This window comes from Curtobacterium luteum (assembly GCF_001475545.1).
Lineage (GTDB): Bacteria > Actinomycetota > Actinomycetes > Actinomycetales > Microbacteriaceae > Curtobacterium > Curtobacterium luteum_A.
In genome coordinates this window covers 1-57,671 of sequence record NZ_LDQC01000049.1, presented here as the reverse complement: position 1 = coordinate 57,671, position 57,671 = coordinate 1, and the positions used below count along the sequence as shown (strand labels likewise).

Sequence of the window (57,671 nt, the reverse complement as noted above, 5' to 3'; positions counted from 1 at the left end):
AGTGCGGGTAGATCTGCGCCTGCACGGAGCGGATCGCGGCCGCCACGACGTCGGGTCGCCGGAACACCGGCATGACGACGGACACCAGGGGGCGTTCCGCGTCACGGCGTGCGGCTCCCCGTCGGAGCGCCGCGAGCGCCTCCTCGGTGGTCGGCCCGTCCCACTGCTGCCGGTAGCGCCGGCGCGTGCGGTGCTGGGCGGCTGCGTACGCGCGGGCGTTGTCGAGGGCGGCGTCGCGCGCAGCGGCCCACGTGGGCGTGTCACCGCGTCGGCCGGGAGGCACGGGGAGCGCGGTCTCGTCGCTCGCCTCGCGCAGGAAGTCGCGGAGCGCATCGAGCGTGCTCGCCGGTCGGCGGCCCTCCGGCCGCGACGCCGCCCACACCCCGGCGTCGAAGAGCGGACCGGTCTGGAAGAGCTCGGGCCCCTCCTGGTGGAGTGCGTCGTACCAGGACATCCGGGCGTCCGGCTGGTGCTCGCGCATCCACTCCGGTTCGACGAGCGGGCTGAGCGAGAGTCCGCGCCGACCGTCGTTGTGGACGTAGAACGACACCGCCTCGGCGTCGGTCGCGAAGGTCCGGCCGGTCTGCGCCTCGAGGTACGCGCGGTCGACGATGCCGAACTCGACGATGCGGGCAGCCCAGCGGTCGAGCCGGTCCGTCACGGTGAGGGGACGCTCCGGACCGCGGAGGCGTCGGGCCAGCCCGCGGGCGATCCGGCCGAGGCCGTCCTGGCCCCTCGCCGTGCCGTTCTGACCCTTCCCGGGGCCGGGCATCAGCGGCGCCCCGGCAGGCGGGAGGCGACCTTGGCGATGGCCTGGCCGGTGCGGAACGAGCGGCTCGCGCGGAGGTCGTCGAGTTCGCGGCGGAGCCGGGTGACCTCGTCGGACGACGACGCCGAGGCTGCCTGCGCAGCGGCGAGGTCGAGTGGCAGGAACGCGGCCCAGCGTCGTTCGAGTGCGGCCGAGGTGCCGTCGAGCGGGGCGAGCATGCTGTTCTCCACGCCCTCCCGCGCGCTGTCGAGTTCGTCGGGGGTCACGACCTCCGCGAACGGCCGCACGAGGTCGGCGACCCGTGCCGACCCGGCGCGGTACTGCTCGGACGACCACGGGGCAGCTGCGGGGCCGGTGTCGACGAAGACCCAGTGCGCGGCACGACGGTTCGCCGTGACGAGCTCGGCGGGCGTCGGGTCGACGAGGACCTGCACCGTGACGAGGTCGTCCGGGTTCGGCTCATCGGCGGTGACGCTCCACGTGTCGGGGGCCGACGTGCCGGAGGGGAGCCGCGCCTCCAGGGCGAAGCCGTCACCGAAGGCCGCGTCGATCTGCCGGACCAGCGCGTCCGCGTCGGCGACGTGCCGCAGGTCGACCGCCAGCCGCGCTGCCGGACCTGCCGGGACGAGCACGTCGGCGAAGCGCTCCGTCGCGGTCGTGCCGTGCCGCTGGTAGGCGGCCACCGCGTCCGGGAGGAACGGGTACCGCCGCTCGAGCTCGCGCTGGTGCGCGGCACGCAGCGCGTTCCGGTTGCCGGAGAAGCTCTTGCCGCCCGCGTGCAGGACGAGGGCGTGGTTCGCGATCTTGGCGAGCCACCCGTGCGCGGCGATGCGGAGGCAGTAGTCGTTCTCCTCGCCGTAGCCGGGGGCGAACGCCTCGTCGAAGAGGCCGTGCTCGGTGATGAGTTCGCGGCGGGTCAGGAAGCAGAAGCCCATCGCGACGGGGAGGACCTGCGACGCCGGCAGGAGCGGCGCGATCGCGGCCCAGACCGCACGGGTGCGTTCCTCGGTGCGGGCGGCGCCGCGGTTCGTCAGCCGGTAGGGAATGCTCGCGATCGTCGCGTTGTCGCTGCGGGCGGTGACGACACCGGTGCGGTCCTCGTCGAGGACGGCGAGCATCGCGTCGAGGAAGCCCGCGGTCGGGACGGCGTCGCTGTTGAGCAGGAGGACGGCCTCGCCGTCGTGCCCCGGGTCCAGCTCGGTCACGGCGCGGTTGCACGTGCCGACGAAGCCGAGGTTGTGGTCGTTGCGCTCGTACCGGAAGCCCTCGATGCCCGCGGTGCGGTCGAGGAGCGCGCGCTCGATGGTGTCGGCGTCGGGACCGCAGTCGTTCACGAGCAGCACGCGGTGCCGCTCGGTGTCGAGGTGCTCGACGAGGCCGTCCACGCAGCGGAGGAGCGATTCGAGGTCGCCGTACACCGGGACGACGACGAGGGTGGTGCGGGTCATCGGGTCTGCTCCTCGGCGGGGTCGGTGGGGTTCTCGCTGGGAGTGCCGGATGCGCTGTGCGCTCCGGCGGTCGCCTCGCCCTGCTGCAGTGCTCTTGCGAGGGCGTCGACGGCGGCGTCGAGTGGCCCGCCGAGCGCACCGTCGGCGACGGGTGCGAACGGGGTCGGGCCCTCGGCCGCTGCCCGCCGGACCGCGTCGGCGACGGCGAGCCCCAGGGACCGGGCATCCGCGGGCACCGCCGTCAGGTTCGGGTGCAGGTGCCCCCGGGTGTCGCGGAACTCGTTCGTCACCACGCGCGCGCCCGAGATCGCGCCGTCGAACGGCGGGTGGCTCGGGTGCGGGCTGTGCTGCAGCGACAGCACCACGTTCGTCGACGCGATGAAGCGGAAGTAGTCGTCCCACGGCATCGTCCCGTGCGACACGAGCTTCACGTCGCCCGCACCGCCGTCGAGCTCCACGTCGCCGTGCTGCTCGCCCGCGGAGTGGAACTCCACCCGGAGCCCGTCACCCGCGAGCTCCTGCACCGCGACGCGGAGGGCCGCGACGCCGAGACGGAACAGGTTGCGGTGCTTGCTCGGACGCCCGTAGAAGAGGACGCGCACGGTGTCCTCGTGCTGGCGGGCCGCCGCGACGCGTTCGAGCAGCTCCAGGTCGAGGTGCGGGGCGAACGAACGGTCTCGGGGTACGTCGACGTCCTCGACCTCGGCGAGGTACTGCCGGAGCGGCTCGGAGTTCACGAGCATCCGGAAGCCGGCGCGGTAGGTCGAGGCGGCGACGGCGTACTCGGTCGACCACGGGCTGAACCCGGGCTCGTAGTCCTGCACGAGGTAGACGACGCGGTCACGCGGCACGACCCCTGCGGTGACGGCGACGTCGAGCGGGTGCGCCGTCTTCCAGTGCGTCGCGATCCACACGTCGTCGCGGCCGAACGTCTCGTCGAGGACGTCCTCGCGACGAACGACCCGGACGCCGGGCCGGCCGTCGACGCGGGACTCGGGGAAGCGCTCGGCGACGAGGGCCTCGGCCGCGGCGGTGCTGTTGCCCGGGGTCGTCCAGCGCACCATCACGACGCGGACCCGGCGGCCGGTGCGCTCGCCGAGTGCGAGGGCGACCGCGAGGGCCGTCTGCACGCCGGCGAACGCCGCGCCCTCGCGCAGCTCGTCGACGACGAGGACGACCTCGGGCTCGCGGTCGACCGTGCGGACGCCGGCGATCGCGAGGCTGGTCTCGACGAGTCCCTCGAACGGCCGGGCGGCGAGCGGAGCACGGTCGCGCTCGCGTCGCGCCACGCGGACGTCCACGCGGGAGACCGTCCGCCCGAGTCGTTCGCGGACGTCGTTCCGGTAGTGGCCGTCGCGTGCGTACCGTTCGTTCACGCGCACGAGGTCGGTGACGAGGCGTCGCGCCTTCTCGAAGTTCATCGACCCTCACGTTAGCGGGCGGTCACGGCCCGCAGGGGGCGGTCGGGGGTGCTCGGTAGGCTTGGCGACCTGATGATGCAGCGAATCGACCTCCGCGGCGGCCTGCCCGCCCGTGCCGAACTCCTCCGACTCATGCCCCGCGCCGTCGGCGACGTCTCACACGCCGTCGATGCCGCACGCGAGCTCGTGGACGCGGTCCGGGAGCACGGGGCGACGGCGCTGCGCGAACAGGCCGAACGGTTCGACGGGGGAGCGCCCGAGCACGTGCGTGTCCCCGCGGCCGAGATCGCCGCCGCGGTCGCCGGGCTCAGCCCCGAGCTCCGCGCCGCCCTCGACGAGGCCATCCGCCGCGTCCGTGCCGCGAGTGCCGCACAGGTGCCCGCAGGCTCGGTGACGACCCTCGCCGACGGCGCCGAGGTCCACCAGCGCTGGCAGCCGATGCGTCGCGTCGGTCTCTACGTCCCGGGCGGCAAGGCCGTCTACCCGTCGAGCGTCGTCATGAACGTCGTCCCGGCACAGGTCGCCGGCGTCGGGTCGATCGCGCTCGTGTCCCCGCCGCAGCGCGACCACGGCGGACACGTGCACCCGACGATCCTCGCGGCGGCCGGGCTCCTCGGCGTCGACGAGGTGTACGCGATGGGCGGCGCCGGGGCGATCGGTGCGTTGGCGTACGGCGTGCCGGAGATCGACCTCGAGCCGGTCGACCTCGTGACCGGCCCGGGGAACAACTACGTCGCGGCGGCGAAGCGGATCGTGCGGGGCACCGTCGGCATCGACTCCGAGGCCGGCGCGACCGAGATCCTCGTGATCGCGGACGACACCGCAGACGCCGGCTACGTCGCGGCCGACCTCGTCAGCCAGGCCGAGCACGACGAGCAGGCGGGCGCCGTGCTGGTGACCACCTCGGAAGCGTTCGCCGACGCGGTGGAAGCCGCGATCCCGGAACGCACGGCGCGGGTCGGGACCGCCGCGCGCCTCCAGGTCGCGCTGAACGGCCCGCAGTCGGCGGTGGTCCTCGTGGACTCGCTCGCGGACGCCGCGACCGTGAGCAACGCGTACGGGCCGGAGCACCTCGAGATCCAGACCGCCGACGACGACGCCGTGCTCGCCGACATCGACGCCGCCGGCGCGGTGTTCGTCGGACCGAGCACGCCGGTCAGCCTCGGCGACTACCTGGCCGGGTCGAACCACGTCCTGCCGACCGGCGGGCAGACCCGCTTCGGCTCGGGGCTCTCCGCTTCGACGTTCCTCCGGCCGCAGCAGGTGATCCGCTACTCGCCGGAGGCCCTCGCCGAGGTCGCGCCGCACATCGTGGCGCTCGCGACCGAGGAGCAGCTGCCGGCGCACGGGGCCGCCGTGACGGAGCGCACGAGCCGGTAGCCTGGGTCCGACATGTTCTGCCCCTTCTGCCGCCACCCGGACTCCCGCGTCGTCGACTCCCGCACGAGCGACGACGGCACCTCCATCCGTCGCCGTCGTCAGTGCCCGAACTGCGGGCGCCGCTTCTCGACCACCGAGACCGCGTCACTCAACGTGGTGAAGCGCAACGGCGTGACTGAGCCGTTCAGCCGCGACAAGATCGTCTCCGGCGTGCGGAAGGCCTGCCAGGGGCGGCCCGTGACCGACGGCGACCTCGCGGTCCTCGCACAGCGGGTGGAGGAGACCGTGCGCTCGTCCGGGTCGAGCCAGATCGACGCGAACGACATCGGGCTCGCGATCCTCGTCCCGCTGCGGGAACTCGACGAGGTCGCCTACCTCCGCTTCGCGAGCGTGTACCAGGCCTTCGACTCCCTCGAGGACTTCGAGGACGCCATCGGGCAGCTCCGCCTCGACCACCACGCCTCCCGCGCAGAGGCCGCGGACGCGTGAGCGTCGGCGTCGAGCGGGCCATCCGCGGCGGGTACGAGGTCGTCTTCCGCTCGGTGTTCGCGAACATGGACCCCGAGCGGGCCCACCACCTCGCGTTCGCCGTGATCCGGGTGATCCCGCACGTACCGTTCATCGGCCGGCTCGTCGAGCGGTCCTCCCGCCCGTCGGCGGCGGACGGCATCACGACGATGGGGATCCACTTCCCGTCGCGCTTCGGCCTCGCCGCCGGGTTCGACAAGGACGCCAAGGGCATCCGCGGGCTCGGGGTCCTCGGATTCGGGCACGTCGAGGTCGGCACGATCACGGCGAAGCCGCAGCCGGGCAACGAGAAGCCCCGGCTCTTCCGGCTCATCCCGGACCGTGCCCTCATCAACCGCATGGGCTTCAACAACCACGGCGCTCCCGCGGCGTCGCGTCGGCTCGAACGGGCCCGTCGCAACCCCGGCCGGCCCGTCATCGGCGTCAACATCGGCAAGAGCCGCGTGGTCGACGTCGCGGACGCCATCGACGACTACCTCGAGTCCACCAGGCTCCTCGCGCCGTTCGCCGACTACCTCGCCGTCAACGTCAGCTCGCCGAACACCCCGGGGCTCCGTGGTCTGCAGGAGCTCGACCAGCTCCGGCCGCTGCTGACCGCCGTGCGGGACGCCGCCGGCCGGACGCCGGTGCTCGTGAAGATCGCGCCGGACCTCACGGACGAGCAGATCGACGCGATCGCCGGGCTCGCGGTGGAGCTCGGGCTCGCCGGGGTCATCGCGAACAACACCACGATCGACCGCTCGGGACTGAAGACGCCGGCGGCCGACGTCGAGGCCATGGGCGCCGGGGGACTCTCCGGAGCACCCCTCGCCGCGCGGTCGCTCGAGGTCCTGCGGCGCGTCCGTGCCGCCGTGCCCGAGGGCTTCTGCGTGATCGCGGTCGGCGGGGTGACGAGCGAGCGGGACGTGCAGGACCGGATCGACGCGGGGGCGACGCTCGTGCAGGGCTACACGGCGTTCCTCTACGAGGGGCCGACCTGGGCGGCGCGGATCAACCACCTGCGGCGTCGTCGGCTGCGGCGCGCCGCGCGCTGAGCGGCCGGGGCGCCGCGCGCTGAGCGCGGCTCCGGTGCCGCGCGGCACTGCGTGACTCGCCGAGGTTCCAAAATGTCGGCATCTCGAGCCGCGTTCGCCCCGTCCGTGAAACCTCCGCGACGCGCGTGCGGCGAGTCGTGGAACCTCGCGGACCGCGCGCTGTCCGGGAGGCTCGTCGCCGGTCCGCCCCGCGCCTCCCGTCCCGCGCGCCGGCCGGGAGGCTCGTCGCCGGCCCGCCCCGCGCCTCCCGTCCCGCGCCCGGTCCGTCGCCGCCTCGCGCCGCCGCCACGCGCCCGTCGAGCTTCCGTACTTTCGGCACCTCGACACGCGGCCGACCGGTCCGTGGAACCTCGACGACACACGTGCGGCGAGTCGTGGAACCTCGACGACACGCGTGCGGCGAGAGGTGGAACGTCGGCGGGTGCGACGTATCCGCGCCGGGTGAGCCCGCCACGCCTCCACGACGCCCGCGCCTGCACACGCCGGAGCGCCGCCCGACCGGGGTCGAGCGGCGCTCCGAGGGGGCGACCCCAGTGTCAGACGGCGGGGTACTGCCCGCGGCGGACCTGCGGCTTCGGCAGGCGGAGGAACCGCAGCTGCCACGCACGCGTGAGGATGTAGAGGAACGTCCCGCGCTGCATCGAGCCGAACTTGGTCGTGAGCTTCTTGCGGAGGGACAGCCACAGGACGACGCAGTCGATGACGAACAGCGCCACGAACGCCCACACCAGCAGCAGCGCGTACGAGGCGAGCACGGTCTGCGCGGCGGCGAACCCGAGGATGAGGAAGATGACGAGCACCGGCATCATGACCTCGCCCACGTTCCAGCGGGCGTCGATCCAGTCGCGCACGAACCGACGCTGCTCGCCGCGGTCCTTCGCCGGGAGGTACCGTTCCTCGCCGTTGGCCATGCCGACGCGGGCCTTCTCGCGCTCGGTGTTCAGGCGGGCACGCGCGGCCTTCTTGTCGGCGGGGGAGTTGCCGACGAGCGGGCGACGGTTCGCAGCCTCACGCTCACGACGGCTCGGCGTCGGCCGGCCCTTGCCCTGCTCGAGGAGCTCGTCCTCGGCGGGGTTGACGGTCGTGTTGGTCTTGGGGGCTGCCTTCGCCACGGTGCGTTCCTGACTGCGGTTGCGTGCTGGATCGTCCTCTAGATTACGGGACATGACCGACACCGACCAGCACGCAGCAGCCACCGACCCCGCACTCCTCGACGCCCTGCGCGAACACGTGCAGGGGGCGCTGCCGGCGACCATCGCCGACCTGTCCGCCCTCGTCCGCCTGCCCTCGGTGTCGTGGTCGGCGTTCGACCCGGCGAACGTGCGGGCGAGCGCCGAGGCCGTCGCGGACCTGGCCCGGTCGACCGGGGTGTTCGCCGCGGACGACGTCCGGATCGTCCGCTCGGCGTTCGAGGGCACCTCGTCCGACGTGGCCGAGGAACACGCGGACGAGCAGCTCGGCCAGCCCGCCGTCCTCGCCGTCCGCCCCGCCCGGAACGGCAAGCCGACGGTGATGCTCTACGCCCACCACGACGTCCAGCCGCAGGGCGACGACGCCCTCTGGGACACGCCGCCGTTCGAGCCGACCCTCCGCGGGGACCGCCTCTACGGCCGCGGTGCCTCGGACGACAAGGCCGGCGTGATGACCCACATCGCCTCGCTCCGCGCCCTGCACGCCCAGTTCGGTGATGACCTCGACCTCGGTGTCGTCCTGTTCGTCGAGGGTGAGGAGGAGTTCGGCTCCCGGTCGTTCCGCACGTTCCTCCGCGAGCAGAAGGAACACCTCGCCGCCGACGTCATCGTGGTGGCCGACAGCGACAACTGGTCCGCCGAGGTCCCGTCGATCACGGTGTCCCTCCGTGGCAACGTCACGTTCAAGCTCACCCTGACGACGCTCGAGCACGCGAGCCACAGCGGCATGTTCGGCGGAGCGGCCCCCGACGCGATGATCCCGATGATGCGCCTCCTCGCCTCGCTCCACGACGACGACGGCTCGGTCGCGGTCGAGGGGCTCACCTCGTACGACGGCCCGGTCCCCGAGCGCTCCGACGAAGAGCTCGCTGCGGACGCCGCCCTGCTGCCCGGCGTCCGCCCGGTCGGCACCGGACCGGTCCTCAGCCGGATGTGGTTCCAGCCGTCGATCACCGTCACCGGCATGGACGTACCGAGCGTCGCGAACGCGTCGAACACGCTCCTGCCCACGGTCTCGGCGCGCGTCTCGGTCCGGATCGCCCCCGGGCAGTCCGCCACCGACGCGTACGCGGCCGTCGAGCGCCACCTCCACGCGCACGTGCCGTTCGGTGCCCGCCTGGAGATCAGTGAACCCGACGCCGGTGACGGCTTCCTCGTGGACACGGCCGGCTGGGCCGTGCAGGACGCGCGGACCGCGATGCGCGAGGGCTGGGGCGCGGACGCGGTCGAGCAGGGGATCGGCGGGTCGATCCCGTTCGTGTCCGACCTCGCCGCGGAGTTCCCGGACGCGCAGATCCTGGTCACCGGCGTCGAGGACCCGGACACCCGCGCGCACAGCCCGAACGAGTCGCAGCACCTCGGTGTGCTGCACCGCGCGATCGCGTCCGAGACGATCCTGCTGGCGCGGCTCGCGGCGCGCTGACGCACCACAGGACGGACGGGAGGCCCGTGGCGACGCCGCCACGGGCCTCCCGTCCGTCCGCGCTCTCCACAGGGCCCCGTCCCTCCACAGCGCGCGGCCGCCTGCTGCGGACGTCGGTGGCGCGTGCTTACAATCGTCTCGAGGCGCGGTGATCCGCACCGCCCGGAGGGAGACGCGCGATGAGCGACACCATCACCGAAGCGCAGACCGCTACGGCGACCGAGACGCCGACGCACGGCGTGCAGCTGAGCGATGCGGCGGCGGCGAAGGTGGCGAGCCTCCTCGAGCAGGAGGGTCGTGACGACCTCCGCCTGCGCCTCGCCGTCCAGCCCGGTGGCTGCTCGGGACTCATCTACCAGCTCTACTTCGACGAGCGCATGCTCGACGGCGACACCACCGCCGAGTTCGAGCCCGGCGTCGAGGTCGTCGTCGACAAGATGAGCGTCCCGTACCTCGACGGCGCCACGATCGACTTCGAGGACACGATCCAGAAGCAGGGCTTCACGATCGACAACCCCAACGCGCAGGGCAGCTGCGCGTGCGGCGACAGCTTCCACTGACGCCCACCGGCCGACACGCGAGCGGGGAGCGACCGAGCAGGTCGCTCCCCGCTCCCGTTCGTCCCGGTCAGAGCGGCCCCGACAGTTGCGGAACGGGGCCACGCGGAGCTCCGGTTGGCGCGAGCTGTCCCCGGCTGCGAGTAAGCTAGGAGTGTTCCAACCAAGCTGGGAGCGAGCCATGCGCGACCTTCGTGTCGCGGCTCCTCCGGGTTCACGTCTTTGCGAGAGGTCATAGTGCGTTCGAATCGCCGTATACGTTGGGCGGCCATCCCGGTGGCCGTCGGTCTGGTCATCGCACTGGCTGGCTGCACGCAGCAGCAGCTCAACGGATGGCTCCCCGGCACCGAGCAGACGCGTGACGTCACGAACCACACCAGCCGCATCGTCGGTCTGTGGACCACGAGCTGGGTCGTCCTCCTCGCGGTCGGTCTGATCGTCTGGGGCCTGATCATCTGGGCCGCGATCGTCTACCGCCGTCGGAAGGGCCAGACCGGCCTCCCGGTGCAGATGCGGTACAACATGCCGCTCGAGATCTTCTACACGATCGTCCCGCTCATCCTCGTGCTCGGCTTCTTCGCCTTCACCGCGAAGGACCAGGCCGCGATCGAGCAGCCCTTCGCCAAGGCCGACGCCACGATCCACGTCTACGGCAAGCGCTGGGCGTGGGACTTCAACTACATCAACGAGGACGACAAGTCCAAGAGCGTCTACTACCAGGGCATCCAGGCCCAGGAAGAAGAGAACGCCAACGGCGCGATCGACGAGTCGCAGCTCCCGACGCTGTACCTGCCCAAGGGCAAGAAGGTGCACATCGAGCTGTCCTCCCGCGACGTCAACCACTCCTTCTGGGTGATCGACTTCCTCTACAAGAAGGACATGATCCCCGGCAAGCAGAACGACGAGTACTTCATCCCCGAGAAGCTCGGCACGTACCAGGGCAAGTGCGCGGAGCTCTGCGGTGAGTACCACTCGCTCATGCTCTTCCAGGTGAAGGTCGTCACGCCGACCGAGTACCAGGAGTACCTCGACTCCCTCGCGGAGCAGGGCAAGACCGGTCTCCTCGGCGACGAGTACAACACCAACACGAACGAACCGAACAACAAGGCGCCCGTGACGGCGTCCGAGAACGATTAGGGGCTCCGTCAGATGACCACGTCGCTCGTCGGCCAGCCGGCGGCAGGCACCACGACCCTGGACTTCCAGGCGTCGAAGGTGGGCCGCAAGGGCAACATCATCGTCAGGTGGATCACCTCCACCGACCACAAGACCATCGGGTACATGTACCTGATCGCGTCGTTCATCTTCTTCCTGCTCGCGGGTGTGATGGCGCTCGTCATCCGCGCCCAGCTCTTCGAGCCCGGCCTGCACGTGGTCCCGACGAAGGAGCAGTACAACCAGCTCTTCACGATGCACGGCACGATCATGCTGCTGCTCTTCGCGACGCCGCTCTTCTCGGGCTTCGCGAACGCGATCATGCCGCTGCAGATCGGTGCGCCCGACGTCGCCTTCCCACGACTCAACGGCTTCGCCTTCTGGCTCTACGTCTTCGGTGCCCTCATCGCGGTCGGCGGCTTCCTCACCCCGCAGGGTGCGGCCTCGTTCGGGTGGTTCGCCTACGCGCCACTGAGTGACACGACGTTCACACCGGGTCTCGGCGGGACGCTCTGGGTCTTCGGTCTCGGCATGACCGGCTTCTCGACCATCCTCGGCGCCGTGAACTTCATCACGACGATCATCACGATGCGTGCCCCGGGCATGACGATGTTCCGCATGTCGATCTTCACGTGGAACACCCTCGTCACGGCGCTCCTCGTCCTGATGGCCTTCCCGGTCCTCGCGGCGGCGCTGTTCGGCCTGGGTCTCGACCGCGTGTTCAACGCCCAGATCTTCAACCCGGCCAACGGCGGGGCGCTCCTCTGGCAGCACCTCTTCTGGTTCTTCGGCCACCCCGAGGTCTACATCATCGCGCTGCCGTTCTTCGGCATCGTGTCCGAGATCTTCCCGGTGTTCAGCCGCAAGCCGATCTTCGGGTACAAGACCCTCGTCTACGCGACGATCTCCATCGCGGCCCTCTCGGTCACGGTGTGGGCGCACCACATGTACGTCACCGGTGGCGTCCTGCTCCCGTGGTTCTCGCTCATGACGATGCTCATCGCGGTCCCGACCGGCGTGAAGATCTTCAACTGGGTCGGCACGATGTGGCGCGGCTCGGTGACGTTCGAGACGCCGCTGCTCTGGTCCGTCGGCTTCCTCATCACCTTCACCTTCGGTGGTCTCACCGGTGTGATCCTGGCGTCGCCGCCGCTCGACTTCCACGTGTCCGACTCGTACTTCGTCGTCGCGCACTTCCACTACGTGGTGTTCGGCACCGTCGTCTTCGCGATGTTCGCCGGGTTCTACTTCTGGTGGCCGAAGTGGACCGGCAAGATGCTCAACGAGCGTCTCGGCAAGATCCACTTCTGGCTGCTGTTCATCGGCTTCCACACGACGTTCCTCATCCAGCACTGGCTGGGCGTCATCGGCATGCCGCGTCGCTACGCGACCTACCTGCCGAACGACGGGTTCACCTGGATGAACCAGCTGTCGACGATCGGCTCGATGATCCTCGCGATCTCGTTCCTGCCGTTCATCTACAACATCTACGTGACCGCGCGGAACGCGCCGAAGGTCGCCGTGAACGACCCGTGGGGCTACGGCCGCTCGCTCGAGTGGGCGACCAGCTGCCCGCCGCCGCGCCACAACTTCACGTCGATCCCGCGGATCCGTTCCGAGTCCCCGGCGTTCGACCTGAACCACCCCGAGGCCGGTGTGCCGATCGGTGTGGGCCCGGCGAAGGACGCCCCCGACGCCCCGACCTACGACGCCGCGAAGGGCGAGGTGAAGTAACGCCATGCGCGCCAACAAGAACCTGTTCTGGATCCTGTTCGTCTTCTTCATCCTCGCGGACGCCGCGTACACGATCTGGTCGGTCATCTACTACAACGGTGTCGTCGAATGGGTCGGCACGGTGTCGATCGGCCTCACCGGGATCATGTCCGCGTTCATCGCGTTCTACCTCGGCAAGGTCATGTCCTCGCAGGGCGGAGTCCTCCCCGAGGACCGCGCCGACGCGAACATCGAGGACGGGGATGCCGAGCTCGGGCACTTCAGCCCGTGGTCGTGGTGGCCGATCCTCCTGGCCTTCGCCGTGGGCATCTGCTTCCTCGGCGTGGCGGCCGGTCTCTGGCTCGTTCCGATCGGCATGGCGTTCGTGGCCGTGACGCTCGTGGGCTGGGTCTACGAGTACTACCGCGGGAACTTCGGACACTGACGTTCCCCAACCCCTGACGGACTTCGGGCGGCACCACATCCGGTGCCGCCCGAAGTGCGTCCGGACCACGGCAGCCCGTCTCGACGAGGCGCCGCCGCCGCACCCGATCGACTCCCCGGCACCGAACCGGGAACAACCCGGCCCGCAACCGGCTTGACTCGAAGCGGACCACCCCCACCACAGCGAAAGGAGTCACCTCAGGTGACCGACAAGCGCACCCTCATCATCTTCGGCGCGACGGGCGACCTCGCCTCCCGCCTGCTGCTGCCGGGCCTCGGCACGTTCCTGCAGAGCGGTCGAGCGGTCCCCGTCCAGCTGATCGGCACGGGCCGCAGCGCCCGGAGCGAGGAGCAGTGGAAGGACGTCGTCACGAAGTCGTTCGCGTCGCAGGACGTGAAGGGCCCGGAGGTCGATGCGACCCTCGAGTCGACGCAGTTCATCCAGGGCGACCCGACCGACCCGAAGCACCTCGAGGCACTCCTCGCCGCAGCCGAGGCCGAGCCGATCCTCTACTTCGCGCTCCCGCCGCAGATCGCCTCGGACATCTGCGAGGCGCTGCAGGGCGTCGAGCTCCCCGAAGGCACGACGCTCGCCTTCGAGAAGCCGTTCGGGACCGACGTCGCGAGTGCCGAGGCGCTCAACAAGACCGTCCTCGAGCTCGTCCCCGAGGAGCGCGTGCACCGCACCGACCACTTCCTCGGTCGCACCACGGTGCTCAACATCATCGGCCTGCGCTTCGCGAACCGGCTGTTCGAGCCGATCTGGAACGCGGACAACATCGAGAAGGTCGACGTCTTCTACGACGAGACCCTCGGCCTCGAGAACCGCGCGCAGTACTACGACGAGGCCGGCGCCCTGGTCGACATGATCCAGTCTCACCTGCTGCAGATCCTCGGGCTCGTGACGATGGACGCCCCGGCCGCGATCGACGCCGTGGAGTTCCGGTCCTCGCTCGCCCGCGTGCTGCGGTCGACGCGGCTCAAGGGCGACGACCCCAAGATCGCGTCGCGCCGTGCGGTCTACACCGCCGGCACGATCGACGGCAAGGAGCTGCCGTCCTACCAGGACGAGGACGGCGTCGACAAGACGCGCGGCACCGAGACGCTCGCCGAGATCGAGGTCGAGGTCGACACCGCCCGTTGGGCTGGCGTGCCGTTCACGCTCCGCTCCGGCAAGGCCCTCGGTGCCAGCCGCAAGGAGGTCCTGATCACCTTCAAGCCGGTCACGCGCCTGCCCTCCGGTCTGACCGGTCGGCCGAAGCAGGACACGCTGCGCATCGTCCTCAACCCGGACGAGATCGAGCTGAGCGTGTCGGCGAACGGTGGCGGCAACCCGTTCGAGATGGGCCAGGTCACCCTCTCCTCGTCCTTCGACGACGGCGAGCTCACGCCCTACGGCGAGGTCCTCAACGGCATCTTCCACGATGACCCGCTGCTCTCGATCCGCGGTGACGTGGCCGAGCGCTGCTGGGAGATCGTCGGACCGGTCGTCGACGCATGGAAGGCGAACGAGGTCCCGCTCGAGGAGTACCGTGCCGGCTCGCGCGGCCCCGCGGACTGGGTGAGCTCGTCCTGACGGACGCGTGCACGTCGCCCTGAACGGGCGGACCTGACGGACGTTCTTTCCCATGCCAGGTGACGTGGCTCGGGGAAACAGGCGTACCTGGTGGATCCGGTTGACCAGCCACGCGCGGAAACACCAGCCACGCGCGGAAGGACCAGCCACGCGCGGAAGCACCAGCCATGCGCGGAAGCACCAGCCAGACCCGGCGCGACTGGCCGACGGTTCGGCTTCAGGACGCGGTGCCGGCGCGCTCGCCCTCGCCGGTCCAGGAGCGGGTGCCGCCGTCGTGGACGGCGAGCCGCGTCCGGTGCCCTGCCGACGCGCCGCGAGCGCGCGCGATGGCGTCCGCCGCCGAGACGAGCGTCAGGTGTGACAGCGCCTGCGGGGTGTTGCCGATGTGGTGCCCGGTCGCGACGTCGATCTCCTCCGAGAGCATGCCGACGTCGTTCGCGAAGCCGACCAAGACGTCCATGAGGCGTTCGGCGTCCTCGATCCGGCCGGATGCGGCGTACTGCTCGACGAGCCAGAACGAGCACGCCAGGAAGGGGTGCTCGCTGCCGGACAACCCGTCGAACCCGGCCTCGGTGCGGTACCGGAGCACCAGTCCGTCCTCGCCGGTGCGGAGGTCGTGCTCGATCGCGGCGACCGTGCCCGTCATGCGCGGGTCGTCGGCCGGCACGTAGCCGATCTGCGGCAGCACGAGCAGGCTCGCGTCGACCTCGTCCGTGTCGTAGTGCTGCCGGTAGCTGTTCCGCTCCGGGTTCCAGCCGTGCTCCTCGATCTCGGCGCGCACCTGCTCGCGGAGCGTGCGCCAGCGGTCGATGGGGCCCTCGAGTCCGAACTCTTCGACGGCAGCGACGCCGCGGTCGAACGCCGCCCAGATCATCGCGCGCGAGTGCGTGAAGTGGCGTCGGGGTCCCCGCATCTCCCAGATGCCGTTGTCCGGCTCCTGCCAGTGCTCCTCGACGTAGCCGAGCAGTGCCCGCTGGAGCGCCCACGAGTCCGCGTTCTCCTCCACCCCGAGCTCGCGTGCGTCGTGCAGGGCTGCGAGGACCTCGCCGAACACGTCGCCCTGGTACTGGGTGTACGCCCCGTTGCCGATCCGGACCGGCGTCGAGTGCGCGTACCCGGGCAGCTCGTCGAGCGTCCGTTCGGGCAGGTCGCGCTCGCCCGCGACGCCGTACATGATCTGCACGTCGGCCGGGTCGCCCGCGATCGCGCGGAGAAGCCAGCCGCGCCAGTGCGCGGCCTCGTCCCGGTACCCGTGCGCGATGAGCGAGGCGAGGGCGAGCGAGGCGTCGCGCAGCCACACGTAGCGGTAGTCCCAGTTGCGTTCGCCGCCCGGGTCCTCCGGGAGGCTCGTGGTCGCGGCCGCCACGACGCCGCCGGTCTCGCCGTGGGTCATCGCACGGAGCAGGAGCAGGGACCGCCGTGTCGCGTCGACGTACCGGCCGTGGGTGCGGACCGGGGTCATCCAGTCCTCCCACCAGCGGGTGGTCCGGTGCAGCGCCGCTGTCACGTCGAGGGGCTCCGGCGGCTCGCGGTGCGACGGGTACCAGGTGAGCACCGTGTCGAGGACCTCACCGTCGCGCACGGTCGCGGTCGCCCGGTGGTGGCGGTCGTGCGAGCGGAAGCGCGGGCCGCGCACGACGACCGACCCGGGTCCGGCGGTGGCGAGGAGCGCCGGGGCCTCGTCGCCACCGATCTGCCGCACCCACGGCATGGCCCTGGCGTAGTCGAACCGGATCGTCAGGACCTGCTCGACCTCGACCTCGCCCCGCAGCCCGCGCACGCGTCGCACGATCGAGGCCCGGTGCGCGCCCATCGGCATGAAGTCCGTGACCTCGACGACGCCGGTGCTCGTCGTCCACACCGTCGAGAGGACGAGGGAGTCACCGACGTAGCGGCGGTGGACGGTCGCTTCCGGATCGGTCGGACGGAGCGACCAGCCGCCGTGCTCGGCCGACCCGAGCAGCGCCGCGAAGGTGGACGGGCTGTCGAACCGGGGGAGGCAGGCCCAGTCGACCGTGCCGTCCCGGGTGACGAGCGCCGCGGTGTACGTGTCGCCGATCAGGGCGTGGTCCTCGATGCGAGCAGAGTGCATGCCCCGATCGAACCACGCCACCGCCCGACGGACGCTGCGCTGAGGAGGTGCTCAGCCGGGTGCGCTGGGACGCGGGTCGGTCTGGTTCGGCCGCGCTGGGACGCGGGTCGGTCGGGCTCGGCCGCGGGGCGGTCTGGCTCGGCCGCGCTGGGCCGCGGGTCGGTCTGGTTCGGCCGCGCTGGGACGCGGGTCGGTCCGGCTCGGCGCGCCGGGCCGCGGGTCACTCGGGCTCGACGACCCCGACGCGCTGCAGCTCGGTCCAGAGTCCGGCGCCGTCCGGAGCGAACACCCACGGTGCCGCCGAGTCACGTGACCGCTCCTGCGCCTTGGAGCGACCACCCGCGAGGACCGCCTCACTCGTGGAGAGCTGCCGGATCGCCACCGCGGCGACGTTGTCGGGGTGCTCCCGCGAGAACTCGCCGTACAGCGACTCGTCGTGCTGGCCGTCGTCGCCGACCAGCAACCACTGCACGTCCGGGAAGTCCCGGGCCAGGCGACGGAGGTTCTCCTGCTTGTGCAACTGGCCGCTCCGGAAGAAGCGGTCGTGCGTCGGCCCCCAGTCCGTCAGCAACAGGGTGCCGGTCGGGTACATGTTCCGGGTGAGGAACCGCTGGAGGGTCGGCGCGACGTTCCACGCACCCGTGGACAGGTAGACCGTCGGGGCGCCGGGGTGCTGCGCCAGCACGCGTTCGTACAGCACCGACATGCCCGGCACCGGACGCCGGGCGTGCTCGGTCAGGACGAACGAGTTCCACGCCGCGAGCATCGGGCGGGGGAGGCTCGTCACCATCACGGTGTCGTCGATGTCGGAGAGCAGCCCGAAGCGGGTGTCCGGGTGCACCACGAACACGTCGGCCTGGACGGCGCGGTGGCCGCCCGCGGAGAGCTCGATCGTGCGCCACCCGGGCTCGAGGTCGATCGGGACGATGGCGTCGACCACGCCGCCGCGGTCCGACTGCACGACGTGGCTGCGGCCACCGGCCGTGATCGTGACCTCGGCCGAGTCGACCGCGACGCTCGTGAAGCTGCGCCACCCGCGCACCCCGATGTACGACGCGTCGGAGGCGAGCCCGCGCCGGGTGAGGAGCACCCGCGCGAGGACACGGACCCACCCCGGAGCGCCGTAGCCGGTGTAGGGGATCACCGTGGGGACGAGCCCGCGTCGACGGGCGCGCTGCTCGCGGAACTCCTGCACGGCGTCCTCGATGCGCGCCGCGCGGTGGAGGATCGGCTCGGCCAGCGACGGCTCGTGGGGAGTCGGGTCGGGCATCGCCCCATCATTCCACGCCGGGGCGACGCAGGACCCGAGGTTGCTCATCCTCGTCCGGGAGAGTCGCAGCCGAGTTCCAGACGAAGTCTGCGAACATTGCCCGGACACCACCGTGCACTGTCGTGTGGACGGTGAAACACAACGCACCGCGCGGGCGACCACGCGGGGAGCGCGTCGAGGACGCGAGAAGGAGTACACGTGCTCGTCACCGAGGTTTCGAACGCACTGCCGGGGGGATCATCACTGCTCAGGAACGAGCCGGTCCAAGCCCGCAGTTCGGCGCGCCTCGCCGGTCTCCTCGACGCCGCTGCCGCGGTCATCGACGAGATCGGGTTCGAGCGCCTGACCACGGCCATGGTCGCCGAGCGCGCCGGGGCGTCCATCGGCACTGTCTACCGCTACTTCCCGGACCGGATCGCCGTGGTCGAGGCCCTGGCCATCCGGTGCACCCAGCGTCTCGCCGCGCGTTTCGTCGACGCGCTCGAGTCCAGCGGCGCGACCGACTGGAAGGCCGGGTGCGACGCCCTCATCGACATGACCGCCGAGATGTACCGGACCGAGCCGGGCTTCCGTGCGATCGGTTTCGGCGACACCGCCGACGCCGGCACTGGCAACGACGACGACCGGATGGCAGCGCTCGGGGGCGCCGTCAGCCAGGTCATGCGCGAGCGGTTCGACCTGCCCGCGGGCGAGGCGGTCGACCGTGCGTGGACGGTCCTCGCCGAGTCGGGCCACGCCGTGCTCGCCCGGGCGCACGTCGACCGCGACCACCCCGACCAGGCCCTGGTCGAGGCGTACCGCGCGATGACGCACAGCTACCTCGAGACGGTCCTCCGCGACGCCTGAGCCGCGTCCGCCCATCCGACGACGCCCGCGCTCCGAAGAGGAGTCGCGGGCGTCGGCGCGTCCGTGCTCCGGCCGGTGTCGCTGTCCCTCATGCGACACGGGGCGTCACGACGGAACCCGTGTCGGTCCTCGCGGGTACTCTCGTGCGGAGTCGGGCTACCTCCGAACAGAAGGGCACCCATGATCGAGTTCCGCTCGGTACGCAAGACGTACCCGGACGGCACCACCGCGGTCGAGGACTTCAACCTCGTCATCCCCTCCCGGACCACCACGGTCTTCGTCGGGTCGAGCGGCTGCGGCAAGACGACGCTCCTCCGGATGATCAACCGCATGGTCGATCCGACCTCGGGATCGGTGTCCATCGACGGCGAGGACGTCGCCACCGTCGACCCCGTGCAGCTCCGCCGTCGCATCGGCTACGTGATGCAGAACGCCGGGCTCCTCCCGCACCGGCGGGTCGTCGACAACATCGCGACCGTGCCGCTCCTGACCGGCGTGCCCAAGGCGAAGGCACGCGAGCGTGCCCTCGAACTGATGGACACCGTCGGGCTCGACCGAGCGTTCGCGAACCGGTACCCGTCACAGCTCTCCGGCGGGCAGCAGCAGCGCGTCGGCGTCGCGCGCGGGCTCGCGGTCGACCCGAACATCCTGCTCATGGACGAGCCGTTCGGTGCCGTCGACCCCCTCGTGCGGAACGACCTCCAGGACGAGCTCATCCGGCTCCAGCGCGAGCTCGGCAAGACCGTGGTGTTCGTCACGCACGACATCGACGAGGCGTTCAAGCTCGGCGACCAGGTCGTCATCCTCAAGAAGGGCGGCGAGATCGCGCAGCAGGGCACCCCGGCCGAGATCCTCGCCGAGCCCGCGGACGACTTCGTCGCGAACTTCATCGGGGCCGGTCGCGGTCGTCGTGCCCTCCGGGTCGAGCAGACGCCGACCGGGCCGATCGTCGTCGACGGTGACGGGCGCGCTGCCGGGGTCCTGACCGGACCCGTCCAGGTGGTGGACGCAGCGGCCGCCGTGCCGCAGTCCGAGGGCGAGCGGTGAACTGGATCCAGGGCAACCTCGACACGATCACCTCGAACCTGATCGCCCACGTCTGGTTGTCCATCCCGCCGATCGTCATCAGCTTCCTGCTCTCGGTGCCGATCGGCCTGCTCGTGTCCCGGCTGCGTCGCCGACGCGGTGCCGCGCACGCGACCGGATCCACGATCGTCGTCGTCGCGAGCCTGCTGTACGCGATCCCGTCGTTCCCGTTCTTCCTCGCGCTGCCGGCCATCCTCGGGACGAGCATCCTCGATCCGGTCAACGTCGTCATCGCGCTCACCGTCTACGGCATCGCGCTCATGGCGCGGTCGGCGGCCGACGCCATCGACGCCGTCGACGTCGAGGTGGTCAGGGCGTCCGAGGCACTGGGCTACTCGCCCGCGCAGCGGTTCTTCCGCGTCGAGCTGCCGCTGTCCGGACCGGTGCTGCTCGCCGGCATCCGGGTCGTCGCGGTGTCCACCGTGAGCCTGGTCACCGTCGGTGCGCTGCTCGGCGTGCCGAACCTCGGCTTCCTGTTGACCGACGGCCTCAAGCGCGGCATCAGCGTCGAGATCATCACCGGCATCGTCCTCACCATCGTGCTGGCGCTCGTCATCGACGGGCTGCTCGTCCTGCTCGGCCGTCTGGTCATGCCCTGGACCCGAGGCCCCGGCCGTGCGGCCCGGTCCGTGCGGCGCGCCGCCGTGCGTGAGGTCCGCACCGAGGGGGCGTCAGCATGAACCTCTTCGCACAGGGCGTCGCGTGGATCTTCGCGCCCGAGAACAACACCGGGTCGAACGCGATCCTGGTCCGGCTCGGCGAGCACCTCGGGATCACCTTCGTCACCGTCCTCATCGCCATCGTGATCGCCGTGCCGCTCGGCCTCGTGATCGGGCACACCGGCAAGGGCCGTTCGCTCGCGGTCGGCATCTCGGGCGGGATCCGCGCGCTCCCGACCCTCGGTGTGCTCACGTTGCTGGCGCTGTGGATCGGGTTGGGACTCGAGGCGCCGATCATCTCGCTCGTCATCCTCGCGATCCCGTCGATCCTCGCCGGCACCTACTCCGGGGTCGAAGCCATCGACCGCGTGACCATCGACGCCGCACGTGCCCAGGGCATGACGGCTTGGCAGGTCCTCGGGCGGGTCGAGATCCCGCTCGCACTGCCGCTGATCGTCGGCGGCATCCGCGCGGCGGTGCTGCAGGTCATCGCGACGGCAACGCTCGCCGCGTACATCAACTCCGGTGGTCTGGGCGGATACGCCTTTTCGGGCCTCGCCAACTCCGACTACGTCGAGGTCCTCGGGGGATCGCTCCTCGTGATCGCCCTCGCCATCGTCTCCGAGATCGTCTTCGCCGCGCTGCAGCGGCTCGCCGTGCCCGCGGGTGTCTCCGCGGGCGCGTCGGGTGATGCGCGTCGGAGCACCCGTCGCTCGGGCAGCCGAGCACAAACCCCTGTGGAAGGAACCACCCCGTGATCACAGCAACGACCCGGCGCCTCGCCGCGACCATCGCGGTCGCGTCCGCGGCGGCCATCGCCCTCGCGGGCTGCTCCTCGAGCGACCCGCTGTCCTCCGGCTCGGACGGCGGGTCCTCCAAGACCATCACCGTCGGCTCGCAGGCCTACCCCTCGAACGAGATCATCGCGGAGCTCTACGCGCAGGAGCTCGAGCACGAGGGGTTCACCGTGAAGCGCCAGCTCAACATCGGCCAGCGCAAGGCGTACTGGCCGGAGATCGAGAAGGGGAGCATCAACGTCTTCCCCGAGTACAACGGCAACCTCCTCAACTTCCTCCTGCAGGAGGACGGCAAGGACACGACGACCGAGACCACGACGGACGGCATCAACTCCGCCCTCTCCGACGCTCTGCCGTCGGACGTCAAGGCGCTGCCGTCGGCTGACGCCTCCGACGCCGACACGTACACCGTCACGCAGGAGCTCGCGGACAAGTACGACCTGAAGTCCATCGAGGACCTCAAGAAGATCGGCGGGACGATCTCGATCGCCGCGAACCCCGAGTTCGCGACCGCCGCGTACGGCCCGAAGGGGCTCAAGGCCAAGTACGGCATCACCGGTGAGGTCAACGCACAGAACGACTCCGGTGGTCCGCTCACGATCAAGGCGATCACGAGTGGCCAGTCGCAGGTCGCGGACATCTACTCGGCCAGCGCGAGCATCAAGACCGAGAAGCTCGTCACCCTCGAGGACCCGGAGCACCTCGTGCCGGCGAACAACGTCACGCCGATCGTCTCGAAGGACCTCGACTCGAAGGCCGCCGACGCCATCGAGAAGGTGAACGACAAGCTCACCCAAGAGGCCCTGATCGACCTCAACAAGCAGAACTCGGTCGACCAGAAGTCGGCCGCTTCGGTCGCCAAGGCGTTCCTGCAGGACAACGGTCTGCTCTGACACCGCGGTACGGATCGACGACAGGCGTCGGGCTTCGGCCCGGCGCCTGTCGTCGTTCTGTCCGACGGCGTCACAGCACGCTTGTTCGGCACAACCGTGCCGTGCAGTTCTCCTGCACATTCGTGCAAAGCGCTGTTCTACAACTTGTCGAAGCAGGTGTCCGGACGGTAGCGTGGAGGTGTCCCAACGGCCTGTGACACCAGAAGTTCCCCCTCCACAGGAAGCAACTGACGTGCACCAACAGCGCGCGGCGACCCGGCTCGGAAACGCCGCATGAACGACATCCTCGATCCGCTCGTCCTGTCGCGGTGGCAGTTCGGTCTGACGACGATCTACCACTTCCTCTTCGTGCCCCTGACCATCGGCATGGCCGTGGTCGTCGCCGTGTTCCAGACCGCGTGGGTCCGGACGGGGCGGGCGCACTACCTGCAGCTCACCCGGTTCTTCGGGCGCATCTTCCTCATCAACTTCGCGATGGGCGTCGTCACCGGCATCGTCCAGGAGTTCCAGTTCGGCATGAACTGGTCGAACTACTCGCGGTTCGTCGGTGACGTGTTCGGTTCGCCGCTCGCGCTCGAGGGCATCCTGGCGTTCTTCTTCGAGGCGGCGTTCATCGGCCTCTGGATCTTCGGCTGGGACCGCCTGCCGAAGAAGGTGCACCTCGCGACCATCTGGTGCGTGAGCATCGGCACGATGCTGTCGGCGTACTTCATCCTCGCGGCGAACGCGTTCATGCAGCACCCGGTCGGCTATGCGATCAACGAGGCCAAGGGTCGCGCCGAGCTCACCGACATCTGGGCCGTGCTGACCAACAAGGTCGCCCTCGCGGCCTTCCCGCACACGCTGTTCGGCGCGTTCATGGTCGCCGCGTCGGTGATCATCGCGGTCGCCGCGTGGCACCTCGCCCGCAACCAGAACCTCGAGACGATGATGCCGGCGCTGAAGTTCGGCATGTGGACGATGCTGGCGTCCGGGGCGCTCACGGTCCTCACCGGCGACCAGCTCGGCCTGACGATGGTCGACACCCAGCCGATGAAGATGGCCGCGGCCGAGGCGCTGTACAACACCTCGACCGGCAAGGACGCCTCGTTCTCGATCTTCACGCTCGGGACGCCGGACGGGGTGCACGAGCTGTTCTCGATCCGCATCCCGTACCTGCTGTCGTTCCTCTCGACCCACACGTTCAACGGCACGGTCGAGGGCATCAACGACCTCCAGGCGCAGTACTCGCAGGTGTACGGCGCCGGCGACTACAAGCCGATCATCTGGGTCACGTACTGGGCGTTCCGCTGGATGATCGCCCTCGGCGTGGGTGCCGTCCTGGTGTCGCTCGTCGGGCTCTGGCTGACCCGCAAGGGGCGCTTCCCGCAGCAGCGCTGGGTCTGGCGCGTCGCGACCTGGGCGATGCCGCTGCCGATGGCCGCGATGATCATGGGCTGGATCTTCACCGAGATGGGCCGTCAGCCGTGGTTGGTCTTCGGGCTGCTCAAGACCGCCGACGGTGTCTCGCCGAACGTGACCGGGCTCGAGGTCCTGATCTCGCTGATCGTGTTCACGCTCATCTACGGCGCCCTGGCGGTGGTCGAGTTCCGGCTCATCAAGAAGGTCGCACAGGAGGGCCCCGCCGCCCCGGCGGAGGTCGACGCGGAGACCGGTGAGGTCAAGCACGAAGTGACGGTGTACTGAGATGGACCTGCCTGTTCTCTGGTTCGCGATCGTCGCCCTGTTCTTCGTCGGGTACTTCGTCCTCGACGGGTTCGACTTCGGTGTCGGGATGTCCCTGCCGTTCCTCGGCAAGGACGACACTGACCGCCGGGTGCTCATCAACACGATCGGCCCCGTCTGGGACCTCAACGAGACGTGGGTCATCGTCGCCGGTGCCTGCCTGTTCGCGGCGTTCCCCGAGTGGTACGCCACGATGTTCTCCGGGTTCTACCTGGCGCTGCTGCTCATCCTCGCGGCGCTCATCGCCCGCGGCGTCTCCTTCGAGTACCGCCACCAGAACAAGCACGCCGAGTGGAAGCGCCGCTTCGACCTGATGATCATCGTCGGCAGCGCCGTGCCGTCGTTCCTCTGGGGCGTCGCGTTCGGCAACGTCGTCCGCGGCATCCCGATGGACGCCGGACACAACTACACGGGCACGCTGTTCGACCTGCTCAACCCGTTCGCGCTGCTCACCGGCCTCGCGACCCTGATGGTGTTCTTCACGCACGGCGCCGTGTTCGTCGCGCTCAAGACCGAGGGCGAGATCCGGGTCCGTGCGAAGCGACTCGCGACCCGTGCGGGCGTCGTCACGATCGTCGTCGGCGCGGCGTTCCTCGTCGCGATGGCGTTCGTCCGGGCGACCCCGGCGAGCCTCGTGCTCTCCGTGGTGGCGGCACTGGCACTCGTCCTCGCGGTCCTGTGCAACGCGTGGGGCAAGGAGGGGCGCGCGTTCACGCTCATGGCGGTCACGATTGCGGCGGTCGTCCTGGCGATGTTCACCGCGATCTTCCCGAACGTGATGCCCGCGTCGAACGACCCGGCCAACAGCCTGACCGTGGTCAACGCCTCCAGCGGGCAGTACACGTTGACCGTGATGAGCTGGGTGGCGCTGATCTTCGTGCCGCTCGTGCTCGCGTACCAGGCCTGGACCTACTGGGTCTTCCGCAAGCGCGTCTCCCGGGCCCACATCGTCCAGGCTGCCCACTAGCCGGCAACCCGGGCGAAGCACGCCGACCCGGACGAAGAACCCAGACCAGGAGGACGCTCGTGAAGCCGCTCGACCCGCGACTGCTGCGACTGTCGCGCACGGCGCGCGGCTTCATCGTCGCGGCCGCGGGCACCGGGCTGCTCCGGACCCTGGCGACGATCGCGATCGCCTGGGGCATCGCCGCGGCCGTCACCATCGGGGTCGATGCGGTCCGCGACGGCGCGCTCCCCGCGACGTTCGCCCAGGCGCTCGGCCTGCTCGGCGGTGCGTTCGTCGTGCGGGCCGTCGCGGCGTGGGCCACCGACGACCTCGCCGCCCGGGCTGCGGCGCGCGTGAAGAGCGAGCTGCGTGCGACCGTCCTCACCCGGGCGGCCGAGCGCGGTCCGGAGTGGCTGGCCGAGCGGTCCAGCGCCGGGTTCGCGACGACGCTCGGGCCGGGCCTCGACGCCCTCGACGCCTACTTCGGTCGCTACCTGCCGCAGCTCGCGCTCACGGCCGTCGCGACCCCGGCGCTGCTCGTGGCGATCGGCGTCGGCGACCTCACGAGCGGGCTCATCGTGCTGTGCGCCCTGCCGGTCATCCCGGTGTTCATGATCCTCATCGGCCTTGCGACGCAGGCGCTGCAGCGGAAGCAGTCGGACGCCCTCGCGAGCCTCGGCGGCGCCTTCACCGAGGCGGTCGAGGGCCTCGCAACGCTCAAGGTCTTCGGACGGGCGCGGCGCCAGGTCGGCCGGATCGGGAAGCTCACGGATGCCTACCGGAAGCAGACGATCGGCGTCCTCCGGCTCTCGTTCGTCAGCGGCTTCGCCCTCGAGCTCGCGGCGAGCCTCGCGGTCGCACTCGTCGCCGTGTCGATCGGCGTCCGGCTCGTCGACGGGTCGCTCGGCCTCGGGGCCGCGATGTTCGTGCTCGTCCTCGCCCCGGAGGCGTTCGCACCGATCCGACAGGTCGGCGCCGACTTCCACGCTGCGCAGGACGGCGTCGAGGCCGCGGCGTCGGTCCTCGACGTCCTCGACGACGACACGACCGGCGACGGGCACCGCGCACCCGCGGTCGCCGCAACGGGAGCGACCGCCCTCGTCCTCGACGGGCTGACGATCCACCGTCCTGACGTCGTCATCGGGCCGATCGACCTCCGGGCCGCGCCCGGCACGGTCGTCGCGCTCTCCGGACCCAGTGGCTCCGGCAAGTCGAGCATCATCGCCGCCGTCCGCGGTGCACTCCCGCACGAGGGGACCGTGACGGTGCCCGGCTCGGCCGGCAGCACCGCAGCGGAGCGCACGACCTGGGCGGACCAGCGCCCGCGTCTGGTCCGCGGGACGATCGCGGAGAACGTCGCGCTCAGCGCGACCCCTGACGCGCCGGCCGTGGCGGCCGCGCTCGGTGCGGCGGGGCTGGGACTCGACCCCGGCCTCCCGGTCGGATCCGGCGGCGCCGGCCTCTCCGGCGGGCAGGCGCAGCGCGTCGCCGTCGCGCGCGCCCTGTACCGCGTCGCCCGCGCTGACACGCCGCTCGTTCTGCTCGACGAGCCGACCTCCGCGCTCGACGCGGACGCCGAGGCGCGCGTCGTGGCCACCATCCGGCGGCTCGCTGCCGACGGCCGCGTCGTGGTCGTCGCCAGCCACCGACCGGCCGTCCTGGCAGCGGCGGACGTCCGGGTCGACGTCGGCTCCACGTCGGTCGCCGTGACGAGCGGGGCACGAGCATGAGCCGGGAGGCCCGACCCACGTCCGTCCTGCGGCTCGCCATGCCGCGCGGGGCCGGTTGGGGCAAGGCCGTGGCAGCCGGCGCGCTCAGCGCACTGTGCGCGGTCGCGCTGCTCGCCGCGAGCGGCTACCTCATCACGCGGGCGGCAGAGCACCCGCCGATCCTGTACCTGACGCTCGTCATGGTCGGGGTGCGCGCGTTCGCGCTCGGCCGTGCCGCGCTCCGCTACGTCGACCGGCTCGCCGGGCACGACGCGTCGTTCCGGCAACTCGCGGTCGTGCGCACGGAGATGTACCGCCGGTTGTCGTCGGTCGCGCCGGCCGGGCTCGGGGCCACCGGACGTGGCGACCTCCTCACCCGACTCGTCACCGACACCGACCGGCTGCAGGACCTGCCGATCCGGGTCGTCGGGCCGCTCGTCTCCGCCGGGGTCGTCGCCGTGCTCTCGGTGGTCGCGGTCGCGCTCGTGTCGGTACCGGCCGCGGTCGTGCTGCTGCTCGCGCTCGGGGTCGCAGCGCTCGTCGGTTCGGTCGTGACCGCCGCGGTCGCCCGGCGCTCCGACGAGCGAACGGCTGCGGAGCGGGGTCGGGTCGCGGACCTCGTGCTCGACACCGTCCGCACCCTCGACGTGTTCACCGCGTACGGCACGCTCGACGAACGGCTCGACCACATCGCGCAGCTCGACGCCCGGGTCACCGCGGCGGTGCGGCGCCGCGGCGCCGTCGAGTCGCTCGTCGGTGCGCTCGTCGGGTTGATCGGCGGCGGCGCAGTCGTCGGCATCCTCGCGGTCGGGGCGCCCGCCGTGGTCTCCGGGGCGCTCGACGGGCCGCTGTGGGCGCTCGCGGTGTTCGTGCCGCTCGCCCTCTTCGAGGTCGTTGGCGGCGTCCCGCTGGCGGTCCTGACCCTCCGACGGGTCCGGGCGGCGGCGGACCGCGTGGAGCAGGTGGTGCCCGCGACCGTGCCGGACGGCATCGTGCCGGAGCCCTCCGCAGCCGCCGACCCTGCCTCGCTCGTGGTCGACGGGCCCGTGACGGTGTCCCTCCGGGATGTGTCGGTGCGCTGGCCGGGCGCGAGCGTCGACGCCGTGTCCGAGGTGTCGCTCGACCTGCTGCCCGGCGAGGTCGTCGTCCTCGAGGGGCCGAGCGGCGCGGGCAAGAGCACGCTCGTCGACGCGCTCGTGCGGTTCGTCGACCACCGGGGATCCTTCACGATCGACGGCGTGCCGGCGAAGGACATGCACCCCGACGCGGTCCGTGCGCGCATCGGGCTCATCGAGCAGGACCCGTTCGTCTTCGACCAGTCGGTCCGGCAGAACCTGCTCTTCGCGCGCGACACCGCGACCGACGCCGAGCTGCTCGACGTGCTCGACCGCGTCGGCCTCGGATCGTGGGTCGCCGGACGCGGCGGGCTCGACGCGGGCGTGGGGGAGCGCGGCGTGCTCGTCTCCGGCGGCCAGGCGCACCGGCTCGCGCTCGCGCGGGCGCTCCTGCACGCCTTCCCGGTGCTCGTGCTGGACGAACCGACGGCCGACATCGACCCCGACCTGGCGGACGCCCTGCTGCGCGACCTCGTCGGCGCGGCGCGGCGGGCCGGACGGACCGTCGTCATCGTGTCGCACGTCCCGGTGCCGGCCGACCTCGTCGACCGGACCGTGCGGATGCGGGCCGGGCGGCTCGTCGCCGCGTGACGCGGCTGCTCAGCCGCCACCTGGCGGGCCGGCGGGGACGTCTCGGGGCCGGGCCGAGCCTCCAGGCCTTGTACCCTTGTTGACCGTGACCACCGAGCAGTACGCCGAGGACCCGAACGCCTACGACTTCCGTCGTCTCCAGGAGAAGTGGCAGCCCCGCTGGGAAGAGCTCGGGCTCTTCACCACGGACCTCGACGACACCCGGCCGCGCAAGTACATCCTCGAGATGTTCCCGTACCCGTCCGGCGACCTGCACATGGGGCACGCCGAGAACTGGGCGCTCGGCGACTTCGTCGCGCGCTACTGGCGGCAGCAGGGGTTCAACGTGCTGCACCCCATCGGCTGGGACTCCTTCGGTCTGCCCGCGGAGAACGCGGCGATCAAGCGCGGCGTCGACCCGAAGGAGTGGACCTACGCGAACATCGAGCAGCAGAAGGCCTCGTTCAAGCGGTACGCGCCGTCCTTCGACTGGACGACCGAGATCCACACCTCGGACCCGGAGTACTACAAGTGGAACCAGTGGCTGTTCCTCAAGATGTACGAGAAGGGCCTGGCCTACCGGAAGGACAGCTGGGTCAACTGGGACCCGGTGGACCAGACCGTGCTCGCGAACGAGCAGGTGCTGCCCGACGGCACCTCCGACCGCTCCGGTGCCGTCGTCGTCAAGAAGAAGCTGACGCAGTGGTACTTCAAGATCACGGAGTACGCGGACCGGCTGCTCGACGACCTCAACCAGCTCGAGGGGCGCTGGCCGGCGAAGGTCATCGCGCAGCAGCGGAACTGGATCGGCCGGTCGGTCGGTGCCGACGTCGACTTCGTGATCGAGGGGCGCGACGAGCCCGTCACGGTCTTCACCACGCGCCCCGACACCATCCACGGCGTGACGTTCCTGGTCGTGGCGCCGGACTCGGACCTGGCCGCGGCGCTGGTCGCCGACGACTCGGTGTCGGCTGACGTCCGAGCAGACTTCGACGCCTACCTCGTCGCCACGCAGAAGACCTCCGAGATCGACCGGCAGAACGCCGACCGGCCGAAGACCGGCGTGCCGCTCGGCCGCTTCGCGATCCACCCGCTGACGGGGGAGCGACTGCCGATCTGGGCCGCCGACTACGTCCTCGCCGACTACGGCCACGGCGCCGTCATGGCCGTGCCCGCGCACGACCAGCGCGACCTCGACTTCGCCCGGGCGTTCGACCTGCCCGTGAAGGTCGTGGTGGACACGAACGCACCGGTGACCGGCGCGATCCCGGTGATCCCGGACGGCGCGACGCTGGAGGACCTGCCGGCGCTCGACCCGGTGTCGACCGGCGAAGCCCTGACCGGCACCGGTCGGATGATCAACTCCGGGCCGCTCGACGGCATGTCGAAGCAGCACGCCATCACCGCGGCGATCCGCCTGCTCGAGGAGCGCGGGACCGGCCGTGCGGCCAAGACCTACCGCCTGCGCGACTGGCTCATCTCCCGTCAGCGCTTCTGGGGCACCCCGATCCCGATCATCCACGGCGCCGACGGCACCGAGCACCCGGTGCCGATGGACGAGCTGCCGGTCCGCCTGCCGTCCACGGAGGGGCTCGACCTCAAGCCGAAGGGCACCTCGCCGCTCGGTGGAGCGACCGACTGGGTGAACGTCCCGAACCCCGTCGACGGCACCCCGGCGACGCGCGACACCGACACGATGGACACCTTCGTCGACTCGTCGTGGTACTTCCTGCGCTTCCTCGCGGCGAACGACGACACGCAGGCGTTCGACCCCGCGACCGCGCGGAAGTGGGCGCCGGTCGACCAGTACATCGGCGGCATCGAGCACGCGATCCTGCACCTGCTCTACGCGCGCTTCGTGACGAAGGTCCTGTTCGACCTCGGCTACCTCGACTTCACCGAGCCCTTCACAGCGCTGCTCAACCAGGGCATGGTGCTGTCCGGCGGCTCGAAGATGTCGAAGTCGAAGGGCGGTGTGTCCCTCGGTGACGAGCTCGACGCGAACGGCGTCGACGCGATCCGTCTGGTGATGGGCTTCGCCGGACCGCCGGAGGACGACATCAACTGGGAGGACGTCTCCCCGTCGGCGTCCGCACGCTTCCTGGCCCGCGCGTACCGGCTCGCGCTCGACGTCACCTCGTCGAAGGACGTCGTGTGGGCCGACGGCGACCGGGCACTCCGTCAGGTGACGCACCGGTTCCTCGCCGACGCCCCCGGGCTCATGGAGTCGTTCAAGTTCAACGTCGTGATCGCGCGGCTCATGGACCTCGTGAACGTGACGCGCAAGGCGATCGACAGCGGCCCCGGCGCCGGCGACCCCGCCGTGCGCGAGGCCGTCGAGACGATCACGCTCGGCCTCGCCGTGTTCGCGCCGTACGTCGGCGAGGAGATGTGGGAGAAGCTGGGTTACGAGCCCACGGTCGCCACGTACGGGTGGCGGAAGGCCGACCCGACGCTGCTCGTGCAGGACACCCTGACGGCGGTCGTGCAGGTGAACGGCAAGGTGCGCGACTCGTTCGAGGTCTCGAAGTCGATCGAGCCGTCCGAGCTGGAGTCGCTCGCGCGGGGGTCGGCGAACGTGCAGCGCTACATCGGGGACCGGGAGATCGTGAAGGTGATCGTGCGGGCGCCGAAGCTGGTGAACATCGCGATCAAGGGGTAGCGCGGGGCTGCACGCGGTTCCGCACGCGTTCCTGCACTGCGGGGCGTACCGGTCGGGTTCTCCACCGGTGGCACTGACGGAGCCCGGCCGGACGGCCGGGCTCCGTACCGTTCCGGCATGTCTTCGTCGCCGGGTCCTCCATCGTCGGGTCCTTCGTCATCGTCGGGCTCGTGGTCGTCGCGCCTCGCGTTGACACCCCGGGCGGCGGTGCTGCTCGCCGGGGTGGTCGCCGCGGTCGCGCTGGCCGTCGTCGTCCTCGGCGGCGGCGGTGCGGGTGGGGGACCGGGACCGACCGAGGTCGTGGTGAGCGGGGCGACGGAGGACCCGGCGTCAGCCTCACCGGGTCCGACCGGGTCGTCGGGCGCCGCGTCGGTGGGTGCGTCGTCGGCGTCGGCGTCGGTGGTCGTCGTGCACGTCGCCGGGGCGGTGGCAGATGCGGGCATCGTCAGCCTGCCTGCGGGCAGTCGGGTCGCCGCCGCCGTGGAGCGGGCCGGCGGCGCCGCTCGCGACGCCGACCTCGGGCGCCTCAACCTCGCCCGTCCCGTCGTCGACGGTGAACGGGTGTACGTGCCACGCGTGGGCGAGGACGACCCGCCGCCGGAGATCGCGCCGGGTGTCGGTGCGGAGAGCGGTGCGACGGGCGGTGGAGCCAGCTCGGGAGCCGGCGGCACCGGCGCCGCGGACAGTGCGGTCGACCTGAACAGCGCCGACGCCGACGCGCTCGAGACCCTGCCGGGGATCGGTCCGGCACTCGCGGCACGGATCATCGCCTGGCGTGCGGAACACGGGCGGTTCGGCTCGGTGGAGGACCTCCTCGACGTCAGCGGCATCGGTGACGCGAAGTTCGCGGACCTGCGGGACCGCGTCCGTGTCTGACGGCATCACCCGTGTCGGACGAACGGTCGGCGCGCGGGTCGCGGACCTGCGCATCGCGGTCCCCGCGGTGTCCGCCTGGGGAGCGTCGGCCGTCCTCGTCGGGAGTCCGGACCGGGCGGTCCTCGTGGTGGTCGCCGCGGGCATGGTCGCGGCCGTCGGGATCGTGCTCCTGTTCGTCAGGGGCATCGGGGGTGGCGGAGCCGTGTCGCTCGCGGCCGTGGTGACCATCGTCGTGACGACCGCCCTGCTCGTCGCCCTGGTCTCGGTCGCGGTCGCCGTCGGCCAGGAGCGTCGGTCGCCTGGCGTCCTGACCGACCCAGGCGGTCGGAGTGCCGTGCAGGTGACGATCGACCGTGACCTCGAACGGGGTGCGCGGTCGGTGACGGGGGCGCTGACCGCAGCAGACGGCGTGACGGCGCTCCACGTCCCGGTCCGTCTGGTCCCTGACGGTGACGCCAGCGCGCCGGGGCGACTCGCGGCCGGCAGCACGGTCCACGCGACGGCGTCGGTCGAGCAGGACGATCCCGGATCGCCGACCGCGTTCGTCGTGTTCCTGCGCGGCTCGGTGCGGGTGGACCCACCAACCGGCCTGCTCGCTGCGACCGACCGTTCGAGGCAGGCCTTCGTCGCCGTCACCGCGGACCTCCCCGAACCCGGGGCCGCGCTGCTGCGAGGCATGGCGATCGGCGATCGGAGCGGGCTCGACCCGGCCACCGAGGCCGCGATGGAGACGACCGCGCTCACCCACCTGACCGCAGTGTCCGGGGCGAACTGCGCCGTGATCGTCGGCCTCGTGGTCCTGCTCGGACGTGCGCTCGGGCTGCCCCGGGTCGTGCGGGCGGCCGTCGCCGTGGGCTTCCTGCTCGCCTTCGTCGTGCTGGTGCGGCCCGATCCGTCGATCGTCCGCGCGACCGTGATGGCGGTCGTGGTGCTCGTGGTGCACCTGTCGGGGCGTCCGGTCCGTGGCGTTCCGCTCATCGCCCTCGCCGTCGTGGGCATGCTGACCATCGACCCGTGGTACTCGAGGTCGTTCGCCTTCGCCCTGTCCGTGCTCGCCACCTCCGGGATCGTGGTCCTCGCGCCACCGCTGACGGCGCTGCTCGCCCGGCGGGTCTGGCCTCCGGTGGCGGCGGCGGTCGCGGTGCCCGTGGCGGCGCAGGTGGCGTGCTGGCCGGTCACGATCCTGCTCGCACCGCACCTGCAGACCTACGGTGTGCCGGCGAACCTGCTGGCGGAGCCGCTGGCTCCGGTCGTCACCGTCCTGGGCCTCGCATCGTGCCTGGTCGCGCCGGTGTGGCCGGGCGGAGCAGCGGTCGTCGCGGGCGTGGCGTGGGTGCCGGCGAGCGTCGTCGGTCACGTCGCTCGGACGGCCTCGACGTTCCCCGGTGCCTCGGCGCCGTGGCCGTCGGGCCCGTCCGGGGTGCTCCTCGCGGTGGTGGTGTGCGGGGGCGTCGCCGTGGCGGTGTTCGTCGGGACGTCGGTCCGCGTCCGGCTGTTGCTCGCGTCGGCCGTGGTCCTGGTCGTCGGCGTCGGGGCGATCGGTGTGCCACGGCTCGTCGTACGGGGGAGCGTCCCCGCTGACTGGACCGTCGCCGCGTGCGACGTGGGCCAGGGTGACGCCGTGCTGCTGCGTTCCGGCACGGCGGTCGCGCTGGTCGACACCGGCGACGAGCCCGAGCTCCTGCGCGCCTGTCTCCGCCTGTTGCGGGTCGACCGGATCGCCCTGCTCGTGCTGACGCACTTCGACCGCGACCACGTCGGAGCGGTGCCCGAGGTCGCGGGCTCCGTGACGACGGCGCTCGTCGGCCCGGTCGGCCGTCCCGCCGACGACCGTGTGGTGCAGGGGCTCCGACAGGGCGGTGCCGACGTGCTCCGCGCCGCCGCCGGGACGTCCGTCGGCCTCGGGCGCCTCCTCCTCGACGTCGTCTGGCCGCTGCCGACGGCGACCGAGTCCGGGAACGACGCGAGCATCGTCCTGCGCGTCGGGCCGAGGGACGGCGACACCCCGGGCCCGTCCGCGCTGCTGCTCGGAGACCTCGGCGAGTCCGCGCAGCGGCGGATGCGGACGTCGTCCCGCAGCGGCGGGGGAGGTCTCGAGCCGGTCGACGTCGTGAAGGTGTCGCACCACGGTTCGGCCGACCAGGACGCCGGGCTCTACCGGGCGATCCGGGCGCCCGTGGCCCTGATCGGGGTCGGTGCCGACAACTCGTACGGCCATCCGACCCGTCGGACGCTCGACCTGCTCGCTGCGACCGGGACCGTCGTCTACCGCACGGACGTCCACGGCTCGGTCGTCCTGGCGCCGGGAGCGGACGGGCCGCGCGTGTGGACCGAGCGGTCGTCGGGGGCGCCGAGTCCGTCGTCGGACCGCGCGTCCGTCGGCCGACCTCCGGCGTCGCGGGTCGGCTGCCGGCATCGCCGACCGCCCTCCGGCGTCGCCGGTCGACTTCCGACGTCGCCGGTCGACCTCCGGCGTCGCCGGTCGACCTCCGGCGTCGCCGGTCGACGTCCGGCGTCGCCGGTCGGCCGTAGGATCGTCAGCGCGAGCGGCGCACCGCCGATCGCAGCACCGGAAGGACCGCATGCCCGCCAGGAAGCCCGCGCGCGCTGCCGCGAAGATCGATCAGGTCCCGTGGTCGGGCGTCCGACCGGCGCCCGTCGTGCTCGTGACCGGGCCGGAGGCGTTCCTGGCAGACCGCGCGATCAGCGTGCTGCGCGACCTGCTCGTCGGCGAGGACCCGGCACTCGAGATCCATGACCTCGAGGCCGACCAGTACGCCCCGGGGCTCCTGGCGACGCTCGCCAGTCCGTCGTTGTTCGGCGAACCCCGCCTCGTGCGGGTGACCAACGTCGAGAAGTGCACCGACGCCTTCATCACGGAGACGATCGCCTACCTCGAAGGCCCGGCGGACGACGTCACCCTCGTGCTCCGGCACGGCGGTGGCATGCGCGGCAAGAAGCTGCTCGACACGATCCGCAGCGGCGTCGGCGGGGGCGTCGAGGTGCAGTGCGACGAGCTCAAGCGCGAGACCGACCGTGTCGACTTCGTCAACGCGGAGTTCCGGGCCGCCCGCCGCAAGATCGCCCCGTCGGCGGTCCGCACGCTCGTGGCGGCCTTCGCTGACGACCTCGCCGAGCTCGCGGCGGCGTGCCGCCAGCTCCTCGCCGACTCCGCCGAGGAGATCACCGACAAGGTGGTCGACAAGTACTACGGCGGCCGCGTCGAGACGAACGCCTTCAAGGTGGCGGACATCGCCCTCGCCGGCCGTTCGGCGCCCGCGATCGTGGAGCTCCGGCACGCGCTCGCCACGGGTGAGGCACCCGTGCCGATCGTCGCAGCGTTCGCGAGCAAGATCCGGACGATGGCGAAGGTCAGTGCGTTCCGCGGGTCGAGCGGGCAGGCTGCGTCTGCGCTCGGGATGGCGCCGTGGCAGGTGCAGCGTGCGCAGCGGGACGTCGCGGGGTGGAGCGAGGCCGGGCTGGCGAACGCGATCCTCAGCATCGCGGCTGCGGACACGGCGGTGAAGGGCGGCTCGCGCGACGCCCACTACGCACTCGAGGTCATGGTCCGCACCATCGCCCGGCGCGGCGAGGACCGCTGAGCGTTGGCCGTCCGGGCGTCCGTGTCCGCCGACGATCCCAGCGACACCGGTTCGACGAACCAGCCGTCGAGCAACCCCTGCAACGTCGAAGCGCGCGCGTTCCGTCAGCCCGGCCTTGCACCCCGGGAACGACGAAGGCCCCGCACCGAACGGTGCGGGGCCTTCGTGCAGGGAGTCACGCTCAGAGAGCGGAGACCTTCTTCGCGATGGCCGACTTGCGGTTCGCGGCCTGGTTCTTGTGGATGACGCCCTTGCTCACGGCCTTGTCGAGCTTCTTCGACGCGAGGGCCAGGGCCGCGACGGCCTTGTCCTTGTCGCCCGAGGCGATCGCCTCGTTGGTGTGGCGGATGTACGTCTTGAGCTCCGAACGGTACGCCTTGTTCCGCTCGGTGGCCTTGAGGTTGGTCTTGATCCGCTTGATCTGCGACTTGATGTTCGCCATGCGTGTTGCTCCTGTTCGTCTCTACGGGTGGTCGCGACCGCTGGGTAGAGGGGCCCTTGGTCGCATCGCGTTCCACCCGTGGGCGGGGAACGCGGAAGCCAGCCACCAACACTACCAGGCGCGGGGCTGCCGACCAAAGCTCGACAGGCCGTGAACCGGAGCCGGGTCGCCGGAACGACACGGCACCCGAACGGGCCGAAACCGCCCGGCAACACGCGGTCGCTACCGTGGCGGTCATGCCGTCCCTCGCACCACGCATCGACACCGTCCCCGCCTCCGGCATCCGGAGGGTCTTCGAGCAGGCCGCACTGCTCCGCGCGGACGGCACGGACGTCACGATGCTCGTGATCGGCGAGCCCGACGTCCCGGTCGCGCCGCACATCGGCGAAGCCGCGCGCCGCGCCTGGACGGAGGACCGCACGGACTACACACCCAACGGCGGGATCGCTCCGCTCCGTCAGGCGATCAGGGAGAAGCTGCTCCGTGAGAACCGCATCGAGGTCGACCTCGAGCAGGTCTGGATGACGATCGGCGCGACGCAGGCGCTGTTCCAGGCGATGACGCTCGTGCTCAGCCCGGGCGACGAGGTCCTCGTGCCGGACCCCGGCTACACGACGTTCACGATGAACGCGCACATCCTCGGCGCGGTACCGGTGCCGTACCAGCTGACGCCGCAGCACGGCTTCGAGCCGGACCTCGCGGCGCTGGAGGCGAGCATCACCGAGCGCACCAGGGCGATCATCGTCAACTCGCCGTCGAACCCGCTCGGCTCGGTCTTCGGCGAGGAGACGCTCCGCGATCTCCTGGCACTCGCGAAGCGGCACGACCTCTGGGTCGTCAGCGACGAGGTCTACGAGTACTTCACGTACGGCACCCGGCACGTGAGCATCGCCGCGCTGGACGAGGACGACCGGGTGTTCTCGGCGTTCTCGTTGAGCAAGACGTACGCGATGACGGGCGTCCGGGTGGGGTACCTCGTGACGCCGAAGGGCCTCGGCCCGACGATGCGCACCACCCAGGAGGCGATGATCAGCTGCGTCGCCGAGCCCGACCAGTACGCGGCCCTCGCGGCGATCGTCGGGGACCACTCGGCGGTCCGGGACGCCCGCGAGCACTACCGCGCGAACCTCGAGGTCGCGAAGGAGGTCCTCGACGCCGTGGGCATCCGGTACCTCGACCCACGGGGCGCGTTCTACCTCTGGGTCGACGTCTCGCACGCCTCGGGCGGCGACGTCGCCGAGTGGACGCTCGCCCTGCTGCACCGCGAGCACGTCGCCGTGGCGCCGGGCAGCGCGTTCGGTCGCACCGGCGAGGGGTGGGTCCGCGTGTCGCTGGCGGCCACCGCGGAGGACCTCCGACGCGGCCTGGGTGCGCTCCCTGCGCCGGCCAGGGCGACCGTCTGACGAGACGGCGCGAGCCGCCGCGACGGCGACCGTCTGACGGACGGGAGGCGCGGTGCGGCCCCGCCCCAGGCCTCCCGGCATTCCTGCACAGGGCGCAGGGCTGCGCCCGGTCTCCACACGACGGCCCGGGACTGCGCGCTGCCGGCGCCCGGACGTGGGACAATCGTTCGACCGTCCCGACCCCTGAGGAACCGTGAGCCCACAAGCATCCGCGCCGCTCGAGCCCGCCGCGACCCCGGCCGAGGCGATCCGCAACTTCTGCATCATCGCGCACATCGACCACGGCAAGTCCACGCTGGCCGACCGCATGCTGCAGATCACCGGCATCGTCGAGGAACGGGCGATGCGCGCGCAGTACCTCGACCGCATGGACATCGAGCGTGAGCGCGGCATCACGATCAAGTCGCAGGCCGTCCGCATGCCGTGGGAGCTCGACGGCAAGACGTACGCGCTGAACATGATCGACACGCCGGGGCACGTCGACTTCTCGTACGAGGTCTCGCGCTCGCTGGCCGCGTGCGAGGGGGCGATCCTCCTCGTCGACGCCGCGCAGGGGATCGAGGCGCAGACCCTCGCGAACCTCTACCTGGCGCTCGAGAACGACCTCGAGATCATCCCGGTCCTGAACAAGATCGACCTCCCCGCCGCCGAGCCGGACAAGTACGCGGCCGAGCTCGCGCAGCTCATCGGCGGCAAGCCGGAGGACGTACTGCGCGTCTCCGGCAAGACCGGCGTCGGCGTCCCCGAGCTCCTCGACCGCGTGGTCGGCACGGTCCCGCCGCCCGTCGGCACCGTCGACGCACCGCCCCGCGCGATGATCTTCGACTCCGTCTACGACAGCTACCGCGGCGTGGTCACCTACGTCCGCATGGTGGACGGCACCATCTCGCCGCGCGAGAAGGTGCAGATGATGTCCACGAAGACGACACACGAGATCCTCGAGATCGGGGTGTCGTCGCCGGAACCGAAGCCGACGAAGGGGCTCAGCGTCGGCGAGGTCGGGTACCTCATCACCGGCGTGAAGGACGTCCGCCAGTCGAAGGTCGGCGACACCGTCACGAGCGCGCAGAAGCCCGCGACCGACCCGCTGGCCGGCTACACCGACCCGAAGCCGATGGTGTTCTCGGGGCTGTACCCGATCGACGGCTCCGACTACCCGGACCTCCGCGAAGCACTCGACAAGCTCAAGCTGTCCGACGCCGCCCTCGTGTACGAGCCCGAGACCTCCGTGGCGCTCGGGTTCGGGTTCCGCTGCGGGTTCCTCGGCCTGCTGCACCTCGAGATCATCACCGAGCGCCTCAGCCGCGAGTTCGGCCTCGACCTCATCACCACTGCTCCGAGCGTGATCTACGAGGTCACGAACGAGGACAACTCCGTCACCGAGGTCACGAACCCGTCGGAGTTCCCGGGCGGTCGCATCGTCGAGGTCCGCGAGCCGATGGTGCGCGCGGCGATCCTCGCCCCGAAGGACTACGTCGGCGCGATCATGGAGCTCTGCCAGTCGCGCCGCGGCTCCCTGCTCGGCATGGAGTACCTCGGCGAGGACCGCGTCGAGATCCGGTACGAGATCCCGCTCGGCGAGATCGTCTTCGACTTCTTCGACCAGCTCAAGAGCAAGACGCAGGGCTACGCGTCGCTCGACTACGAGCCCACGGGTGACCAGGCGGCAGACCTCGTCAAGGTCGACATCCTCCTCCAGGGCGAGCAAGTGGACGCGTTCAGCGCGATCGTCCACCGCGACAAGGCGTACGCGTACGGCACCCTCATGACCGAGCGGCTCCGCAAGCTCATCCCTCGGCAGCAGTTCGAAGTGCCCATCCAGGCTGCGATCGGCGCGCGGATCATCGCCCGCGAGAGCATCCGCGCCATGCGCAAGGACGTCTTGGCGAAGTGCTACGGCGGTGACATCACCCGCAAGCGCAAGCTCCTCGAGAAGCAGAAGGAGGGCAAGAAGCGCATGAAGATGGTGGGTCGTGTCGAGGTGCCGCAGGAAGCCTTCATCGCGGCGCTCTCGGGCGACGTCGAGGAGAAGAAGAAGTAGCGGCTCAGCGGGCGCGATCGGTGCGCGCCCGCCACGCGGCCAGACACACGGCCGGGAGGCACGCGGTGGCGAGTCCGGCCAGTGCGGTCCGCCAGGTGCTCCACTCCGACATCCCGACGAACGTCGTCTGCTGACTCGCGACGACGGACGCCGCGGCCGAGGTGAGGGCGAGCAGGACCGTTCCGCCCACGAGCCAGGGAACGATCGCGTGTCGGTGGGAGCGACGAACGACGACCACGAGCAGCGCGCCGAACAACAGCACACCGGCGCCGACGCCCGCGACCGCGACCTCGGCGAGCAGGGTGCTGACGATCGGGTACGGGTCGAGCGGGGGCTCGGTCGTGACCTGCACGGGGAGGGCCGCACGTGCCTCGTACGCGTCGACGACGAGCCGTGCGGCGAGCGCGAGCGCGAAGGCGGCGGCGGTGAGGGTGCCGAGCGTCCGCACCGTGCGGTCGGTCCGCGGACGGGGGTCGGCGGTCGAGGTGGGCACGGGGTGACGATAGCGGTGTGGCGGAGGCGGTCCGAGCCTCCAGTTCGGGGCTCCCCGCGTGCAGCGGGCGGTTCCCGCCCCAAGTAGGCTGGTCGGCATGAGTTCCCGCGGCAGCTACCGGACCGCCCTGACGTACGGCGCGGTCGGCGCGACCCAGGCATCGGACCTCATGACGTACCCGCCGGAGGGCTTCACGCCCACCGAGTCCCGTGCCCGGATCGGCCACGGTGACGCCCGCTTCGAGACGGCCGTGACGCAGGCGCTGTCCTGGCAGATCCAGGAGCGCAGCGGGATCCGCGTGCGTGTCGACGACCAACCCGACGACGCCGAGGTCCGCTACAACCCGGTGACGTTCGACGAGCACGGGGTCCCGATCGCTCCCGCGTCGATCGGCACACCGAAGGTCGAGCGGTTCGCGCCCGACGGCACGCCGCTGTTGACCGCGGGGACGACCGCGACGCTCACGATGCACGCGTTCGGCCAGACCGTGCACGCACCCGTCCGGGTCGTGTCGATCATCGACGAGACGGACCGGAAGGGCTTCGTCTACGGCACGCTCGAGGGCCACCCGCTCTCCGGCGAGGAGTCGTTCGTCGTCGAGCGCACCCCGGACGGCTCGGTCTGGCTGCAGCTGCGGCAGTTCTCGCAGCCGGCGAGCCGGAAGTGGCGCCTCGTCGAGCCGCTGCTCCGTCGGCAGCAGAAGGTCATGGCCGAGAAGTACCTCGCGGCACTGCGCGGCGACTGAGCACTCCGCGCGTCGGCCGACGTGACGCCTGCCGAGTCTCGGCTCGGCGGACACTTCCGCGGGCCGGACGGCACGAAACTGTCCGCGTACCCGAGTCTCGGCATCCGCGCGCCGAGGGACGGCGTCAGCGCAGCGATGGGAGCGCGGCGATCGCGTCCTCGATCAGCGCCACGTCCTGCAGGCAGTCCCGCGCCACCGCGACCGCGCCCGTCGCCCGCAGCGCCTCGACGTCGTAGACGCCCGTCGCGACCGCGAGGAACGGGATGCCCGCCACGTCCGCGGCCTCGCCGTCGCGCGGGGTGTCGCCGAGGATCACGGCCCGCTCGCCCCGGAGCGCCACGGCCGCACGTCCGGTGACGCCGGCGCGGTCGACCTCCTCGTCGCCGAAGAACGAGTGCGCCCAGTCGAACGCCTCGAGGTCGAACCCTGCGCCGCGCAGCTTGACCCGTGCCCGGTGCTCGGAGTTGCCGGTGAGCAGCCCGTTGCGCCAGCCCAGCACCGCGAAGCGTCGGACCAGCTCGCGGGCACCCGGTGCCGGCTTCCGGTGGTCACCGGCACGGAAGCGTTCGTCGGTGAGGTCGCGCAGGTGTGCGGACACGGTCGGGATGAGTGCGTCGTCGAAGTCGTGCGCCCGGACGTGCTCGGCGATGAGGCCGGCATCGGTGCGGCCGTGCTGGTGCCCGACGCGCAGGGTGAGGTCGCGGCCGACCGCCCGCTCGAGCGCCAGGTGGTACAGGTTGCCCGGCGACGCGGCGTTCAGCACGAGGGTGCCGTCGATGTCCCACAGCACCGTGGTGGGGACGGTGTGGTGCTCCATGCCTCCATCATGACCGAGAATGGAGTCCATGCCGAGCGCCCTGCCGATCGCCGATCCCGCTCCGTCGGACGGACTGGTCACCCCCGGACCGGGAGCGGGCGACGTCCCGTTCGGCGTCTACGTGCACGTGCCGTTCTGCCGCGTCCGGTGCGGCTACTGCGACTTCAACACCTACACGGCGTCCGAGCTGCGCGGGGTCCGGCGCGACGACTACGCGGGGCACGCCGTGCAGGAGATCCGCTTCGCCGCAGACGTCCTCGAGCGCTCCGGTGTGCCCCGCCGTCCGGTGACGACGGTCTTCTTCGGCGGCGGGACCCCGACGATGCTGCCGGCCGACGACCTCGTGATGATCCTCCGTGCGATCGACGAGACGTGGGGGATCGTGCCCGGCGCCGAGGTCACCACGGAGGCGAACCCGGACTCCGTGGACGCGGCCTCGCTGCAGACCCTCCGGGAGGGCGGGTTCACCCGCGTCAGCTACGGCATGCAGTCAGCCGTGCCGCACGTCCTCGCCACGCTCGACCGCACGCACGACCCCGAGCGCGTGCCGCTCGTGGTGGACCTCGCGAAGCAGCAGGGCCTGGACGTGTCGCTCGACCTCATCTACTCGACGCCGGGGGAGTCCCTCGACGACTGGCGGGTCTCGCTGGACGCGGCGATCGCGTGCGCGCCCGACCACGTTTCGGCGTACTCCCTCATCGTCGAGGAGGGCACCGCGATGGGTCGGATGGTCGCGCGGGGCGAGCTGCCGGCTCCCGACGACGACCTCGCCGCCGACATGTACGAGCTCGCCGACGACGTGCTCAGCGCGGCCGGGTACTCCTGGTACGAGGTGTCCAACTGGGCACGTCTCGATGCCGACGGCGGCACGGCCGGCCACGCCAGTCGGCACAACCTGTCGTACTGGAAGGGCCACGACTGGTGGGGCGTCGGCCCGGGGGCGCACTCCGCGGTCGCCGGCACCCGCTGGTGGAACGTCAAGCACCCGGCCGCGTACGCGAACCGGGTGCTCGCGGGGGAGTCGCCGGCCGCCGGTCGCGAGACCCTCGACGACGAGACCCGGTACGTCGAGCGCGTGCTGCTCGCGGCACGGGTCCGCGGGGAGCTCGCCACGTCGGAGCTCCGCCGGGAGGCCCGTGGTCGCGTCGCCGGACTCATCGCACGTGGTCTGGTGGACGGGGCGGCCGCGGTGCGGGGACGGGTCGAGCTGACGAGGCAGGGTCGGCTGCTCGCCGACGCGGTGGTCCGCGAGCTGCTCGACTGAGTCGGCCGGCGGGCGCCTCGCTACTGCTTGATGAACTCGATCGACAGCGGGTACTTGTAGAACTCGCCGCGGTTCGCCGCGAGCGCCGCCATGACGGCGAACACCACGGTCAGGACGGCCACGGCGAGCAGGATGAGCAGCCCGATGCCGAGCCACGACGTGATGCCGCCCACGAAACCGGCGATCGCCATGGTGATGTGGAAGTTGAGCGCCACCCTCGTGTGCTCGCGCACGAACCGTCCGCGGTCGCGCAGCACGAGGTAGGCGACGATCGGCACGACGATGCTGAAGAAGATCCCGCCGACGTGGGTCAGCGTCGCCCAGAGCCGTTGGTCCTCGGGGCTCATCGGCTGGGGCGGCTGGTGGTTCGGCGGGTACTGGGGGCCGCCTGGGCCGCCGGGCTGCTGTCCGTAGGTCATGCGGGAAGCGTACCGACGAGCGCCGACGGCCGTCCCGCGCTGTCGGCCGTCGGGCGTAGGATCAGCAGTCGACACACGAGAGTGCCAACGCGAACGGGAAGGGGATCGAGTGGTCAGCGAACGCAGCCTCGAAGTCCTCAAGGCCATCGTGCGGGACTACGTCGCCTCCCGTGAGCCGGTCGGCTCGAAGTCCATCGTCGACCGGCACGCCTTCGGTGTCAGTGCGGCGACGATCCGCAACGACATGGCCCAGCTCGAGGACGAGCAGCTCATCGTCGCGCCGCACACGTCGTCCGGACGGGTGCCGACCGACAAGGGGTACCGGGTGTTCGTCGACCACCTGGCCGCCGCCCGCCCGCTCTCCAGTGCACAGCGGCACGCGATCGAGACCTTCCTCGACGCCTCCGGCGACCTGGACGACGTCCTCGGCCGGACGGTCCGCTTGCTCAGCCAGCTCACGAACCAGGTCGCACTCGTGCAGTACCCGTCGATGGTGCGCGCCCGGGTGCAGCACGTCGAGCTCGTCCGGCTCGGGGACACCCGGCTCATGGTCGTGCTCATCACCGACACGGCCAGGGTCGAACAGCGCGTCGTCGAGAGCGACGTCAGCCTCGACGAGTCCGCGCTCACCGAACTCCGCAGCGTGGTGAACGGCGCGACGGTCGGGTTGCTCCTGCAGGACGTGCCCGGCGCGCTCCGGGCGGTGCCGCAGCAGCTCCGACCCGACGTGCAGCCCCTCGCCGGGGTCGTCGTGGCGACCCTCATCGAGCAGGTGGCCGCCAACCGTCAGGACCGCCTGCTCATGGCGGGTGCGGCGAACCTCGCGAAGAGCGAGTCGGACTTCTCCGGCGGTCTCTTCCCCGTGCTCGAGGCCATCGAGGAACAAGTCACCCTGCTCCGGTTGTTCGGGGAGATGCAGGTGGACGACATCGCGGTGGCCGCGAGCATCGGCGCCGAGAACGCCGAGTACGGCCTCGACGCCACGAGCATCGTCGCCGGCGGGTACCTCGCCGGTGGCGAGGTGGCGCGGCTCGGGGTGCTCGGGCCGACCCGGATGGACTACGGCAGCAACATGGCCGCCGTCCGGGCCGTCGCACGGTACCTGTCCAAGCTCCTGGGCGAACATTGACCGGCCCGCACCGCGATCGGCGCGACCCACGCGCTCGACCCGCACCGGGCCTCCAGACCGACCGAACCGAAACACTCTGAGGGATACGTGGCAGACCACTACGACGTCCTCGGCGTCCAGCCGGACGCCTCCGATGCCGACATCAAGAAGGCCTACCGTCGCCTGGCGCGTGAGCTCCACCCGGACGTGAACCCCAGCCCGGAGGCCGCCGAGCGCTTCAAGGACGTGACGCACGCCTACGACGTGCTGAGCGACCCCGAGCAGCGCCGTCGGTACGACGCCGGTCCGCAGGCGGACAGCCCGTTCGGTGGCGGCGCCGGAGGCTTCAGCGACATCTTCGACGCGTTCTTCGGCGGGGGCGGCGGTGGCCGGGGCTCCGGTCCGCGCAGCCGCGCCGAGCGGGGGCAGGACGCCCTGCTGCGCATCGACGTCGACCTCGACGAGGTCGTCTTCGGCACCCACAAGGAGGTCGAGGTCGACACCGCGGTGCTGTGCGAGACCTGCAACGGTTCGTGCTGCGCGCCGGGGACCAGCCCGCGGACGTGTGACATCTGCGGCGGCTCGGGTCACATCCAGCGCCAGGTGCGATCGCTCCTCGGCAACGTCGTGACGAGCGCCCCGTGCGGCACCTGCCGTGGCTACGGCACGGTCATCCCGAACCCGTGCCCGACGTGCCAGGGCCAGGGTCGTGTGCGCGCCCGCCGCTCGATCCCGGTCGACGTGCCCGCCGGTGTCGACTCCGGTCTGCGCCTGCAGATGCCGGGCCAGGGCGAGGTGGGTCCCGCCGGCGGCCCCTCGGGTGACCTCTACCTCGAGATCCGGGTGCGGCACCACGACGTCTTCAGCCGCGACGGCGACGACCTGCTCGCGACGCTCGAGGTCGGGATGACCGACGCGATCCTCGGTACGACGGCGACGATCGACGGCCTGGACGGCCCGGTGGAGCTCGAGATCCGTCCGGGTGTCCAGAGCGCGGACGTGCTCGTCCTCAAGGACCGCGGTGTCACCAAGCTGCGCGGCAACGGGCGCGGTGACCTCCGCGTCGGCGTCCAGGTGGTGACGCCGACGAAGCTCTCGCACAAGGAGCGCCAGCTCGTCGAGCAGCTCGCGAAGTCGCACAAGGCGACCAAGCCGCAGCTCGCCCGGTTCCAGCAGGGCATGTTCGGCAAGCTCCGCGACCGCTTCTTCAACTTCTGATGGCCTCGCTGTACCTCGTGCCGTCGCTCGACGGCGTGACCGTCGGCGACCGGGTGTCCCTGGACGGGGCGGAAGGTCGCCACGCGGTGTCGGTCGCCCGGGTGCGGGTCGGTGAGACGCTGCGCCTGGGAGACGGCCACGGCACCGTGGTGACCGGTCCGGTGGTGTCCACCGACCGTGACGCCCTCGTGCTCGAGGTCGCGGCGGTCGACGTGTCCCCGGCGCCGTCGCCCACGCTGACGCTCGTGCAGGCCCTCGCGAAGGGCGGTCGCGACGAGATGGCGGTGCAGGCGTCGACCGAGATCGGGGTCGACCGCATCGTCCCGTGGTCGGCTGCCCGGAGCGTGTCCCGGTGGGAGGGTGCGAAGGTGGAGAAGGGCCGAGCGCGGTGGGAGGCCATCGCCCACGAGGCCGCGAAGCAGGCCATCCGCCCGCGGGTGCCGGTCGTCGAGTCACCCGTGACGACCACGCAGCTGGCCGGCACGGTCGGTGCCGGGCGAGCGGTGCTCGTGCTCGACCCGGTCGGCGACGTCCGCCTGTCCGCGTGGGAGCGCCCGGCGGACGTCGAGGACATCGCGCTCGTCGTCGGTCCCGAGGGTGGCATCGACGGCGCGGAGTTCGACCGCCTCGTCGCCGCGGGCGCCGTGCGGGTCCGGCTCGGCGACACCGTGCTCCGGACCTCGACCGCGGGCCCGGCCGCCCTGTCGATCCTCCAGACGCGGCTCGGACGCTGGTAGGCCCGCCGTCGGCGGCGCGTTCTACGATGGGGACATGAGCACCAGCACGCCCAGCGTCTTCTCGAAGATCATCGCGCGCGAGATCCCGGCGACCGTCGTCGCCGAGGACGACCGTGTCATCGCGTTCGAGGACATCGCGCCCAAGGCTCCCGTCCACGTGCTCGTCGTCCCCAAGACCGAGCAGTACCGCAACGTGACGGAGCTCGCCTCCGGGGACCCCGACCTCCTCGCCCACGTGGTCGCCACCGCCCAGCGCATCGCCGACGAGCGCGCCGGCGGCCAGTACCGTCTCGTGTTCAACACCGGCGAAACCGCCGGTCAGACCGTGTTCCACGTGCACGCGCACGTACTCGCAGGTGAACTGCAGGAAGGCACCCTTGCCGGATAACGAACCACTCGAGCAGGACACCACGTCCGAGCTCACCGTCGACGGCATCGCCATGGTGCAGCTGCTCGGTCCCCAGGACCGGTTGCTCAAGACCGTCGAACGCCAGTACCCCGGGGTCCGCGTCGTCGTGCGTGGCAACGAGGTGAGCCTCACCGGTCCGGAGCGCGAGGTCGCCCGTGCCCGTGCCCTCGTCGACGAGCTCGTCGCCATGGTCAAGCGCGGGCAGGACATCGGCCCGGCCGACATCCCGATGTCGGCGCGCATCCTCGACGACGACCGCAAGCCGTCGGACACCTTCGGTACCCCGATCGTGTCGAGCCGGGGCAAGTCGGTCCGTCCGAAGACCGACGGGCAGCGAGCCTACGTCGACGCGATCGACGCGAACACCATCACGTTCGGGATCGGTCCGGCGGGTACCGGCAAGACGTACCTGGCGATGGCGAAGGCCGTCCAGGCGCTGCAGCGGCGTGAGGTGAACCGCATCATCCTCACGCGTCCCGCGGTCGAGGCGGGCGAGCGGCTCGGGTTCCTGCCCGGCACGCTCACCGACAAGATCGACCCCTACCTGCGGCCGCTGTACGACGCCCTCAACGAGATGATGGACCCCGAGCTCGTGCCGAAGCTCCTCGCGGCCGGGACGGTCGAGGTCGCTCCGCTGGCGTACATGCGCGGGCGGACGCTCAACGACTCGTTCGTGATCCTCGACGAGGCGCAGAACACCACGCCCGAGCAGATGAAGATGTTCCTCACGCGCCTCGGGTTCGGGTCGAAGATGGTCGTCACGGGTGACATCACCCAGGTCGACCTGCCGGGCAACCTCTCCGGTCTCCGGCTCGTCACACGGATCCTCGACGAGGTCGACGACATCCACTTCGCCCGCCTCGGCAGCGAGGACGTCGTCCGCCACACACTCGTCGGCCGCATCGTCGATGCGTACACCGCCTACGACGAGGAGCGGCTCGCAGAGCAGGCCGGGTACCGCCCGGGCGGTCGTGGCTCGGCAGCGGAGGGCAACCCCGCCGGCGTGAACCGCGCCGAGCGCCGGGGTCGACCGCCGCAGGACCGCCAGCGCTCCCCGTACCCGCAGAACGACTCCCGAGGAGGGAACCGGTGAGCATCGAGCTCAACAACGAGTCCGGGGTGGAGGTGGACGAGGCCGCGATCCAGCGCCTCGCCTCCTTCGCACTCGACGCGATGCACGTCCACGCCGACGCGGAGCTCGCGATCGTGCTCGTGGACGAGGGCGCGATGGAGCAGCTGCACGTGCGCTGGATGGACGAGCCGGGTCCGACCGACGTCCTGAGCTTCCCGATGGACGAACTGCGGCCGGGCACCGAAGAGGACCCGACGCCCGCCGGGCTCCTCGGCGACATCGTGCTCTGCCCACAGGTCGCCGAGGAGCAGGCGAAGACCGCCGGGCACTCGACGACGGACGAGATGCTGCTGCTCACGTGTCACGGCATCCTGCACCTCCTCGGGTTCGACCACGCGGAGCCGGAGGAGAAGGCCGAGATGTTCGGCATCCAGGGCGAGATCCTCTCCGCGTTCGCCGCCCAGCACCGAGGGCGGTGAGCTGATGCTGCTCGTCGCCGTCCTGCTCGCGGTGGCGTTCGTGCTCGTCGTCGGCGGTGGTGTGCTCGCAGCGTCCGATGCGGCGCTGTCGGTGCTGTCCCGCGCCGACCTCGACGAGATCGCGCGGGGTGCCAAGCGTCGTCGCGCGATCGAGGCGATCGGTGACGACGTCGGCGCACACGTCAACGCGCTGAACTTCGTCCGGGTGCTCGCCGAGACGGCCGCCGCGGTGCTCGTGACGATCGCCCTCGTGACCGTGTTCGACACGTGGTGGGTCGCGCTGATCGTGTCCGCCGCGGTGATGACCGCGGTGTCGTTCGTCCTCGTGGGGTCGAGCCCGCGCAGCGTCGGCCGCGCGCACGCCGAGCGGTTGATCGCCACCACGGGCGGTCTCGTCCGCGCCGTGCGGATCGTGCTCGGTCCCCTCGCCGGGCTCCTGGTGGCCATCGGCGACCGGGTGACCCCCGGGCGCGGTCGCAGCGCGTCGACGGTGTCGAGCGAGGAGCAGCTGCTGTCCCTCGTCGACGAGGCCGCCGAGAGCAACGTCCTCGAGGCGGACGACCGCGAGCTCATCCACTCGGTGTTCGCGTTCAGCGACACCCTCGTGCGCGAGGTCATGGTGCCGCGCACCGACATGGTCACCGTCGACGGCGCCGACACGCTCGCGGGCGCGATGGAGCAGTTCCTCGTCGCCGGGGTGTCGCGCATGCCGGTCACGGGCAAGGACAGCGACGACGTCCTCGGCGTGCTCTACCTCCGTGACGTCTCGCGTGCGCTCTACGAACGTCCGGGAGCCGGCGCCGAGCCGGTGACGACCCTGCTGCGTCCGGCCGGGTTCGTCCCGGAGTCGAAGGCCGCCGACGACACACTGCGTGCGATGCAGGCGGGCAGGAACCACCTGCTGCTCGTGGTCGACGAGTACGGCGGCGTCGCCGGTCTCGTCACGATGGAGGACCTCATCGAGGAACTCGTGGGCGACATCTCGGACGAGTACGACCGCGCCGTCGTCGACCGCGTCGAGCTCGAACCCGGTGTCTGGCGCGTCTCGGCCCGGATGCCCGTCGACGAGCTCGGCGACCTCTTCGGGATCGAACTCGACGACGACGACGTCGACACGGCGGGCGGGCTGCTCGTCAAGGAACTCGGCCACCTCGCCACCCGCGGCGACCGCGTCACCGTCGACGGGATCGTGCTCGTCGCCGACCGGGTGGAGGGCAAGCGCCGCCACCTCGTCTCCGTCCTCGCCGAGCGGACCGACGCCCTCGCGGACGTCGAGCGCGCCTTCGACGACACCACGCCCACCACGACAGGGAACACCTCCGCATGACCGACACCACCACGCCCCAGGGCCAGCCGTACCGCGCGGGCTTCGTCTCCTTCGTCGGCCGACCGAACGTCGGCAAGTCGACGCTCACGAACGCCCTGGTGGGCGAGAAGGTGGCCATCACCTCGTCGAAGCCGCAGACCACCCGTCGGGCCATCCGGGGCGTCGTGCACCGGTCGAACGGTCAGGTCATCATCGTCGACACTCCGGGCGTGCACCGACCGCGGACGCTCCTCGGCGAACGGCTCAACGACCTGGTCCAGTCGACGCTCGGCGACGTCGACGTGATCGGCTTCTGCGTCCCGGCCAACGAGCCGATCGGCCCGGGCGACCGGTTCATCAACGACTCCCTCGACCAGTACCCCCGAGCGAAGAAGATCGCGATCGTCACGAAGATCGACCGTGTGTCGAAGGACAAGGTCGGCGAGCAGCTCCTGGCGGTGTCGAAGCTGCGCGAGTGGGACGTCATCATCCCGACGTCCGGCACCCGCGGGCTGCAGCTCGAACCGCTCCTCGACGAGATCACGGCGCTGCTGCCCGAGTCGCCGCAGCTCTACGACGACGCGACCGTGACGGAGGAGACCGACGAGGACCGCATCGCCGAACTCATCCGCGAGGCCGCGCTCGAGGGCGTCCGCGACGAGCTGCCGCACTCACTCGCCGTCGTCGTGGAGGACGTCGTCGAGCCGGACCAGGACGACGACCCGGACGGCCCCCTGCGCATCTTCGCGAACCTGTTCGTCGAACGCGACAGCCAGAAGGCGATCGTCATCGGCCGCGGCGGGGAGCGGCTGAAGGACGTCGGCTCGCGCGCCCGGTCCGAGATCGAGTCGCTGCTGGGCGGGCGGCACGTGTACCTCAACCTGCGCGTGAAGGTCGCGAAGGAGTGGCAGCGCGACCCGAAGCAGCTCGGCCGCCTCGGTTTCTGAACACCCGACGTCCACTGACCGCGCCGGGAGGTCGAGGGCACGTCAGCCGATCGACTGACGCGCGTCTGCTCGGAGCGCCGTACCGTGGCATGGTGTTCCGTCCCGTGCTGCGCTCGCAGGTCCTCTTCGACGTCATCGTCGCGGTCCTCCTCGGCGTGGTGCTGCTGCTGCTGCGGACCGGTGGTGGCAACGGGCCGCTGAGCATCATCGTCGTCGCCGGGCTCACGGCGTCCCTGGCGCTCCGTCGACTCTCCCCGGGGCTCGCGCTCGGTATCGCGTGGCTCTTCGCCGTCCTGCAGATGGCGACCTGGCAGACCCCTGATCCCGCCAACGTGCTCATCGCGGGCGTGATGTTCACCACGAGCGCGTACGGGAGCGCCAGGGTCCGGCTCGCAGGACTCCTCTCCGCGGTCGGTGGGGCACTCGTGGCCGCGGGCTACATCGGGTTGCAGGACGTGCAGCAGCAGCACGACGCCGGCTTCACGCGGACCCCGATGGAGTTCGCACAGCTCGTGCTCGGCACGTTCGCCGGGGTGCTGCTGGTCCTCCTGCTCCCGTGGCTCGCCGGGCTGGTCCGCCGGACCCGTCGGCTCGCGAGCGTCAGCCGAGAGGCCCAGCTCCTCGCCGAACGCGATGCTGCCCGCGCCGACCGCGCGGTCGCCGTCGAGCAGGAGCGTGTCCGCATCGCTCGCGACATGCACGACATCGTCGCGCACTCGCTCGCGGTCGTCATCGCCCAGGCGGACGGCGCGCGCTACGCGCTCAAGGCCGATCCGGCGATCGCCGACCAGGCCCTGACGACGATCTCCGGTACGGCCCGCCGGGCTCTCGGCGACGTCCGTGAACTGCTCGGGACGCTCCGGCACGAGCAGGGCACCGCGCCGACGCCGGACATCGACGACATCGAGCACCTCGTGACGGAGATGCGTGACATCGGGCTCGACGTCGACGTCGAGCGCGAGGGCGACCCGTCGAACCTGCCGACGACGACACAGCTCGCCGTGTACCGGATCGTGCAGGAGAGCCTCACGAACGCCTACAAGCACGGGCAGCGTGGCGCTCCCGTGCGTGCTCGTCTCACCTACCGGCCGGACACGGTCGAGATCCAGGTCATCAACGAGCGTGCCGACGACGGCCGCGCCGGCCCCGGGACCGGTCACGGCCTCGTGGGCATGCGCGAGCGTGCCACCATGACGGGCGGGACGATGACCGCCGGACCGCGTGGTGACGACTTCGTCGTGGCGGTCCGGATGCCCTCGGTCCCCGCCAGCGGGCAGATGCCCCGCGACCGCATCACCTCGATCCAGCAGGAGCGCACCGCACGATGACCACGACCCCGAACCCCGAGGCCCGCATCCGTGTGGCGCTCGTCGACGACCAGGCGCTCTTCCGCACCGGGATCCGCATGCTCATCGACTCGCAGCCGGACCTGCAGTTCGTGGGCGAGGCCGGCGACGGCGCCGAGGGCGTCGAGCTCGTGCGGCGTGCCCGCCCCGACGTGGTCCTCATGGACGTGCGGATGCCGGTGATGGACGGCATCACGGCGACGTCCCGGATCGTCGAGCAGTCGGGCACCGACGGGGCGAAGGTCCTCGTGCTCACCACGTTCGACTTCGACGAAGCAGCCGCGAAGGCGATCCGTGCGGGAGCGAGTGGTTTCGTGCTGAAGGACGCAGACCCCGAGTTCCTGCTCGCGGCGATCCGTACGGTGCACGCGGGGACCGCGGTGTTCGCGGCGTCGGCGACGCGCGAGTTGCTCCGTCGCTACGAGGACTCGACGACATCGGTCGAGACGGTTCCCCCGGCGTTCACGGAGCTGACACCACGGGAACGGGAGATCTTCGACCTCGCTGCGAAGGGCCTGAGCAACAGCGAGATCGCGTCGCACGAGTTCGTGAGCGAGGCGACCGTGAAGACGCACATCTCGCGGGTCCTGACGAAGCTCGAGCTGCGCGACCGGGTGCGGCTCGTGGTGTTCGCGCACGAGCACGGGCTGGTCGCGAAGGACTGAGCGCGGCGCGCAGCGCCTGCGGCGTCACCCGCACGGCGGCCGGACGTGCGCAGCGCCCGCAGCGCCCGCAGCACGACGCCCCGTCATCCGGAGGGATGACCCGTCCACAGGGGAGCAAGCCGAGCGGACCATCCACAGGAGCCGACCGACCGACGCGGGACCAGCCTCCAGTCCGTCATCGTGGTCGCATGACCAGCAGCCACGCACCGATCATCCGCCTCGACCACGTGTCCAAGCACTATGGCGACGCCGCGCGCCGGGTGACGGCGCTCGACGACGTGAGCGTCGACATCGGCTCGGGTGAGTTCACTGCGGTGATGGGACCGTCGGGGTCGGGTAAGTCGACGCTCATGCACGTCGCCGCCGGCCTCGACGCGGTCTCGAGCGGCCGCATCCAGATCGACGGAGCCGACATCACCGGGCTCGGCGACCGCGAGCTCACCGAACTCCGGCGTCGTCGGCTCGGGTTCGTGTTCCAGTCCTTCAACCTCGTGCCCACCCTCGACGTCGGCGAGAACATCCGACTGCCGTTCCTGCTCGGCGGCCACCGCACGTCGCGCGAGGAGGACGCGTGGATCGACCGGCTCGTCGACATGCTCGGGCTCGGCAACCGTCTGACGCACCGTCCGCACCAGCTCTCCGGCGGCCAACAGCAGCGCGTCGCGATCGCCCGTGCGCTCGCCTCGCGGCCGGCCGTGGTCGTCGCGGACGAACCCACCGGCGCGCTCGACTCGCGGACGGGGCGGGACGTCCTCGGGATCCTGCGCGGTGCCGTCGACGAGTGGGGGCAGAGCGTCGTGATGGTCACGCACGACCCGGTTGCCGCCGCCAACGCCGACCGCATCCTGTTCCTGGCGGACGGGCGCATCGTGGGGGACCGCCCCGCGATGGACGCCGCCGAGATCTCCGCGACGATGCTCGGGATGGAGGCTGCAGCGTGAACGCGGTGACGTCCCTGCGGGAGTTCCGCGCCACGATCCTCGTCGCCGCACTCGGCACGACCTTCGGCTCCGCCCTGGTCATCGCGCCGGGCATCGTGTCGGAGGCGCTCGCGACCACCGGACTCGACGGCATCGCCACCGTGAAGGCGATCCTGTCGGTCGTCGGGTGGCTGTTCCTCGGCATCGCGCTCTACGTCGGTGCGATCGTCACGGCGAACACGTGCGCCACCCTCATCGCCGGGCAGACGCGCGTGATCGCCCTGCAACGGCTGGTCGGCGCGACCGGAGCCACGCTGCGGTCCCGGATCACGCGGGCCGGACTCCTCGTCGGACTCGTCGGCGGCCTGCTCGGCGCCGTCGTCGGCACCGGCCTCAGCGCGGTGTTCGTGATGGTGCTGCGGGGCAACGGCTTCCTGCCGGACACCGCGTACACGCTCGTCCCGTGGGAACTCGTGCTGCCGATCGTGGCAGTCGTCCTCGCCACCTGGGGTGCGTTCGCAGTGGGGTCGCGGCGGGTCCTGACGGTCACGCCGCTCGAGGCGCTGTCGTCGAGCATCGAGCCGAGCCACGACGACGTCCGCTCGGGGCGTGCACGCAGTGTGTGGGCAGTCGTGCTCATGGTCGTCGGCGGCGGTCTGATGGCCATCGGCCTCGCGGCCAGTGCGGCGTCGCCCATCGCGGTCCTACCGGCTGCGCTCGGCGGCTTCGTGTCCTTCGCAGGGGTGGCCGTCGGCGCGACGATCGTGATGCCGCCCGTGCTCCAGCTCATCGGTCGCATCGGCGCGAAGGACCCGGTGGTCCTCCTCGCCGGACGGAACGCGATGCGGGCGCCGGGACGGTCCTCGCGCGCCACCATCGGGCTCGTGATCGGCGTGACGCTCCTCGTGACCTTCGCGGTCGCGCTCGGCATCATGCAGCACACCCTCGAGACCGTGACCTCCGGGCAGGACGGCATGACGCCGGCGATGGTCGAGGCGCAGCGCGACTTCTTCGCGCAGCTGAACGGCGTGGTCAGCGTGATCGTCGGCTTCTCGGCCGTGATCGCCGCGGTCGGCGTCGTGAACGCCCTCGCACTCGGCGTGCTGCAGCGACGTCGTGAGCTCGGCCTCCTCCGGGTCCTCGGCCTCACCGGTGCGCAGGTCCGTCGGATGATCGTGACCGAGGCGGTGCAGATGGTCGTCGCGGCGGTGGTCACCGGGCTCGTGCTCGGCACCGTGTACGGGTGGGTCGGCGGGCAGACGTTGCTCGGCACACTCGGCACCGTCGTCACACCCGTGCTGCCGCTGACGACGGTCGGCATCGTGATCGTCGGCGCACTGGTCCTCGCGGTCGTCGCGACGATCGCGCCGGTGCGACGCGCGATGCGTGTGCCGCCGACGGAGGCACTGGCGGTCGACTGACGGCGCGCGTCCCCGCCGGAGGACGGACGAGGGGCCGACGGCGACCACGTCCCGGCACGGAGGCGCGCGGCGGACCCGCCCCGCGCCTCCAGGCTGCTTGCACACGGTTGGTACACCAGTGCTACGGTGGTCCTGATGTACTCGGCGCTCCTCCTCCTTCGCTGCCGCGACGAGGCCTGACACAACGGCCCACCTCGTCGCGGAGTCCGTCGTGGCCTGACCCACACCTGACGACGAAAGCGACGAAACGATGCAGAACACGCAGCAGCCCTCGGGGATGCCGATCCACAAGTACGTCCCGTTCCACGAGCAGATCCGTGTCGAGCTGCCCGACCGTACCTGGCCGACGAAGCGCATCGACAAGGCGCCCCGGTGGTGCGCAGTGGACCTCCGTGACGGCAACCAGGCCCTGATCGACCCGATGGACTCCGAGCGGAAGCGGGCGATGTTCGACCTGCTCGTCCGGATGGGCTACAAGGAGATCGAGGTCGGCTTCCCGAGCGCCTCGCAGACGGACTTCGACTTCGTCCGCTCCCTCATCGACGAGGGCGCCATCCCCGACGACGTCACGATCCAGGTCCTGACGCAGGCGCGCGAACACCTCATCAACCGCACTTACGAGGCGATTGACGGCGCGAAGCAGGCCATCGTCCACCTGTACAACTCGACGTCGATCGTGCAGCGCGAGGTCGTCTTCCGGACCGACGTCCAGGGCGTCGTCGACATCGCGGTGCACGGCGCCGAGCTCTGCAAGGCGGCCGAGGCGAACCTGCAGCACGACACACAGGTGTTCTACGAGTACTCGCCCGAGTCCTACACGGGCACCGAGCTCGAGGTCGCGGTGCAGATCTGCAACGCCGTGCTCGAGGTCTTCCAGCCGACGCCCGAGCGCAAGGTGATCATCAACCTGCCCGCCACGGTCGAGATGGCGACGCCCAACGTCTACGCCGACTCCATCGAGTGGATGTCCCGCAACCTGGCGCACCGCGAGGACGTCATCCTCTCGCTCCACCCGCACAACGACCGCGGAACCGCCGTCGCCGCCGCCGAGCTCGGCTACATGGCCGGGGCCGACCGCATCGAGGGGTGCCTGTTCGGCAACGGGGAGCGCACCGGCAACGTCGACCTCGTCGCCCTCGGGATGAACCTGTTCACCCAGGGCATCGACCCCGAGATCGACTTCAGCGACATCGACCAGGTGAAGCGCACGGTCGAGTACTGCAACCAGCTCCCGGTGCCCGAGCGGCAGCCGTGGGCGGGCGACCTCGTCTACACGGCGTTCAGCGGCTCGCACCAGGACGCCATCAACAAGGGCTTCGACGCGATGCGGGCCAAGGCCGACGCGGCGGGGAAGTCGGTCGACGAGATCGCCTGGGCAGTGCCGTACCTGCCCGTCGATCCGAAGGACATCGGCCGCTCCTACGAGGCCGTCATCCGTGTGAACTCGCAGTCCGGCAAGGGCGGCGTCGCGTACCTGCTGAAGACCGACCATGCGCTCGACCTGCCTCGGAAGCTGCAGATCGAGTTCTCCGGCGTCGTGCAGCAGCACACCGACTCCGAGGGCGGCGAGTTCTCGTCGGAGCGCATCTGGGACCTGTTCCGCGACGAGTACCTCCCCGCCGACGACGAGTCGGACAAGTGGGGCCGCTACGAGATCACGAAGACGGCGACCGCGTCGGACTTCGACGGCACCACGAAGCTCTCGGTCGCGATGCGCGTCGACGAGGGATCGGTCAGCGCCGAGGCCGTGGGTACCGGTCCGATCGACGCGTTCCTGCAGGTCCTCGAGGGCCAGGGCATCGACGTCACGCTGTACGACTACTCGGAGCACACGATGAGCGCCTCCGGTGACGCGCAGGCCGCCTCCTACGTCGAGCTCGACGTCGACGGCACGAGGCTCTGGGGCGTCGGCATCGACGCGGACATCGCCACGGCGTCGCTCAAGGCGATCGTCAGCGCGGTGAACCGCGCGGTCCGTGCCGGGGCCGCGTCCGGCGCGCCGTCACCGGAGCTCGTCTCCGCGTAGTCACGTCCACGGCCGGGAGGCGCGGTGTGGGTCCGTCCCGCACCGCGCCTCCCGGCCGTGCCTGTCAGGCGCCTGCTCGAACGTTCCCAGAACGCGTGCTGTGGCTTGTGCTTTCGGGCGTACACGGTCGGAAGTATCGATCGGGTACGCCCGGTTCGGCCAGGTATGCCCGGTTCGGCCAGGGACGCCCGGTTCGGCCAGGTACGCCTGGTTCGGCCAGAGACGCCCGGTTCGACCAGGGACGCCTGGTTCGGCCAGGGACGCCCGGATCGGCCAGGTATGCCTGGTTCGGCCAGGGACGCCCGGTTCGGCCAGGGACGCCCGGTTCCGACCACCCTGCTGCACTGCGCCGTCGGTGGCGAGGGGGATACTGGAGCAATGCCGCTGTACCGGGACGAGTGCGTCGTGTTGCGCACCCACAAGCTCGGTGAGGCCGACCGCATCGTCACGATGCTCAGCCGCCAGCACGGCAAGATCCGAGCGGTCGCGAAGGGCGTCCGCCGGACCGCGTCGAAGTTCGGCAGCCGACTCGAACCGTTCATGGTGGTCGACGCGCAGTTCTACGAGGGACGCTCCCTCGACATCGTGACGCAGGCGGAGTCGCTCGGCTCGTACGGCGCCCAGATCGTCGCCGACTACGGCTCGTACACGGCTGCGAGCGCGATGGTCGAGACCGCCGACCGGCTGAGCGAGGCCGACGCCGGACTCCAGCAGTACCTCCTGCTCGTCGGAGCCCTCCGGTCCCTGGCGCGCGGGGAGCACGCCGCGACGGCGACGCTCGACTCGTACCTGCTCCGGGCGATGAGCATCGCGGGGTGGGCGCCCTCGTTCGGCGACTGCGCGGTGACGGGTGAGCCGGGGCCGCACTCGGCGTTCGTCGTGCAGCTCGGCGGGGTCGTCGCGGACC

50 protein-coding genes (1 of these 50 running past the window's edge) are annotated in these 57,671 nt (G+C 71.2%); 40 read left to right on the top strand and 10 right to left on the bottom strand.

Annotated elements, in window-relative coordinates:
- The 3 genes in view from NS184_RS09520 to NS184_RS09510 are tightly spaced (each overlapping or abutting the next) and all read right to left on the bottom strand, a layout consistent with a single transcriptional unit that may run on beyond the window.
- Window positions 1-772: the beginning of a glycosyltransferase family 2 protein gene (locus tag NS184_RS09520; RefSeq protein ID WP_058725883.1), read on the bottom strand. 1,874 nt of this gene lie to the left of the window's left edge; 772 of the gene's 2,646 nt are visible here — the first part of the coding sequence; its start codon is at window positions 770-772; its stop codon lies beyond the left edge, outside the window.
- Window positions 772-2,217, bottom strand: coding sequence for a glycosyltransferase family 2 protein (locus NS184_RS09515; protein ID WP_058725882.1), 1,446 nt, complete (start codon window positions 2,215-2,217; stop codon window positions 772-774). Before NS184_RS09515 ends, NS184_RS09520 begins: the two co-directional genes overlap by 1 nt.
- Complete coding sequence (locus NS184_RS09510; RefSeq protein WP_058725881.1) at window positions 2,214-3,638, bottom strand: hypothetical protein; 1,425 nt, start codon at window positions 3,636-3,638, stop codon at window positions 2,214-2,216. Before NS184_RS09510 ends, NS184_RS09515 begins: the two co-directional genes overlap by 4 nt.
- 72 nt (window positions 3,639-3,710) lie before the next feature.
- Here NS184_RS09510 and hisD point away from each other — a divergent pair, with 72 nt between their 5' ends.
- Genes hisD through NS184_RS09495 form a run of 3 tightly spaced genes read left to right on the top strand, consistent with a single transcriptional unit; the run spans window position 3,711 to window position 6,580 of the window.
- On the top strand, window positions 3,711-5,018 hold the full coding sequence (hisD, locus tag NS184_RS09505) for a histidinol dehydrogenase (RefSeq protein ID WP_058725880.1): 1,308 nt from the start codon (window positions 3,711-3,713) through the stop codon (window positions 5,016-5,018).
- Window positions 5,019-5,030: 12 nt separating this feature from the next.
- A complete protein-coding gene (gene nrdR / locus NS184_RS09500; RefSeq protein ID WP_058725879.1) occupies window positions 5,031-5,507 on the top strand; it encodes a transcriptional regulator NrdR in 477 nt (158 codons plus the stop codon).
- Complete coding sequence (locus NS184_RS09495) at window positions 5,504-6,580, top strand: quinone-dependent dihydroorotate dehydrogenase (RefSeq protein ID WP_083513588.1); 1,077 nt, start codon at window positions 5,504-5,506, stop codon at window positions 6,578-6,580. The genes nrdR and NS184_RS09495 overlap by 4 nt, the downstream gene beginning before the upstream one ends.
- A 536-nt stretch (window positions 6,581-7,116) precedes the next feature.
- Here the strand turns inward: NS184_RS09495 and NS184_RS09490 are convergent.
- Window positions 7,117-7,692, bottom strand: coding sequence for a DUF3043 domain-containing protein (locus tag NS184_RS09490; protein ID WP_083513587.1), 576 nt, complete (start codon window positions 7,690-7,692; stop codon window positions 7,117-7,119).
- A 52-nt stretch (window positions 7,693-7,744) separates the two neighbouring features.
- On the opposite strand from NS184_RS09490, the gene NS184_RS09485 reads away from it, so the two are divergent.
- The 6 genes from NS184_RS09485 to NS184_RS09460 all read left to right on the top strand — a co-directional run bounded on the left by NS184_RS09485 (window position 7,745) and on the right by NS184_RS09460 (window position 14,638).
- Window positions 7,745-9,193: a dipeptidase gene (locus tag NS184_RS09485; RefSeq protein WP_058725878.1), complete on the top strand. Its 1,449-nt coding sequence runs from the start codon at window positions 7,745-7,747 to the stop codon at window positions 9,191-9,193.
- Window positions 9,194-9,372: 179 nt separating this feature from the next.
- The gene (locus NS184_RS09480; protein WP_058725877.1) at window positions 9,373-9,753 is read left to right on the top strand and encodes a HesB/IscA family protein; all 381 of its coding nucleotides are present in this window, start codon (window positions 9,373-9,375) and stop codon (window positions 9,751-9,753) included.
- A 234-nt stretch (window positions 9,754-9,987) separates the two neighbouring features.
- Window positions 9,988-10,887, top strand: a complete 900-nt coding sequence (ctaC, locus tag NS184_RS09475) for an aa3-type cytochrome oxidase subunit II (RefSeq protein ID WP_058725876.1) — start codon at window positions 9,988-9,990, stop codon at window positions 10,885-10,887.
- 12 nt (window positions 10,888-10,899) lie between these two features.
- Window positions 10,900-12,639: an aa3-type cytochrome oxidase subunit I gene (gene ctaD, locus NS184_RS09470; protein WP_058725875.1), complete on the top strand. Its 1,740-nt coding sequence runs from the start codon at window positions 10,900-10,902 to the stop codon at window positions 12,637-12,639.
- A gap of 4 nt (window positions 12,640-12,643) precedes the next feature.
- Entirely contained in the window at window positions 12,644-13,063 is a 420-nt protein-coding gene (locus NS184_RS09465; protein ID WP_058725874.1) for a cytochrome c oxidase subunit 4, read from the top strand.
- Window positions 13,064-13,264: 201 nt separating this feature from the next.
- Window positions 13,265-14,638, top strand: a complete 1,374-nt coding sequence (locus tag NS184_RS09460; protein WP_058725873.1) for a glucose-6-phosphate dehydrogenase — start codon at window positions 13,265-13,267, stop codon at window positions 14,636-14,638.
- Between the two features lie 217 nt (window positions 14,639-14,855).
- On the opposite strand, the gene NS184_RS09455 is transcribed toward NS184_RS09460, so the two are convergent.
- Both NS184_RS09455 and NS184_RS09450 read right to left on the bottom strand, forming a co-directional pair.
- A complete protein-coding gene (locus NS184_RS09455) occupies window positions 14,856-16,751 on the bottom strand; it encodes a glycoside hydrolase family 15 protein (RefSeq protein ID WP_275935024.1) in 1,896 nt (631 codons plus the stop codon).
- Window positions 16,752-16,950: 199 nt separating this feature from the next.
- On the bottom strand, window positions 16,951-18,000 hold the full coding sequence (locus tag NS184_RS09450) for an App1 family protein (protein WP_058725872.1): 1,050 nt from the start codon (window positions 17,998-18,000) through the stop codon (window positions 16,951-16,953).
- A gap of 198 nt (window positions 18,001-18,198) precedes the next feature.
- On the opposite strand from NS184_RS09450, the gene NS184_RS09445 reads away from it, so the two are divergent.
- The 13 genes from NS184_RS09445 to holA all read left to right on the top strand — a co-directional run bounded on the left by NS184_RS09445 (window position 18,199) and on the right by holA (window position 35,486).
- Entirely contained in the window at window positions 18,199-18,846 is a 648-nt protein-coding gene (locus NS184_RS09445) for a TetR/AcrR family transcriptional regulator (RefSeq protein ID WP_058725871.1), read from the top strand.
- Between the two features lie 180 nt (window positions 18,847-19,026).
- The gene (locus NS184_RS09440; protein ID WP_058725870.1) at window positions 19,027-19,893 is read left to right on the top strand and encodes an ABC transporter ATP-binding protein; all 867 of its coding nucleotides are present in this window, start codon (window positions 19,027-19,029) and stop codon (window positions 19,891-19,893) included.
- Window positions 19,890-20,612 (top strand): ABC transporter permease, encoded by a 723-nt coding sequence (locus tag NS184_RS09435; RefSeq protein WP_058725869.1) that lies wholly within the window; start codon window positions 19,890-19,892, stop codon window positions 20,610-20,612. The genes NS184_RS09440 and NS184_RS09435 overlap by 4 nt, the downstream gene beginning before the upstream one ends.
- Window positions 20,609-21,349 (top strand): ABC transporter permease, encoded by a 741-nt coding sequence (locus NS184_RS09430; RefSeq protein ID WP_058725868.1) that lies wholly within the window; start codon window positions 20,609-20,611, stop codon window positions 21,347-21,349. The genes NS184_RS09435 and NS184_RS09430 overlap by 4 nt, the downstream gene beginning before the upstream one ends.
- On the top strand, window positions 21,346-22,281 hold the full coding sequence (locus NS184_RS09425; protein ID WP_058725867.1) for an ABC transporter substrate-binding protein: 936 nt from the start codon (window positions 21,346-21,348) through the stop codon (window positions 22,279-22,281). The genes NS184_RS09430 and NS184_RS09425 overlap by 4 nt, the downstream gene beginning before the upstream one ends.
- Before the next feature lie 273 nt (window positions 22,282-22,554).
- Complete coding sequence (locus tag NS184_RS09420; protein ID WP_058725866.1) at window positions 22,555-23,967, top strand: cytochrome ubiquinol oxidase subunit I; 1,413 nt, start codon at window positions 22,555-22,557, stop codon at window positions 23,965-23,967.
- 1 nt (window position 23,968) lies between these two features.
- The gene (gene cydB, locus NS184_RS09415) at window positions 23,969-24,973 is read left to right on the top strand and encodes a cytochrome d ubiquinol oxidase subunit II (protein ID WP_058725865.1); all 1,005 of its coding nucleotides are present in this window, start codon (window positions 23,969-23,971) and stop codon (window positions 24,971-24,973) included.
- Between the two features lie 59 nt (window positions 24,974-25,032).
- Entirely contained in the window at window positions 25,033-26,682 is a 1,650-nt protein-coding gene (gene cydD / locus NS184_RS09410; protein ID WP_058725864.1) for a thiol reductant ABC exporter subunit CydD, read from the top strand.
- The gene (gene cydC / locus NS184_RS09405) at window positions 26,679-28,367 is read left to right on the top strand and encodes a thiol reductant ABC exporter subunit CydC (protein ID WP_058725863.1); all 1,689 of its coding nucleotides are present in this window, start codon (window positions 26,679-26,681) and stop codon (window positions 28,365-28,367) included. The genes cydD and cydC overlap by 4 nt, the downstream gene beginning before the upstream one ends.
- An 85-nt stretch (window positions 28,368-28,452) precedes the next feature.
- The gene (gene leuS, locus NS184_RS09400; RefSeq protein ID WP_058725862.1) at window positions 28,453-31,008 is read left to right on the top strand and encodes a leucine--tRNA ligase; all 2,556 of its coding nucleotides are present in this window, start codon (window positions 28,453-28,455) and stop codon (window positions 31,006-31,008) included.
- A gap of 117 nt (window positions 31,009-31,125) precedes the next feature.
- Window positions 31,126-31,884 carry a ComEA family DNA-binding protein gene (locus NS184_RS17435; RefSeq protein WP_083513586.1) on the top strand — a complete coding sequence of 253 codons (759 nt, stop codon included), beginning with the start codon at window positions 31,126-31,128 and terminating at the stop codon, window positions 31,882-31,884.
- Window positions 31,877-34,642, top strand: a complete 2,766-nt coding sequence (locus NS184_RS17430) for a ComEC/Rec2 family competence protein (protein WP_083513585.1) — start codon at window positions 31,877-31,879, stop codon at window positions 34,640-34,642. The genes NS184_RS17435 and NS184_RS17430 overlap by 8 nt, the downstream gene beginning before the upstream one ends.
- Window positions 34,551-35,486 carry a DNA polymerase III subunit delta gene (holA, locus tag NS184_RS09390; RefSeq protein WP_193750439.1) on the top strand — a complete coding sequence of 312 codons (936 nt, stop codon included), beginning with the start codon at window positions 34,551-34,553 and terminating at the stop codon, window positions 35,484-35,486. Before NS184_RS17430 ends, holA begins: the two co-directional genes overlap by 92 nt.
- Before the next feature lie 181 nt (window positions 35,487-35,667).
- Here holA and rpsT read toward each other — a convergent pair whose 3' ends face one another.
- Window positions 35,668-35,928, bottom strand: a complete 261-nt coding sequence (rpsT, locus tag NS184_RS09385; protein ID WP_058725860.1) for a 30S ribosomal protein S20 — start codon at window positions 35,926-35,928, stop codon at window positions 35,668-35,670.
- Between the two features lie 236 nt (window positions 35,929-36,164).
- Here rpsT and NS184_RS09380 point away from each other — a divergent pair, with 236 nt between their 5' ends.
- Both NS184_RS09380 and lepA read left to right on the top strand, forming a co-directional pair.
- The gene (locus tag NS184_RS09380; RefSeq protein ID WP_058725896.1) at window positions 36,165-37,331 is read left to right on the top strand and encodes a pyridoxal phosphate-dependent aminotransferase; all 1,167 of its coding nucleotides are present in this window, start codon (window positions 36,165-36,167) and stop codon (window positions 37,329-37,331) included.
- A gap of 193 nt (window positions 37,332-37,524) precedes the next feature.
- The gene (lepA, locus tag NS184_RS09375) at window positions 37,525-39,372 is read left to right on the top strand and encodes a translation elongation factor 4 (RefSeq protein ID WP_058725859.1); all 1,848 of its coding nucleotides are present in this window, start codon (window positions 37,525-37,527) and stop codon (window positions 39,370-39,372) included.
- Window positions 39,373-39,376: 4 nt separating this feature from the next.
- Here lepA and NS184_RS09370 read toward each other — a convergent pair whose 3' ends face one another.
- Window positions 39,377-39,865: a hypothetical protein gene (locus NS184_RS09370; RefSeq protein ID WP_058725858.1), complete on the bottom strand. Its 489-nt coding sequence runs from the start codon at window positions 39,863-39,865 to the stop codon at window positions 39,377-39,379.
- A gap of 97 nt (window positions 39,866-39,962) precedes the next feature.
- On the opposite strand from NS184_RS09370, the gene NS184_RS09365 reads away from it, so the two are divergent.
- Window positions 39,963-40,610 (top strand): DUF1990 family protein, encoded by a 648-nt coding sequence (locus NS184_RS09365; protein WP_058725857.1) that lies wholly within the window; start codon window positions 39,963-39,965, stop codon window positions 40,608-40,610.
- 124 nt (window positions 40,611-40,734) lie between these two features.
- Here the strand turns inward: NS184_RS09365 and NS184_RS09360 are convergent, their stop codons facing one another.
- Window positions 40,735-41,427: an HAD family hydrolase gene (locus NS184_RS09360; protein WP_058725856.1), complete on the bottom strand. Its 693-nt coding sequence runs from the start codon at window positions 41,425-41,427 to the stop codon at window positions 40,735-40,737.
- 28 nt (window positions 41,428-41,455) lie between these two features.
- Between NS184_RS09360 and hemW the strand changes: the two genes are divergently transcribed.
- Window positions 41,456-42,691: a radical SAM family heme chaperone HemW gene (gene hemW / locus NS184_RS09355; RefSeq protein WP_058725895.1), complete on the top strand. Its 1,236-nt coding sequence runs from the start codon at window positions 41,456-41,458 to the stop codon at window positions 42,689-42,691.
- Between the two features lie 20 nt (window positions 42,692-42,711).
- On the opposite strand, the gene NS184_RS09350 is transcribed toward hemW, so the two are convergent.
- Window positions 42,712-43,110 (bottom strand): DUF4870 domain-containing protein, encoded by a 399-nt coding sequence (locus tag NS184_RS09350; RefSeq protein WP_242863014.1) that lies wholly within the window; start codon window positions 43,108-43,110, stop codon window positions 42,712-42,714.
- A 109-nt stretch (window positions 43,111-43,219) separates the two neighbouring features.
- Here NS184_RS09350 and hrcA point away from each other — a divergent pair, with 109 nt between their 5' ends.
- The 14 genes from hrcA to recO form a co-directional block, all read left to right on the top strand.
- Window positions 43,220-44,239 (top strand): heat-inducible transcriptional repressor HrcA, encoded by a 1,020-nt coding sequence (hrcA, locus tag NS184_RS09345; RefSeq protein WP_058725854.1) that lies wholly within the window; start codon window positions 43,220-43,222, stop codon window positions 44,237-44,239.
- An 87-nt stretch (window positions 44,240-44,326) separates the two neighbouring features.
- Window positions 44,327-45,436 carry a molecular chaperone DnaJ gene (dnaJ, locus tag NS184_RS09340; protein WP_058725853.1) on the top strand — a complete coding sequence of 370 codons (1,110 nt, stop codon included), beginning with the start codon at window positions 44,327-44,329 and terminating at the stop codon, window positions 45,434-45,436.
- A complete protein-coding gene (locus NS184_RS09335) occupies window positions 45,436-46,173 on the top strand; it encodes a 16S rRNA (uracil(1498)-N(3))-methyltransferase (RefSeq protein ID WP_058725852.1) in 738 nt (245 codons plus the stop codon). Before dnaJ ends, NS184_RS09335 begins: the two co-directional genes overlap by 1 nt.
- A gap of 34 nt (window positions 46,174-46,207) precedes the next feature.
- Window positions 46,208-46,561, top strand: a complete 354-nt coding sequence (locus NS184_RS09330; protein WP_058725851.1) for a histidine triad nucleotide-binding protein — start codon at window positions 46,208-46,210, stop codon at window positions 46,559-46,561.
- Window positions 46,551-47,675 carry a PhoH family protein gene (locus tag NS184_RS09325; RefSeq protein WP_058725850.1) on the top strand — a complete coding sequence of 375 codons (1,125 nt, stop codon included), beginning with the start codon at window positions 46,551-46,553 and terminating at the stop codon, window positions 47,673-47,675. Before NS184_RS09330 ends, NS184_RS09325 begins: the two co-directional genes overlap by 11 nt.
- The gene (gene ybeY / locus NS184_RS09320; protein ID WP_058725849.1) at window positions 47,672-48,133 is read left to right on the top strand and encodes an rRNA maturation RNase YbeY; all 462 of its coding nucleotides are present in this window, start codon (window positions 47,672-47,674) and stop codon (window positions 48,131-48,133) included. Before NS184_RS09325 ends, ybeY begins: the two co-directional genes overlap by 4 nt.
- 4 nt (window positions 48,134-48,137) lie before the next feature.
- Window positions 48,138-49,460 carry a hemolysin family protein gene (locus NS184_RS09315; protein ID WP_058725848.1) on the top strand — a complete coding sequence of 441 codons (1,323 nt, stop codon included), beginning with the start codon at window positions 48,138-48,140 and terminating at the stop codon, window positions 49,458-49,460.
- Entirely contained in the window at window positions 49,457-50,386 is a 930-nt protein-coding gene (gene era / locus NS184_RS09310; RefSeq protein WP_058725847.1) for a GTPase Era, read from the top strand. Before NS184_RS09315 ends, era begins: the two co-directional genes overlap by 4 nt.
- Before the next feature lie 89 nt (window positions 50,387-50,475).
- Window positions 50,476-51,714, top strand: a complete 1,239-nt coding sequence (locus NS184_RS09305) for a sensor histidine kinase (RefSeq protein ID WP_058725846.1) — start codon at window positions 50,476-50,478, stop codon at window positions 51,712-51,714.
- The gene (locus NS184_RS09300; RefSeq protein WP_058725845.1) at window positions 51,711-52,397 is read left to right on the top strand and encodes a response regulator; all 687 of its coding nucleotides are present in this window, start codon (window positions 51,711-51,713) and stop codon (window positions 52,395-52,397) included. The genes NS184_RS09305 and NS184_RS09300 overlap by 4 nt, the downstream gene beginning before the upstream one ends.
- 188 nt (window positions 52,398-52,585) lie before the next feature.
- The gene (locus NS184_RS09295) at window positions 52,586-53,338 is read left to right on the top strand and encodes an ABC transporter ATP-binding protein (protein WP_058725844.1); all 753 of its coding nucleotides are present in this window, start codon (window positions 52,586-52,588) and stop codon (window positions 53,336-53,338) included.
- Complete coding sequence (locus tag NS184_RS09290; protein ID WP_058725843.1) at window positions 53,335-54,738, top strand: ABC transporter permease; 1,404 nt, start codon at window positions 53,335-53,337, stop codon at window positions 54,736-54,738. The genes NS184_RS09295 and NS184_RS09290 overlap by 4 nt, the downstream gene beginning before the upstream one ends.
- A gap of 250 nt (window positions 54,739-54,988) precedes the next feature.
- Window positions 54,989-56,764 carry a 2-isopropylmalate synthase gene (leuA, locus tag NS184_RS09285; RefSeq protein ID WP_058725842.1) on the top strand — a complete coding sequence of 592 codons (1,776 nt, stop codon included), beginning with the start codon at window positions 54,989-54,991 and terminating at the stop codon, window positions 56,762-56,764.
- Between the two features lie 378 nt (window positions 56,765-57,142).
- A partial coding sequence (gene recO / locus NS184_RS09280; protein WP_083513584.1) for a DNA repair protein RecO occupies window positions 57,143-57,671 on the top strand: 529 nt, incomplete at its 3' end.

Excerpts from the sequence above, each read along its gene's own strand:
- NS184_RS09515 (WP_058725882.1), bottom strand. The coding sequence starts at position 2,217 with ATGACCCGCACCACCCTCGTCGTCGTCCCGGTGTACGGCGACCTCGAA.
- NS184_RS09510 (WP_058725881.1), bottom strand. The coding sequence starts at position 3,638 with ATGAACTTCGAGAAGGCGCGACGCCTCGTCACCGACCTCGTGCGCGTG.
- hisD (WP_058725880.1), top strand. The coding sequence starts at position 3,711 with ATGATGCAGCGAATCGACCTCCGCGGCGGCCTGCCCGCCCGTGCCGAA.
- nrdR (WP_058725879.1), top strand. The coding sequence starts at position 5,031 with ATGTTCTGCCCCTTCTGCCGCCACCCGGACTCCCGCGTCGTCGACTCC.
- NS184_RS09485 (WP_058725878.1), top strand. The coding sequence starts at position 7,745 with ATGACCGACACCGACCAGCACGCAGCAGCCACCGACCCCGCACTCCTC.
- NS184_RS09480 (WP_058725877.1), top strand. The coding sequence starts at position 9,373 with ATGAGCGACACCATCACCGAAGCGCAGACCGCTACGGCGACCGAGACG.
- ctaD (WP_058725875.1), top strand. The coding sequence starts at position 10,900 with ATGACCACGTCGCTCGTCGGCCAGCCGGCGGCAGGCACCACGACCCTG.
- NS184_RS09465 (WP_058725874.1), top strand. The coding sequence starts at position 12,644 with ATGCGCGCCAACAAGAACCTGTTCTGGATCCTGTTCGTCTTCTTCATC.
- NS184_RS09450 (WP_058725872.1), bottom strand. The coding sequence starts at position 18,000 with ATGCCCGACCCGACTCCCCACGAGCCGTCGCTGGCCGAGCCGATCCTC.
- NS184_RS09440 (WP_058725870.1), top strand. The coding sequence starts at position 19,027 with ATGATCGAGTTCCGCTCGGTACGCAAGACGTACCCGGACGGCACCACC.
- NS184_RS09430 (WP_058725868.1), top strand. The coding sequence starts at position 20,609 with ATGAACCTCTTCGCACAGGGCGTCGCGTGGATCTTCGCGCCCGAGAAC.
- NS184_RS09420 (WP_058725866.1), top strand. The coding sequence starts at position 22,555 with ATGAACGACATCCTCGATCCGCTCGTCCTGTCGCGGTGGCAGTTCGGT.
- cydB (WP_058725865.1), top strand. The coding sequence starts at position 23,969 with ATGGACCTGCCTGTTCTCTGGTTCGCGATCGTCGCCCTGTTCTTCGTC.
- cydC (WP_058725863.1), top strand. The coding sequence starts at position 26,679 with ATGAGCCGGGAGGCCCGACCCACGTCCGTCCTGCGGCTCGCCATGCCG.
- NS184_RS17435 (WP_083513586.1), top strand. The coding sequence starts at position 31,126 with ATGTCTTCGTCGCCGGGTCCTCCATCGTCGGGTCCTTCGTCATCGTCG.
- rpsT (WP_058725860.1), bottom strand. The coding sequence starts at position 35,928 with ATGGCGAACATCAAGTCGCAGATCAAGCGGATCAAGACCAACCTCAAG.
- NS184_RS09380 (WP_058725896.1), top strand. The coding sequence starts at position 36,165 with ATGCCGTCCCTCGCACCACGCATCGACACCGTCCCCGCCTCCGGCATC.
- NS184_RS09365 (WP_058725857.1), top strand. The coding sequence starts at position 39,963 with ATGAGTTCCCGCGGCAGCTACCGGACCGCCCTGACGTACGGCGCGGTC.
- NS184_RS09360 (WP_058725856.1), bottom strand. The coding sequence starts at position 41,427 with ATGGAGCACCACACCGTCCCCACCACGGTGCTGTGGGACATCGACGGC.
- hemW (WP_058725895.1), top strand. The coding sequence starts at position 41,456 with ATGCCGAGCGCCCTGCCGATCGCCGATCCCGCTCCGTCGGACGGACTG.
- NS184_RS09350 (WP_242863014.1), bottom strand. The coding sequence starts at position 43,110 with ATGACCTACGGACAGCAGCCCGGCGGCCCAGGCGGCCCCCAGTACCCG.
- NS184_RS09335 (WP_058725852.1), top strand. The coding sequence starts at position 45,436 with ATGGCCTCGCTGTACCTCGTGCCGTCGCTCGACGGCGTGACCGTCGGC.
- NS184_RS09330 (WP_058725851.1), top strand. The coding sequence starts at position 46,208 with ATGAGCACCAGCACGCCCAGCGTCTTCTCGAAGATCATCGCGCGCGAG.
- NS184_RS09315 (WP_058725848.1), top strand. The coding sequence starts at position 48,138 with ATGCTGCTCGTCGCCGTCCTGCTCGCGGTGGCGTTCGTGCTCGTCGTC.
- era (WP_058725847.1), top strand. The coding sequence starts at position 49,457 with ATGACCGACACCACCACGCCCCAGGGCCAGCCGTACCGCGCGGGCTTC.
- NS184_RS09305 (WP_058725846.1), top strand. The coding sequence starts at position 50,476 with ATGGTGTTCCGTCCCGTGCTGCGCTCGCAGGTCCTCTTCGACGTCATC.
- NS184_RS09300 (WP_058725845.1), top strand. The coding sequence starts at position 51,711 with ATGACCACGACCCCGAACCCCGAGGCCCGCATCCGTGTGGCGCTCGTC.
- NS184_RS09295 (WP_058725844.1), top strand. The coding sequence starts at position 52,586 with ATGACCAGCAGCCACGCACCGATCATCCGCCTCGACCACGTGTCCAAG.
- leuA (WP_058725842.1), top strand. The coding sequence starts at position 54,989 with ATGCAGAACACGCAGCAGCCCTCGGGGATGCCGATCCACAAGTACGTC.